General features: G+C 73.8%; 60 protein-coding genes and 1 pseudogene (1 of these 61 only partly in view). 28 read left to right on the forward strand and 33 right to left on the reverse strand.

Annotated elements, in window-relative coordinates; genetic code table 11:
• The 4 genes and pseudogenes from AB0B76_RS51920 to AB0B76_RS51935 form a co-directional block, all read right to left on the reverse strand.
• A pseudogene (locus tag AB0B76_RS51920) lies at positions 1-491 on the reverse strand (hypothetical protein); the annotation flags it as partial.
• A 165-nt stretch (positions 492-656) separates the two neighbouring features.
• Positions 657-1,058, reverse strand: a complete 402-nt coding sequence (locus AB0B76_RS51925; RefSeq protein ID WP_360391559.1) for a hypothetical protein — start codon at positions 1,056-1,058, stop codon at positions 657-659.
• 78 nt (positions 1,059-1,136) lie between these two features.
• A complete protein-coding gene (locus AB0B76_RS51930) occupies positions 1,137-2,822 on the reverse strand; it encodes an MFS transporter (protein WP_360391562.1) in 1,686 nt (561 codons plus the stop codon).
• Positions 2,819-3,274 (reverse strand): MarR family transcriptional regulator, encoded by a 456-nt coding sequence (locus AB0B76_RS51935; protein WP_360391565.1) that lies wholly within the window; start codon positions 3,272-3,274, stop codon positions 2,819-2,821. The genes AB0B76_RS51930 and AB0B76_RS51935 overlap by 4 nt, the downstream gene beginning before the upstream one ends.
• Positions 3,275-3,321: 47 nt before the next feature.
• On the opposite strand from AB0B76_RS51935, the gene AB0B76_RS51940 reads away from it, so the two are divergent.
• On the forward strand, positions 3,322-3,780 hold the full coding sequence (locus AB0B76_RS51940) for a universal stress protein (RefSeq protein ID WP_360391567.1): 459 nt from the start codon (positions 3,322-3,324) through the stop codon (positions 3,778-3,780).
• Here the strand turns inward: AB0B76_RS51940 and AB0B76_RS51945 are convergent, their stop codons facing one another.
• Both AB0B76_RS51945 and AB0B76_RS51950 read right to left on the reverse strand, forming a co-directional pair.
• Positions 3,781-4,842: an MBL fold metallo-hydrolase gene (locus tag AB0B76_RS51945; protein WP_360391570.1), complete on the reverse strand. Its 1,062-nt coding sequence runs from the start codon at positions 4,840-4,842 to the stop codon at positions 3,781-3,783.
• A 23-nt stretch (positions 4,843-4,865) separates the two neighbouring features.
• Complete coding sequence (locus AB0B76_RS51950; protein ID WP_360391573.1) at positions 4,866-5,927, reverse strand: hypothetical protein; 1,062 nt, start codon at positions 5,925-5,927, stop codon at positions 4,866-4,868.
• 45 nt (positions 5,928-5,972) lie between these two features.
• On the opposite strand from AB0B76_RS51950, the gene AB0B76_RS51955 reads away from it, so the two are divergent.
• Genes AB0B76_RS51955 through AB0B76_RS51965 form a run of 3 tightly spaced genes read left to right on the forward strand, consistent with a single transcriptional unit; the run spans position 5,973 to position 8,284 of the window.
• Entirely contained in the window at positions 5,973-6,323 is a 351-nt protein-coding gene (locus AB0B76_RS51955; protein ID WP_360391575.1) for a metalloregulator ArsR/SmtB family transcription factor, read from the forward strand.
• Complete coding sequence (locus tag AB0B76_RS51960; RefSeq protein ID WP_360391578.1) at positions 6,320-6,691, forward strand: VOC family protein; 372 nt, start codon at positions 6,320-6,322, stop codon at positions 6,689-6,691. The genes AB0B76_RS51955 and AB0B76_RS51960 overlap by 4 nt, the downstream gene beginning before the upstream one ends.
• Before the next feature lie 33 nt (positions 6,692-6,724).
• Positions 6,725-8,284 (forward strand): PP2C family protein-serine/threonine phosphatase, encoded by a 1,560-nt coding sequence (locus AB0B76_RS51965; RefSeq protein ID WP_360391580.1) that lies wholly within the window; start codon positions 6,725-6,727, stop codon positions 8,282-8,284.
• Positions 8,285-8,330: 46 nt separating this feature from the next.
• On the opposite strand, the gene def is transcribed toward AB0B76_RS51965, so the two are convergent.
• Together def and AB0B76_RS51975 are read right to left on the reverse strand one after the other, a co-directional pair.
• Positions 8,331-8,849 (reverse strand): peptide deformylase, encoded by a 519-nt coding sequence (gene def, locus AB0B76_RS51970; RefSeq protein ID WP_360391583.1) that lies wholly within the window; start codon positions 8,847-8,849, stop codon positions 8,331-8,333.
• A gap of 26 nt (positions 8,850-8,875) precedes the next feature.
• Complete coding sequence (locus AB0B76_RS51975; protein WP_360391586.1) at positions 8,876-9,382, reverse strand: NAD(P)H-dependent oxidoreductase; 507 nt, start codon at positions 9,380-9,382, stop codon at positions 8,876-8,878.
• Between AB0B76_RS51975 and AB0B76_RS51980 the strand changes: the two genes are divergently transcribed.
• Both AB0B76_RS51980 and AB0B76_RS51985 read left to right on the forward strand, forming a co-directional pair.
• Positions 9,355-9,723, forward strand: coding sequence for a helix-turn-helix domain-containing protein (locus AB0B76_RS51980; protein ID WP_360391589.1), 369 nt, complete (start codon positions 9,355-9,357; stop codon positions 9,721-9,723). The two genes, AB0B76_RS51975 and AB0B76_RS51980, sit on opposite strands and share 28 nt — an antisense overlap.
• Before the next feature lie 46 nt (positions 9,724-9,769).
• Entirely contained in the window at positions 9,770-11,053 is a 1,284-nt protein-coding gene (locus AB0B76_RS51985; protein WP_360391592.1) for an NtaA/DmoA family FMN-dependent monooxygenase, read from the forward strand.
• A gap of 16 nt (positions 11,054-11,069) precedes the next feature.
• Here AB0B76_RS51985 and AB0B76_RS51990 read toward each other — a convergent pair whose 3' ends face one another.
• Entirely contained in the window at positions 11,070-11,981 is a 912-nt protein-coding gene (locus tag AB0B76_RS51990; protein ID WP_360391735.1) for an oligopeptide/dipeptide ABC transporter ATP-binding protein, read from the reverse strand.
• A 50-nt stretch (positions 11,982-12,031) separates the two neighbouring features.
• Here AB0B76_RS51990 and AB0B76_RS51995 point away from each other — a divergent pair, with 50 nt between their 5' ends.
• Positions 12,032-12,667: an ABC transporter substrate-binding protein gene (locus AB0B76_RS51995; protein ID WP_360391595.1), complete on the forward strand. Its 636-nt coding sequence runs from the start codon at positions 12,032-12,034 to the stop codon at positions 12,665-12,667.
• A 2-nt stretch (positions 12,668-12,669) separates the two neighbouring features.
• On the opposite strand, the gene AB0B76_RS52000 is transcribed toward AB0B76_RS51995, so the two are convergent.
• The gene (locus AB0B76_RS52000; RefSeq protein WP_360391737.1) at positions 12,670-12,882 is read right to left on the reverse strand and encodes a CGNR zinc finger domain-containing protein; all 213 of its coding nucleotides are present in this window, start codon (positions 12,880-12,882) and stop codon (positions 12,670-12,672) included.
• Between the two features lie 98 nt (positions 12,883-12,980).
• Between AB0B76_RS52000 and AB0B76_RS52005 the strand changes: the two genes are divergently transcribed.
• On the forward strand, positions 12,981-13,220 hold the full coding sequence (locus tag AB0B76_RS52005) for a hypothetical protein (RefSeq protein ID WP_360391598.1): 240 nt from the start codon (positions 12,981-12,983) through the stop codon (positions 13,218-13,220).
• On the opposite strand, the gene AB0B76_RS52010 is transcribed toward AB0B76_RS52005, so the two are convergent.
• Positions 13,195-13,920 carry a class I SAM-dependent methyltransferase gene (locus tag AB0B76_RS52010; protein WP_360391600.1) on the reverse strand — a complete coding sequence of 242 codons (726 nt, stop codon included), beginning with the start codon at positions 13,918-13,920 and terminating at the stop codon, positions 13,195-13,197. The genes AB0B76_RS52005 and AB0B76_RS52010 overlap by 26 nt on opposite strands.
• A 72-nt stretch (positions 13,921-13,992) precedes the next feature.
• Here AB0B76_RS52010 and AB0B76_RS52015 point away from each other — a divergent pair, with 72 nt between their 5' ends.
• Positions 13,993-14,982 carry a fibronectin type III domain-containing protein gene (locus tag AB0B76_RS52015; protein ID WP_360391603.1) on the forward strand — a complete coding sequence of 330 codons (990 nt, stop codon included), beginning with the start codon at positions 13,993-13,995 and terminating at the stop codon, positions 14,980-14,982.
• Positions 14,983-14,998: 16 nt separating this feature from the next.
• Here the strand turns inward: AB0B76_RS52015 and AB0B76_RS52020 are convergent, their stop codons facing one another.
• Complete coding sequence (locus AB0B76_RS52020) at positions 14,999-16,960, reverse strand: family 43 glycosylhydrolase (RefSeq protein WP_360391606.1); 1,962 nt, start codon at positions 16,958-16,960, stop codon at positions 14,999-15,001.
• Positions 16,961-17,157: 197 nt separating this feature from the next.
• Between AB0B76_RS52020 and AB0B76_RS52025 the strand changes: the two genes are divergently transcribed.
• Entirely contained in the window at positions 17,158-18,849 is a 1,692-nt protein-coding gene (locus tag AB0B76_RS52025; protein ID WP_360391609.1) for a putative Ig domain-containing protein, read from the forward strand.
• A 72-nt stretch (positions 18,850-18,921) separates the two neighbouring features.
• On the opposite strand, the gene AB0B76_RS52030 is transcribed toward AB0B76_RS52025, so the two are convergent.
• From AB0B76_RS52030 to AB0B76_RS52040, 3 genes are all read right to left on the reverse strand, one after another.
• Positions 18,922-19,197, reverse strand: coding sequence for a GlsB/YeaQ/YmgE family stress response membrane protein (locus AB0B76_RS52030; protein ID WP_360391612.1), 276 nt, complete (start codon positions 19,195-19,197; stop codon positions 18,922-18,924).
• Positions 19,198-19,281: 84 nt separating this feature from the next.
• Positions 19,282-19,974 carry a DUF427 domain-containing protein gene (locus AB0B76_RS52035; protein ID WP_360391614.1) on the reverse strand — a complete coding sequence of 231 codons (693 nt, stop codon included), beginning with the start codon at positions 19,972-19,974 and terminating at the stop codon, positions 19,282-19,284.
• A complete protein-coding gene (locus AB0B76_RS52040) occupies positions 19,943-20,401 on the reverse strand; it encodes a MarR family transcriptional regulator (RefSeq protein ID WP_360391617.1) in 459 nt (152 codons plus the stop codon). The genes AB0B76_RS52035 and AB0B76_RS52040 overlap by 32 nt, the downstream gene beginning before the upstream one ends.
• Positions 20,402-20,448: 47 nt before the next feature.
• Between AB0B76_RS52040 and AB0B76_RS52045 the strand changes: the two genes are divergently transcribed.
• Entirely contained in the window at positions 20,449-21,285 is an 837-nt protein-coding gene (locus AB0B76_RS52045; protein ID WP_360391620.1) for an alpha/beta hydrolase, read from the forward strand.
• An 11-nt stretch (positions 21,286-21,296) separates the two neighbouring features.
• Positions 21,297-21,725 carry a GNAT family N-acetyltransferase gene (locus tag AB0B76_RS52050; protein ID WP_360391623.1) on the forward strand — a complete coding sequence of 143 codons (429 nt, stop codon included), beginning with the start codon at positions 21,297-21,299 and terminating at the stop codon, positions 21,723-21,725.
• Here the strand turns inward: AB0B76_RS52050 and AB0B76_RS52055 are convergent.
• Genes AB0B76_RS52055 through AB0B76_RS52075 form a run of 5 tightly spaced genes read right to left on the reverse strand, consistent with a single transcriptional unit; the run spans position 21,722 to position 27,632 of the window.
• On the reverse strand, positions 21,722-23,914 hold the full coding sequence (locus AB0B76_RS52055) for a glycoside hydrolase family 3 N-terminal domain-containing protein (RefSeq protein WP_360391626.1): 2,193 nt from the start codon (positions 23,912-23,914) through the stop codon (positions 21,722-21,724). The genes AB0B76_RS52050 and AB0B76_RS52055 overlap by 4 nt on opposite strands.
• Positions 23,915-23,919: 5 nt before the next feature.
• Positions 23,920-25,176 carry an MFS transporter gene (locus AB0B76_RS52060; protein WP_360391629.1) on the reverse strand — a complete coding sequence of 419 codons (1,257 nt, stop codon included), beginning with the start codon at positions 25,174-25,176 and terminating at the stop codon, positions 23,920-23,922.
• Positions 25,177-25,209: 33 nt separating this feature from the next.
• A complete protein-coding gene (locus AB0B76_RS52065; RefSeq protein ID WP_360391632.1) occupies positions 25,210-25,941 on the reverse strand; it encodes a sulfite exporter TauE/SafE family protein in 732 nt (243 codons plus the stop codon).
• A 22-nt stretch (positions 25,942-25,963) separates the two neighbouring features.
• Positions 25,964-27,157 (reverse strand): Dyp-type peroxidase, encoded by a 1,194-nt coding sequence (locus AB0B76_RS52070; protein WP_360391634.1) that lies wholly within the window; start codon positions 27,155-27,157, stop codon positions 25,964-25,966.
• A gap of 1 nt (position 27,158) precedes the next feature.
• Positions 27,159-27,632 carry a copper chaperone PCu(A)C gene (locus AB0B76_RS52075; RefSeq protein WP_360391637.1) on the reverse strand — a complete coding sequence of 158 codons (474 nt, stop codon included), beginning with the start codon at positions 27,630-27,632 and terminating at the stop codon, positions 27,159-27,161.
• Positions 27,633-27,701: 69 nt separating this feature from the next.
• On the opposite strand from AB0B76_RS52075, the gene AB0B76_RS52080 reads away from it, so the two are divergent.
• Positions 27,702-28,226, forward strand: coding sequence for a copper resistance CopC family protein (locus tag AB0B76_RS52080; protein WP_360391639.1), 525 nt, complete (start codon positions 27,702-27,704; stop codon positions 28,224-28,226).
• Here the strand turns inward: AB0B76_RS52080 and AB0B76_RS52085 are convergent.
• The 5 genes from AB0B76_RS52085 to cbiM form a co-directional block, all read right to left on the reverse strand.
• Complete coding sequence (locus tag AB0B76_RS52085) at positions 28,201-30,141, reverse strand: bifunctional copper resistance protein CopD/cytochrome c oxidase assembly protein (RefSeq protein ID WP_360391641.1); 1,941 nt, start codon at positions 30,139-30,141, stop codon at positions 28,201-28,203. The genes AB0B76_RS52080 and AB0B76_RS52085 overlap by 26 nt on opposite strands.
• Before the next feature lie 114 nt (positions 30,142-30,255).
• Positions 30,256-31,017 (reverse strand): class I SAM-dependent methyltransferase, encoded by a 762-nt coding sequence (locus tag AB0B76_RS52090; protein ID WP_360391644.1) that lies wholly within the window; start codon positions 31,015-31,017, stop codon positions 30,256-30,258.
• Positions 31,018-31,304: 287 nt separating this feature from the next.
• Positions 31,305-32,075 carry an ABC transporter ATP-binding protein gene (locus AB0B76_RS52095; protein WP_360391646.1) on the reverse strand — a complete coding sequence of 257 codons (771 nt, stop codon included), beginning with the start codon at positions 32,073-32,075 and terminating at the stop codon, positions 31,305-31,307.
• Entirely contained in the window at positions 32,072-33,007 is a 936-nt protein-coding gene (cbiQ, locus tag AB0B76_RS52100; RefSeq protein WP_360391649.1) for a cobalt ECF transporter T component CbiQ, read from the reverse strand. Before cbiQ ends, AB0B76_RS52095 begins: the two co-directional genes overlap by 4 nt.
• Positions 33,004-34,071 carry a cobalt transporter CbiM gene (cbiM, locus tag AB0B76_RS52105; protein ID WP_360391651.1) on the reverse strand — a complete coding sequence of 356 codons (1,068 nt, stop codon included), beginning with the start codon at positions 34,069-34,071 and terminating at the stop codon, positions 33,004-33,006. The genes cbiQ and cbiM overlap by 4 nt, the downstream gene beginning before the upstream one ends.
• A 266-nt stretch (positions 34,072-34,337) precedes the next feature.
• On the opposite strand from cbiM, the gene AB0B76_RS52110 reads away from it, so the two are divergent.
• Positions 34,338-35,411: a cellulose binding domain-containing protein gene (locus AB0B76_RS52110; RefSeq protein WP_360391740.1), complete on the forward strand. Its 1,074-nt coding sequence runs from the start codon at positions 34,338-34,340 to the stop codon at positions 35,409-35,411.
• 15 nt (positions 35,412-35,426) lie between these two features.
• Here the strand turns inward: AB0B76_RS52110 and AB0B76_RS52115 are convergent, their stop codons facing one another.
• The gene (locus AB0B76_RS52115) at positions 35,427-36,146 is read right to left on the reverse strand and encodes a cobalt transporter (protein WP_360391654.1); all 720 of its coding nucleotides are present in this window, start codon (positions 36,144-36,146) and stop codon (positions 35,427-35,429) included.
• Positions 36,147-36,262: 116 nt separating this feature from the next.
• Between AB0B76_RS52115 and AB0B76_RS52120 the strand changes: the two genes are divergently transcribed.
• The 4 genes from AB0B76_RS52120 to AB0B76_RS52135 are packed head-to-tail and all read left to right on the forward strand — an operon-like array spanning position 36,263 to position 38,945.
• Positions 36,263-36,580, forward strand: coding sequence for a hypothetical protein (locus AB0B76_RS52120; RefSeq protein ID WP_360391656.1), 318 nt, complete (start codon positions 36,263-36,265; stop codon positions 36,578-36,580).
• Positions 36,577-37,521, forward strand: a complete 945-nt coding sequence (locus tag AB0B76_RS52125; RefSeq protein WP_360391659.1) for a PEP/pyruvate-binding domain-containing protein — start codon at positions 36,577-36,579, stop codon at positions 37,519-37,521. The genes AB0B76_RS52120 and AB0B76_RS52125 overlap by 4 nt, the downstream gene beginning before the upstream one ends.
• Positions 37,521-38,060 carry a transcriptional regulator gene (locus AB0B76_RS52130; protein WP_360391661.1) on the forward strand — a complete coding sequence of 180 codons (540 nt, stop codon included), beginning with the start codon at positions 37,521-37,523 and terminating at the stop codon, positions 38,058-38,060. The genes AB0B76_RS52125 and AB0B76_RS52130 overlap by 1 nt, the downstream gene beginning before the upstream one ends.
• A gap of 9 nt (positions 38,061-38,069) precedes the next feature.
• On the forward strand, positions 38,070-38,945 hold the full coding sequence (locus tag AB0B76_RS52135; RefSeq protein WP_360391664.1) for an LLM class flavin-dependent oxidoreductase: 876 nt from the start codon (positions 38,070-38,072) through the stop codon (positions 38,943-38,945).
• Here AB0B76_RS52135 and AB0B76_RS52140 read toward each other — a convergent pair.
• Both AB0B76_RS52140 and AB0B76_RS52145 read right to left on the reverse strand, forming a co-directional pair.
• Positions 38,936-39,178, reverse strand: a complete 243-nt coding sequence (locus AB0B76_RS52140; RefSeq protein ID WP_360391667.1) for a hypothetical protein — start codon at positions 39,176-39,178, stop codon at positions 38,936-38,938. The two genes, AB0B76_RS52135 and AB0B76_RS52140, sit on opposite strands and share 10 nt — an antisense overlap.
• Complete coding sequence (locus tag AB0B76_RS52145; protein WP_360391670.1) at positions 39,175-39,582, reverse strand: cupin domain-containing protein; 408 nt, start codon at positions 39,580-39,582, stop codon at positions 39,175-39,177. The genes AB0B76_RS52140 and AB0B76_RS52145 overlap by 4 nt, the downstream gene beginning before the upstream one ends.
• Positions 39,583-39,684: 102 nt before the next feature.
• On the opposite strand from AB0B76_RS52145, the gene AB0B76_RS52150 reads away from it, so the two are divergent.
• The 5 genes from AB0B76_RS52150 (at position 39,685) to AB0B76_RS52170 (ending at position 42,647) form a co-directional block, all read left to right on the forward strand.
• Positions 39,685-39,909 carry a hypothetical protein gene (locus AB0B76_RS52150; protein ID WP_360391672.1) on the forward strand — a complete coding sequence of 75 codons (225 nt, stop codon included), beginning with the start codon at positions 39,685-39,687 and terminating at the stop codon, positions 39,907-39,909.
• Positions 39,910-39,978: 69 nt separating this feature from the next.
• Positions 39,979-40,902 carry a GNAT family N-acetyltransferase gene (locus AB0B76_RS52155; RefSeq protein WP_360391675.1) on the forward strand — a complete coding sequence of 308 codons (924 nt, stop codon included), beginning with the start codon at positions 39,979-39,981 and terminating at the stop codon, positions 40,900-40,902.
• Between the two features lie 103 nt (positions 40,903-41,005).
• Positions 41,006-41,257: an FAD-dependent oxidoreductase gene (locus AB0B76_RS52160; RefSeq protein WP_360391678.1), complete on the forward strand. Its 252-nt coding sequence runs from the start codon at positions 41,006-41,008 to the stop codon at positions 41,255-41,257.
• Positions 41,258-41,296: 39 nt separating this feature from the next.
• Positions 41,297-41,446 (forward strand): FAD-dependent oxidoreductase, encoded by a 150-nt coding sequence (locus tag AB0B76_RS52165; protein WP_360391681.1) that lies wholly within the window; start codon positions 41,297-41,299, stop codon positions 41,444-41,446.
• Between the two features lie 10 nt (positions 41,447-41,456).
• Entirely contained in the window at positions 41,457-42,647 is a 1,191-nt protein-coding gene (locus AB0B76_RS52170; protein WP_360391683.1) for an LLM class flavin-dependent oxidoreductase, read from the forward strand.
• A 43-nt stretch (positions 42,648-42,690) separates the two neighbouring features.
• Here the strand turns inward: AB0B76_RS52170 and AB0B76_RS52175 are convergent, their stop codons facing one another.
• Positions 42,691-45,246 carry an FAD/NAD(P)-binding protein gene (locus AB0B76_RS52175; protein ID WP_360391686.1) on the reverse strand — a complete coding sequence of 852 codons (2,556 nt, stop codon included), beginning with the start codon at positions 45,244-45,246 and terminating at the stop codon, positions 42,691-42,693.
• A 124-nt stretch (positions 45,247-45,370) separates the two neighbouring features.
• Between AB0B76_RS52175 and AB0B76_RS52180 the strand changes: the two genes are divergently transcribed.
• From AB0B76_RS52180 to AB0B76_RS52195, 4 genes are read left to right on the forward strand one after another with little or no spacing between them, the layout of a single operon-like run.
• Positions 45,371-45,862 (forward strand): carbonic anhydrase, encoded by a 492-nt coding sequence (locus AB0B76_RS52180; RefSeq protein WP_360391688.1) that lies wholly within the window; start codon positions 45,371-45,373, stop codon positions 45,860-45,862.
• 42 nt (positions 45,863-45,904) lie between these two features.
• Positions 45,905-46,876 carry a MetQ/NlpA family ABC transporter substrate-binding protein gene (locus AB0B76_RS52185; protein WP_360391691.1) on the forward strand — a complete coding sequence of 324 codons (972 nt, stop codon included), beginning with the start codon at positions 45,905-45,907 and terminating at the stop codon, positions 46,874-46,876.
• Positions 46,877-46,879: 3 nt separating this feature from the next.
• Entirely contained in the window at positions 46,880-47,902 is a 1,023-nt protein-coding gene (locus tag AB0B76_RS52190; RefSeq protein ID WP_360391694.1) for a methionine ABC transporter ATP-binding protein, read from the forward strand.
• A gap of 1 nt (position 47,903) precedes the next feature.
• The gene (locus AB0B76_RS52195) at positions 47,904-48,563 is read left to right on the forward strand and encodes an ABC transporter permease subunit (protein WP_360391697.1); all 660 of its coding nucleotides are present in this window, start codon (positions 47,904-47,906) and stop codon (positions 48,561-48,563) included.
• A 7-nt stretch (positions 48,564-48,570) separates the two neighbouring features.
• Here the strand turns inward: AB0B76_RS52195 and AB0B76_RS52200 are convergent, their stop codons facing one another.
• Positions 48,571-49,170: an isochorismatase family cysteine hydrolase gene (locus AB0B76_RS52200; protein ID WP_360391699.1), complete on the reverse strand. Its 600-nt coding sequence runs from the start codon at positions 49,168-49,170 to the stop codon at positions 48,571-48,573.
• 70 nt (positions 49,171-49,240) lie between these two features.
• On the opposite strand from AB0B76_RS52200, the gene AB0B76_RS52205 reads away from it, so the two are divergent.
• Positions 49,241-50,188, forward strand: coding sequence for a helix-turn-helix domain-containing protein (locus AB0B76_RS52205; RefSeq protein ID WP_360391702.1), 948 nt, complete (start codon positions 49,241-49,243; stop codon positions 50,186-50,188).
• Between the two features lie 4 nt (positions 50,189-50,192).
• Here the strand turns inward: AB0B76_RS52205 and AB0B76_RS52210 are convergent, their stop codons facing one another.
• The 3 genes in view from AB0B76_RS52210 to AB0B76_RS52220 are tightly spaced (at most 29 nt apart) and all read right to left on the reverse strand, a layout consistent with a single transcriptional unit that may run on beyond the window.
• Positions 50,193-51,551, reverse strand: coding sequence for a serine/threonine-protein kinase (locus AB0B76_RS52210; RefSeq protein ID WP_360391705.1), 1,359 nt, complete (start codon positions 51,549-51,551; stop codon positions 50,193-50,195).
• Positions 51,552-51,580: 29 nt separating this feature from the next.
• Entirely contained in the window at positions 51,581-53,758 is a 2,178-nt protein-coding gene (locus AB0B76_RS52215; RefSeq protein WP_360391708.1) for a bifunctional polysaccharide deacetylase/glycosyltransferase family 2 protein, read from the reverse strand.
• On the reverse strand, positions 53,755-53,961 hold the 3' portion of the coding sequence (locus AB0B76_RS52220; RefSeq protein ID WP_360391710.1) for a hypothetical protein. 102 nt of this gene lie beyond the right edge of the window; only the last 207 of its 309 coding nucleotides appear in the window; the start codon falls outside the window, past its right edge — the gene reads right to left on this strand; its stop codon occupies positions 53,755-53,757. Before AB0B76_RS52220 ends, AB0B76_RS52215 begins: the two co-directional genes overlap by 4 nt.

The raw sequence follows: 53,961 nt of genomic DNA on the forward strand, positions 1-53,961 counted from the left end.
TTCGGCGCCGGCAGCGCCGTCGGCCACGACAGGGACAACTCACCCGAGCCGCGCCGCAGCGACACCAGCGGACCGCTGCCACCACCCGAGAACGTGGTACCCAGCCAACTCGCCGCCGGCGCGTACCCACCCGACGACGTCTTACGCAACGTCGGATCGGGGGCGGTCCAGCCACCGTTCGCGGTCCGGACCCGCTGCACCACGATCGCCTCCGAGGAGGTGAACGTTCCGTTCGGGTTGGCGAAGACCTGGGCCCGCTCGGTACGACCGGACAGGACCTCGACCCGCCCCTTGCACGCGGCCGCCTGCCGCTTCGCGCTCGCGGCGTCGTTCGCCGTTTCGGGACAGGCGACGGGCTTGGGCGCGGCTTGAACAGGGCCCCCGAAAGGCGGTGCCACAAGCAATGCGACTACGAAACCAAGCAGCGCGATGAGCACGCCGGGCCGAAAATGCGCACGCCGAACAGGCAGACGAATATCCACGCCGGCCACTCCCCCATGATCCAGTTGACTGGTGCGAGGGAAGGCTAGGAGTTACCTGGGAACGCGGTCAACCGGCCGGGGTGCTGCCACGCCCGGCGGGCGCTACCCACGGTCGCTACCCAATGTGAGCGTGCGGGCACGGCGCCCTGTTTGAACCGGACGGAGTCTTAACCGTCAGTCGTATTCCGGCGCGTCAATATGAAGAAAATCACGCCCATCTACCTGGCTGAATGCCAGTTCATGGGCGAGTCCGGCGTCCGCCGGCGACGCCTCGGTGCGCTCGACCATCTGGGCGAGCCGCTCCACCTCCGGCAGCAGCCGCACGTAGATGATCAGCTCGCCGACGCCGACGATCGCGGCGGCGATGATCAGGCCGGCCACCGGGGCCACGGCCACCGCGATCGCGGCGATCAGGCCGCTCGCCGCGCGCACGCGCAGGCACAGGCGGCCCAGGCTCGGGAAGGGCGGCGCCGCCGCGGCGACGCCGAAGGCCAGGGCGGTCAGCCGGGCCCGGCTCGGCGCGAAGCCGTCCGGCTCCAGCGTGACGGTGAACCGGTCCGGCGAACGAACCACCATCCGTGGTGCAGACAGCCGGAAACCGCCGGTCCGGCGACCCCTGAGGGGTTACCGGACCGGCGGCACGGGCGGGGCCGGTCAGCGCAGGGACGGCTCCGGCGGCACGACGAGCACCTCGCACCCGGCCTCGGCGACGATGCGCTGACCGGCGCTGCCGTCGAGCAGATGGGCGACGCCGCCGTGGGTCGGGCCGCCGATCGCGACCAGCTGGGCGCCGACCGCCTTGGCGTGCCGGGCGATGAGGCTGCCGGCGTGGCCGTGGTCGGCGACGCTGCGCAGGACGTGGCCGGACGCGGCGACGCCGCGGGCGGCGAGCCCGTCGAGGGCGGCCTGGACGCGGGCGCGGGCCTGTTCGTAGGTCTCCCGGTCGACGGCCTGCTCGCCGACGACCGCGATCTCGTGGACGTGCAGCAGCTCCAGCGGCGCGTGCAGCTCGGCGGCCCGATCGGCCGCGGCCGCGGTGACGGCGGCCGCGTTCGGGCCGGAGTCGACGGCGACGACCACCGGCCGGTTGCCGTTGGCCGGTCCGGTGCGCCCGACGGCGACGATCTCGCCGATCGGCTCGGCCTCCTCCGTGGCGGCGGCGGCGTTCTCGGCGTCGGTGAGGATGCGGTGGCCGGTGGCCAGCACCGCGATCGCCAGGAGGAAGGTCGCGGCGCCGAGGTAGAACGGCACGTGGATGTTGTAGTGGTCGGCGAGCTTGCCGGCCACGAACGGGGCGAGGCCGCCGCCGATGAAGCGCACGAAGCCGTACGAGGCCGAGGCGACCGGCCGCGGCACCGGGGCGACGGTCATGACGGCCTGGGTGGTCAGGGTGTTGTTGATGCCGATGAAGGCGCCGCACACGATGACCGCGACGATGACCGTGGCCGGCGAGTCGGTGAACGCGGCGATGACGGTCATCACGACGCCGAGCAGGAACAGGTTGACGTACAGCGTCCGGGCCGTGCCGAAGCGCCGCTGCAGCCGCGGGGCGACCGCGACGCTGAAGAGGGCGACGAGCAGGCCCCAGCCGGTGAAGACCAGGCCGAGCTTGTGCTCGTTCAGGTGCATCGGGTACGGCGCGTACCCGAGCATGGTGAAGAAGCCCCAGTTGTACAGCACCGCGGTCAGGCTCATGATCAGCAGCCCGCGGTGGCGCAGCGCGGTGAGCGGGGCGGCGATGGAGGTCCGCACGGCGGGCGTGGGCGTCTTCGGCACCAGGAAGATCGTCGCCAGCAGCGCGATGAACATCAGCACGCTGACGCCGTAGAACGGGCCGCGCCAGCTGATGCCGCCCAGGGTGCCGCCGAGCAGCGGGCCGACCGCGATGCCGATGCCGAGCGCCGTCTCGTACAGGATGATCGCCCCGCTGAAGCCGCCGGTCGCGGACGCCACGATGACGGCGAGCGAGGTGGCGATGAACAGCGCATTGCCCAGGCCCCAGCCGGCCCGGAAGCCGACGATGCCGCCGATCGTGTCGGACGTGCCGGCGAGGGCCGCGAAGACGACGATGATCGCCAGGCCGGCGATGAGGGTGTACTTCGGCCCGATCCGGCTCGACACCATGTTCGTGATGAGCATGGCGACCGCGGTCACGAGCAGGTAGCTGGTGAACAGCAGCGACACCTGGCTGGGCGAGGCGTGCAGCTGGGCCGAGAGCGCCGGCAGGATCGGGTCGACCAGGCCGATGCCCATGAACGACACGACGCAGGCGAACGCGACGGCCCACACCGCCTTCGGCTGGCGGAACGGGCTGGCCGCCGCCGGACTGTGCTGGCTCACATGCATGAGGAGGTACTCCCGGGAAGGGTCTGGTAGGTGGTGACGAGCCGGTCCAGGGCGGGCAGGGCGGCGGCGAGCGCGGCGCGGTCCGCCGGGTCGAGGCGGTCGGCGAGGCCGGCCAGCAGCCGGGCCCGGGTGTCGCGGCGCCGGCGCAGGACCTCGGCGCCGTCCTCGGTGAGGTGCACCATCACCACCCGGGCGTCGTCGGCCCAGGAGCGCCGCTCGGCGTAGCCGTCCTGCTCGAGGCGGGACACGAGCTGCGTCATGGCCGGCTGCGTGATGCCTTCGCGCGCGGCGAGCTCCGAGATTCGGCACGGGCCGTGCACGTCGAGCGTCCGCAGCGCCGCCGCCTTCGACAGCGAGACCTGGTCCGCGGGGGCCAGCCGCCGCAGGAGCGAGACGACCCGCTCCAGGCTGTTGGCGAGGGCCACCCCGTCGAGGATCTTGGACACACAACTTTTATATCACGTGCTTATATTCAGGCGTTATGCTTTTGGATGTGATCGAACCCTCAAGCACACCGGGGGACGGGCCCGGCACGATCCTCGTCGGCGTCGACGGCTCGACGTCCTCGCTGCGGGCCGCCGCATACGCCGTCGGGCTGGCCCGCCGCCAGCGCTGCCGCCTCGTCGCGGTGTACGTGCGCACGCTGCCCGCGACCGTGCTCTCCCTGGCCGACACCGGCGGCAGCGCGGCGACGAACGTGGTCGACGCGCACGACGCCGTGGAGCGGCAGCTGCGCGACGCCGTCGAGCACTACATCCCGCTGCTGAGCGTCGACGCGCACCTGGTCGTGCGCACCGGCGAGCCGTACACCGAGCTGGTCGACGCCGCCCGGCAGCTCAACGCGGACGCGGTGATCGTCGGGCGCTCGGCGAACGCGCTGCACCGCATCGCCGGCTCGGTCGCCGTGAAACTCGTGCGCTGCGGCCGCTGGCCGGTGACCGTGGTGCCGTGATCAGGCGCGTGACCACCGGACGAGCGTGCTGTCCGATGAGCGAACCGCCCCGATCGCGGCCAGGTGCTCCAGGTGCGCGAGCGTCTCGCCCAGGGCCATCCTCCGCAGCATCCCCACCAGCGCGTCCCACCCGCGCGACCACGTGATCGCCGCCGCGACCGCCCACGCGGACGGCGCGCCGAGGGCGTCGATCGCGCGCAGGATCTCCCCGCCCCGCTCGTCGTGGTGGCGCACGAGGTCGGCGGCGCGCGTGTCGAGGCCCCGGAAACGGTACTCGTGCGCCGGCAGCGCCTCCTCCGCCCCGAACTTGCCGGTCAGCCCGAGCGAGGCCAGGTAGTCGCCGAGCGGGTTGCCCGCGCTCGCGGCGTGGACCGTGATGTTGGGGCTGATCCGCGGCAGCAGATGGTCGCCGGTGAGCAGCACGCCCGCGCCGGACTCGTGCAGGCAGAGGTGCCCGGGAGTGTGCCCCGGCGTCCAGACCGCCCGCAGCTCGTGCCGCGCGAGGGGCAGCCGGTCGCCGTCCTCGATCGCGCGGTCGGGCTCGGCCATGTGCAGGAGCTCGCCGAGCCGCTCAGGGGTGATGGCCAGCGCCTCCGCCTCGGCCTCGGGCGCGCCGTGGCGCAGCAGCCAGGCGCGGTCGGTCCCGGGGGCGCGGCCCCGCCACGACCGGGCGGGCAGCGTGCGGGCCTCGGCCGGGTGCATGCCGATCCAGGCGCCGGTGCGCTCGCGCAGCCAGCCGCTGAGCCCGTGGTGGTCGGGGTGGATGTGCGTGACGACGATCCCGGTGATGTCGGCGAGGTCGGCGCCGGCGGCCCGCGCCCCGGACGTGAGCGCGGCGCGCCCCTCGGCCGTGTCCCAGCCCGGGTCGACCAGCAGCGCGCCGGCGTCGTCGAGGAAGAGGTAGCTCAGCGTGTACCGCAGCGGGTTGTTCGGAATCGGCACGGGAATCGACCACACGTCGGGCCGGACCCGCTCGACCGGCGGCAGGACCTGACGCTGCCAGGCCTCGTGCTGGTCGGTCCCGGTGACGATCACGCCGCGCTCGTCGGCCGCAGCGCTCATGAGCGTCATGCTAGCCACAACGGTCACGGTTCGGCCGGGCCGGCGACTGTCCAACCGGTCACATGCGCGCACAACAGGCCGGTCGCGACCACCAGGCGCGCGACCGCCGTGTCGGCCGCCGCGGCGCCGATGCCGACGGCGGCGAGACCCGCCGCGGCGTACCGGCGATGCGCGGACGGCACCGGCCCGGGCGCGAGCGCCAGCCCGGTGTGCCGCCCGGCCTGGTCGAGCGCGGCGAGCAGCGCGTGCGCCGGACCGCGGGCCTCGACCGCAACGGCATCGGCGCGGGGCCAGGCGCCGGCGACGTGGATGACGAGCGGGGTCGCGCCGGCCTGGTGCAGCTGCCGCGCGTGGCGGGCCGAGCCCTGCGCGCCGAGCAGCGCCACCGACAGCCCCGCGGCCCTGGGCAGCGCCGCGGCGAGGACCCGGGCCGCCTCCAGGACGACCGCCACCCCGCCGGCGTCGTCGGCCTGGGCGGTGAGCAGCAGCTCGGGGGCGGTCCCCGAGCGCCAGCGGCCGTGCCGGTTGACGCCGGGCCGGTCGAGCCGGCGGATGGGCGTGTTGCCGGCCAGCCAGGCCTCCCCCGCCGCGGCCGCGCGGGCGACCTCGGCGTGGATGCCGGTGTCGAGGGTGAGGATCGGCAGCGGTCCCGGGTTGGGTCCGGTCCGGATGGTGTACCGCCAGCCGTCCGCATCCACCCCGCGCGGGACGAGCAGCCCGAGCGCGCCGTGGGCGTGGCCGTACGCGGCGAACAGGGTCATCCCGGCCGGCACGACGAGCCAGCGCCCGGCCGGATCGCCGCCGCCCGCGACGACGAGCTCGCCCCGCCGGACGAGCGGGCGGTCGGCCGACGCCAGGTGTACCGCGACCTCGCGCCCGGACGCGAGGGGGCCGCCGGACCAGCGGACGCTCGGCTCGGCGTACACCTCGGGGACGAACGGCACCGTGAACAACTCGGCCGTCACCGCCGCACCGGCATCCTCGAGGACGTGGCGCGGGTCGTGTGCGGCGACGGTGGCGGCGAGGCGTTCGCCGGAAACCCCGGCGAGCGCACGCGGCAGCGCGTCGTCGGCGCAGGTGGCCATCGTCCAACCGTTGCACGGTATTTCGAGACCTGTCAAGCTAGACACATGTCAAATCAGCTGGTCGTGCTCGCCGGAGACGCGTGCTGCACCCCGATCGCGCGGGAGCGCATGCCCGCCGAGACCGCGGCGGTCCTCGCGCCCGCGTTCAAGGCCCTCGGCGACCCGGTGCGGCTCCAGCTCATGTCGATGATCGCCAGCGCGCCCGAGGGCGAGATCTGCGTCTGCGACCTGACCCCGGCGTTCGAGCTGTCGGGCCCGACCATCTCGCACCACCTGCGCACCCTGCGCGAGGCCGGGCTGGTCGACGCCGACCGGCGCGGCACCTGGGTCTACTACCGCGCCCGGGCCGGCGTGCTGCAGCAGCTGGCGACGCTGCTCACGGCGGAGTCCGCGTGACCGTGGGGCGCCGGCACCACCTGATCGTCGACTGCCCCGACCCGGCGGCGAGCGCGCGCTTCTGGAGCGCGGTGCTCGGCGAGCCGGTCACCTACGACGACGGCGACTTCGTGGTCGTGTCCGCCGACACCACCACGTCGGGGCTGGCCTTCCAGCGCGCTCCGGGGCAGCCGCGGCCGACCTGGCCCGATCCCGCGGTACCGCAGCAGATGCACCTCGACGTGATGGTCGACGACCTCGCCGCGGCCGCCGGCGCGGTCGTGGCGCTCGGGGCGGTACAACTGCCGGGCGATTTTGTGTTCGCCGATCCCGCCGGGCACCCGTTCTGCCTGGTCCAGCGCCCGGGCTGGGCGCCGCCGATCGGCTGACCGGCGGGCGCCGCCGGGCGGTACCGTCGAGCTGTGCATCAGCTGTTCGAGGCGGCCGGGTCGCTGCGCGAGGCGTACGCGAAGGTCGACTGGGCCGGCACCCCGCTGGGGCCGGTGGCGTCCTGGAGCCCGGCCCTGCGCGGGGCCGTCGAGCTGGCGCTGCGCACGCGGTTCCCGGTGACGCTCTTCTGGGGGCCGCAGTTCGTGATGGTGTACAACGAGGCCTATGCGCCGATGATCGCCGACAAGCACCCGGACGCGCTCGGCACGCCGGCCGAGGTCGTGTTCGCCGAGATCTGGGGCGACATCGGGCCGATGCTGGAGCAGGTCCGCGCCGGCGGCGACGCCACCTGGGTCGAGGACTTCCGCCTGGACATGCTCCGGCACGGCTTCCTCGAGGAGTGCTACTTCACGTTCTCGTACTCCCCGGTGGTCGGCGACGACGGCTTGGTCGAGGGCGTCGTCGACATCGCATTCGAGACCACGACGCAGGTCCTGCTCCGCCGCCGCCTGCAGCTGCTCAACACGCTGCAGGACCGGCTCGCCGCCGTCCACCACCGCGGCGAGGTGCTGCAGCGGGCCATGCCGGTGCTGCACGCCGACCCGCACGACCTGCCCGACGTCGAGATCGCCGCGGCCGACGACCCGGGCGACGTGGTGGTCCGCGAGACGGCGGCGGGAAAGGTGGCGACGGTACGGCTGAGCGCCCGCAGGTACGCCTCGGGCGACCTGATGCTGCGCACGACGCTGAGCCCGCGCCTGGTCGCCGACGACGCGTACCTGATCTTCGTCCGGCTCGTCGGGGCCACGATCACCCAGGCGCTGGACCGGGCGCGGCTGCGCGAGACCGAGCGCCGGGTCGCCGCGATCGAGCGGGAGATGTCCGCGACGCTGCAGCGCAGCCTGCTGACCCCGCCGGCCGGCACGGAGCACTACCAGATCGCCGCGCGCTACCTGCCCGCGCTCGAGCACGCCCGCGTCGGCGGCGACTGGTACGACTCGTTCCTGCTGCCCGACGGCACCCTGACCGTCGTCGTGGGCGACATCACCGGCCACGACCGGTACGCGGCGGCGACCATGGCCCAGGTCCGCAGCATCCTGCGGGGCATCGCATACACCCTGCTCGGCCCGCCGTCACGCATTCTGACCGCGACCGACGAGGCCATGTCCGGCCTCGGCCTGGACACCTTCGCGACCGTGATCCTCGCCCAGGTCAGCGCGGAGCCGGGCACCCCAGCCCCCTACACACTGCGCTGGTCCAACGCCGGCCACCCGCCTCCGATCCTGCTCGCCCCCGACGGCCACGCCCGCCTGCTGCGCCACCCGCCGGAACTCCTGCTCGGCACCGGCCTGCCGGCAACGCGCAGCGATCACACCGTCACCCTGGCGCCCGGCAGTCACGTGGCCCTCTACACCGACGGCCTGATCGAGCTGCCCGGCGAGCCCCTCGACGACGGCCTGGACGGCCTCGCCGAACTGCTCACCGACCGGCAGGACCTAACCGCCGACCAGCTGTGCGACCACCTGCTGGCGACGTCCAGGACCGGCAACGCCGACGACATCGTCGTCACCGTGCTGCGGACGGGCCGCTGATGCGCCCCCGCGGCACCAACGACCCCGTGAGCCTGCCAGAGGCGCGTTAAGAATTTGTTGTACCGCCGCTGAGCAGGCCCGCCTCGCGCAGCAGTTCCTCCCGCCGCTCGGCCGGCAGCCGATCCACGTACAGCACCCCGTTGAGGTGGTCGGTCTCGTGCTGCAGGCACCGCGCGAAGTACCCGGTGCCGGTGACCGTGATCGGGTTGCCGTGCCTGTCCTGCCCGGTGACGGTCGCGACCGCCGCACGGGGCAGCGACCCGCGCGGCCCGGGCACGGACAGGCAGCCCTCGTCGCCGTCGGCCGGCTCGGCCAGCGGCTCCAGCACCGGGTTGACCACGTGCCCGACCTGCCGGGCGTCGTCGGCGTCGGGGCAGTCGTAGACGAACACCTGCCGGTCGACGCCGATCTGGTTGGCCGCGAGCCCGACGCCGCGCGCCTCGTACATCGAGGCGAACATGTCGTCGATGAGCTCGCCGAGCGCGTCGTCGAACTCGGTGACATCGGCGCAGCGGCGGTGCAGGACGGGGTCGCCGTAGTTGACGATCGGGCGCGCGGTGGGCATTGATCAACAGTACCCGCCCGCCGCCGTCACTTCCGCAGTACCGCCAGGGCGTCGGACCAGGCGACCACCTGGTCGAGGGTGGCGCTCAGCGCGTCGAACTGGTGCGCGCCCGGGGTGAGCGTGGTGAAGTTCTCGAAGTCGGTGTAGAACGACAGCGCGACCTGTGAGCGGACCGTGGCCAGCTGCAGCTCGGCCGCGATCAGCCGCAGGTGCTCGACCGCCCGGGCGGCGCCGACCACGCCGTAGCCGACGAACCCGGCCGCCTTGTTGTTCCACTCCGCGTACAGGTAGTCGATCGCGTTCTTGAGCACCCCGGTGGTGGAGTGGTTGTACTCCGGCGTCACGAAGACGAAACCGTCGAAGCCGTCGATCAGCTGCGGTACTCCTCGCAAGTGGGTTGCTCTCGACAGGCCGAGCGCCAGGATGGCAGCCTGGTTTTCCGATCGGGAGTACGCACTTTGAGCCGCGCCGGGCACCTCCGGGTGCGTATTGGAAGGGGTCAGCGATGATGGCCGAATCCGTGTCGTCCACATGCCGGGACGACGACCTGCGGCAGCTGCTGCGCGGGCTGCTGACCACGATCGGCGACAAGTGGACGCTCGCCGTGGTCGCCGTACTCGTCGCGGGCGAGCTGCGCTTCACCGAGATCCAGCGCCGGGTCGAGGGCATCTCGCACCGCATGCTCACCAAGACGCTGCGCGACCTGGAGCGCGACGGGCTGGTCGCGCGCCGCGTGCACGCGGAGGTGCCGCCGCGGGTGGAGTACGCGCTGACCCCGCTCGGCCGCACCCTGCTCGGGCCGGTCGACGGCCTCGCCCGGTGGGTCGAGGAGCACGGGCCCACCGTGCTGCGCCACCGCGGTGAGCGGTTGTGACGGATGACCCATTTCCATACTTTGCCGATAGGATTATCGTGGCGGCATGACGGCGCTACCACCCCGTACCCTCGGCATCGTCACGGGCGCCGGCGGCCATCCGGGCCCGTACGAGCTGGCCCTGGACCCCGGCCGCTCCACCGTGGACACCGCGCGGCGGGTGGCGGCGCTGGCCGAGGCGGCCCGCATCGACGCCCTGTTCGTACCCGACCTGCTCACCTTCGGCGCGCAGGGGTCCATCGGGGCGCAGGAGCCGCTGGTGTACGTCTCCGCGCTGAGCCAGGTGACCGAGCGCATCGGGCTCATCGCGACGGTGTCGACGACCTTCCACCACCCGTACAACCTCGCCCGCCTCTTCGGCACGCTCGACCACGTGAGCAACGGGCGGGCGGCCTGGAACCTCGTCACGTCGGCCGTCGGCGAGGAGAACTTCGGCCCCGGCGGCCTGCCGAGCCCGGAGGAGCGCTACGCCCGCGCGGCCGAGACCCTCGACGTCGTCGGCGCGCTCTGGGACAGCTGGCAGCCGGACGCCCTGACGCTCGGGCCGGACGGGCGCGCGGTCCTCGACCCGTCGAAGGTCCGGCCGATCGACCACGCCGGACGGTACTTCACCGTCGCCGGCCCGCTCAACATCCCGCCGCTGCCGCAGGGCCGGCCGGTGCTGATCCAGGCCGGGCAGTCGGCGGCCGGCATCGAGCTCGGCGCCCGCTACGCCGAGGTCGTCTTCACCGCACTGTCCACGCTGGACGCCGCCCACGACTACACGAGCCGCGTTCGCGGCCGCGCGGCACAGCTGGGCCGGCGGCCGGGGCTGCCGCTCGTCTTCAGCTCCTTCCACGCCACGTTCGGCGCGACGGAGGCGCAGGCGCGCCGGCTGGTGCGCGAGCGCCACGACGCGATCGACTTCGAGGCGGGCCGGGCCCTGGTCGCCGACATGCTGGGCGGTGGCGTGGACCTGTCGGAGGTACCGCTGGATGCGACCCTGCCGGAGAGCGTGCTGCCGGACGTGTCCGGCGTGCACCGCCGGCGCGGGCGCGTGGAGATCTTCAGCGGGTACATCCGGCGGGGCTACACCCTGCGCGAGCTCGTCATCGCGGCCCAGGACACCGGTCACTGGAGCGTCGCCGGCACGCCGGAGCAGCTCGCCGACGCCGTGGAGGAGCGGTTCCGGGCGGGCGTGCTCGACGTGCTCTCGGTCGGCGGCCTGCACGACCCCGTCCAGCACGACTACGTCGTGAACGGCCTGCTGCACCACCTGCGCAAGCGCGGCATCGTCAAGGGCGACTACCTGGGCCCGACGCTGCGCGACAACCTCGGGCTGCCGCGGTGACCAGGAAGCGGGTGCGTCACCCGGGGCCGGTGTGATGGCAGGCGGCCCGGTGCTCGCCGCCGGTCATCGCGGGCTCGACGGTCGCGCAGAGCGTTCGCCGCGGCGCCTCCAGGGTGTTGTACAGCGGGCAGCGCCCCCGGAACCGGCAGCCGGTGGGGCGCTCGTCGGCCGCGGGCGGGTCGCCCGGCAGCAGGATGCGCTCGCGGCGCCGCTCGGCGTCCGGGTCGGGCACCGGCACGGCCGACAGCAGCGCCCGCGTGTACGGGTGCCGGGGCCGGGCCAGCACGTCGGCGGCCGGGCCGGTCTCGACCGTCCGGCCGAGGTACATCACGCTGAGCTCGTCGGCGATGCGGGCCACGACGGCCAGGTCATGGGTGACGACGAGGTACGCCAGGCCGAGCCGGTCCTGCAGCTCGGCCAGCAGCCCGAGGACGGCGGCCTGCACGGTGACGTCGAGCGAGGAGACCGGCTCGTCCAGCACGAGCAGGTCCGGCTCGACGGCGATGGCGCGGGCGATCGCGATGCGCTGCCGCTGCCCGCCGGAGAACTCGTGCGGGAAGCGCCGGGCCAGGCCCGGCTCGAGCCCGACCAGGCGCAGCACCTCGGCGACCCGCGCCCGGGCCCGGGCCGGCGGGCCGCCCTGGGCCAGCATCGGCTCGGCGATGACGTCGCCGACCGGCAGCCGGGGGTCGAGGCTCGCGAACGGGTCCTGGAACACCAGCTGCATCCGCCGGCGCAGCGCGGTCCGCTCGGCGCCGGTCAGGCTCGCGTCCACCGGCCGGCCGAACAGCTCGATCGCCCCGCCCTCCGGCGGCCGCAGACCCAGGATCTCCAGCAGCGTCGTCGACTTGCCGCTGCCGGACTCGCCGACCAGCGCGTGCGTGCGTCCGGGGCGCACGGTGAGGTCGACGCCGTCGACGGCGTGGATCGTGCCGCCGCGCGATCGCCGCGGCCCAGTCCGCCGGGCTGCCGTTCAAGGTGAACACGCTGGGCAGCCACTTCTTCATGCCCAGCCAGGACGGGTACCGCGACAACAGCGGCGACGAGGGGCGCTTCGATCTCGCGCGAGCGCAGCGGCTACTGGACGAGGCCGGCTGGAAGGCGAGCGCGGACGGCAGGACCCGCGCCAAGGACGGCGCGCCGCTGAAGCTGGTCTACGTCGTCAACGGCAACGGCAGCACCGACCTGCCGCAGCTCGTCCAGAACCTGCTCGGCCGGGCCGGAATCACCGTGGAGCTGCGCAAGGTGCCCGGCAACGACTACTTCGCCAAGTACGTCAACGTCGGCGCGTTCGACCTGGCCTCGTTCCGGCAGGTCGACAACGTGTTCCCGTCCCTGCTCTACCCGGTGTACCGCACCGGCGGCGACCAGAACTACGGCGGGGTCGCCACACCCGACATCGACCGGCTGATCGACCGCGCGAGCGCCGAGACCGACCGGGCCAAGGCCGTCGAGCTGCTCAACCAGGCCGACGTGCTGCTGTGGCAGGCCGGGCACTCCGTGCCGCTGTTCCAGACCCCGCAGATCTCGGCCGTCCGCCCGGGGCTGGCCAACTTCGGGGCCTTCGGGCTGCGCAGCGAGCGGCAGTACGTGGACGTCGGCTGGACCGGATAGCGTCAGGTCGCCCGCCGGCGGCGGCTGTAGGCGCGCACCCGCGCCCGGTTGCCGCAGTGGTCCGGGTCGCACCAGCGCCGGCTGTGGTTGCGGGTGGTGTCCAGGAAGCCGCCGGGCTGCGCCTGCTGCTCGACGCCCTCACCTGAGCCGAGCCCGTCCAGGGCCCCACCGTCCGTGGGTGACCGCCTATCATGAGGGCATGAACCGCCCGGCAGCTGCGTGGATCATGCTTCTCGCCTACGACAACGCGTCCGGCTCCCCGCGGCCCCAGGCGGCCCTGCGCGGCTGACTGCGCGAGCGCGGCATCGACTGGATGCCGTTCGCGGACGACGAGGTGCGCATCGACGTCTACTGCGGCCGCGACGAGTCCGGCCGCCCGAGCGGCTCGATCGTGCTGCGGGTCGCCGCGGGCGCATTGGAGCGGCACGGGCTCCATCCGGACCAGCCGCTGTCCCGCGTCGTCGGGCCGTCGCCGCCGAAGTGGTGGCACGCCGAGTGCGAGCGCCGCTGGGCCGGGCGCCGCTCGCTCACCTGGCGGGCCGGTCCGCGATGAACACGAACTCCAGGCCCGGCCGGTCCGGCGCCTCCCGCACATCCCGGACCCGGTAGCCGGCGGCGGCCAGGCTCGCCTCGACCTCGTCGCGGGCGCGGAAGCGCAGCGTCGAGTCCGAGGCGATCTCCGTGCCGTCGTCGAGAAAGCGATAGGTGTACCGGAACGACACGAACGGCAGCCGCACCTCCGTCACCTCGCGGCGCCGCTCCACCCGCCCGGCGCCGGGCACGTCGCGGGTCACCGGTCCGGCGTCCGCGGCCCACTCCTCCCACGCGCGCGCCTCGGGTCGCCGGGTCTCGAAGGCGAGCACGCCGCCCGGGCGCAGCGCGCTGCGAACGGCCCGCAGCGCCGCGGTCCAGGCCTCGTCGGTCAGGAAGACCTGGGCCACGTTGCCGGTCATCAGGGCCAGGTCGGCCCCGATCGCCGGCGCCGCCGCGGCGTCGCCGTGCACCCACGTGACCGCGCCGGACTTCGCGCGCGCGACCGCGAGCGAGGCCTCGGCCGGGTCGACGCCCACGACGCCGCGGCCGCCGCTCGCCAGCCGCGCCGCCAGCGCCCCGGTGCCGCAGCCGACGTCGAGCACGCGGCGGGCGCCGAGCTCGTCGGCCAGGGCCAGGTAGGCCGGCAGATCGGTCCGGGCGCCGTCGAACGCGTCGTAGACGCGGGCGAGTCGCGGATCGGCGAAGATGGCGTCGGGCACGGAGCGAGGGTATAGGGTTTGGGACGACATCGAGGTCTATGGAAGTCCGCCCCACGTTTCGGAGGCGCCGCCATGTCTCAGATTCTCCGTCTTCTCCGCCGCGTCGCCGGCGCCGCCACGGCCCTGACCGTGGCCTTCGTGATCGCGGGGGCGCCGAGCGCGCACGCCGCCGACACGGGCGCGCCGACGGTCCCGGCCGACTTCACCGGGTCCATCAACTGTGCCCTGGTGCTGACCCTGCACTGGACCGCCTCGACCGATGACGTCGGCGTCGTCGGCTACGACGTCTTCCGGTCGGTCGGCAACGAGCCGTTCGCCTTCGTCCGGACGACCCCGGCGACCTCGTTCTCGGAGTCGCTGCTCGGCGTCGTGAAGTACCAGGTCCGGGCCCGCGACGCGGCCGGCAACGTCTCCGGCTTCACCGCCGCGGCAAGCATCATCCCGCCGCCCTGCCCGTTCCCGACGGACCGGGAGGCGCCCACGACGCCGGGCGCGATCGGCGTCTCGGTCAACTGCGCCCTGATGGTGACGCTGAACTGGGGCGCCTCCACCGACAACGTGGCGGTCATCGGCTACGACGTGTACCGGTCCGTCAACAACGGGCCGTTCACGTCGGTCGCGACGACCCCGGCGACGACGTTCACGGAGGCGCTGCTCGGGATCGTGAGGTACGAGGTGCGGGCCCGGGACACCTCCGCCAACGTCTCCGCCTTCACCGCGGCCGTCTCCGCCGTGCCGCCGCCGTGCCCGGCGCCCGACACGCAGCCGCCCACGACGCCGGGGACGCCGAGCGCGTCGGGGACCACCCGCTCGTCCACCACGCTGGCGTGGGCCGCCTCGTCCGACAACGTTCACGTCAGCGGGTACGACATCTATCGCGCCTCAGGGGCTACGGGCGGCACCTTCGCGCCCGTCGGCACCGCCACGACCAACTCGTTCACGGACACCGGCCTGGCCGCGGGGACCACATACCGGTACCAGGTCCGGGCCCGCGACGCCGCCGGGAACGTCTCGGCGTTCTCGGCGGCGGTCACGGTCACCACGCGACGGGTCCGGTCGTGAGGGCCCGCGGGCGTTCCTACGGTCCGAGGTAGCAGGCCTTGACGACGTTGTAGAACGCGTCGCCGAACACGGCGTTGGTGCAGGCGGTCGAGCCGGCGACCGAGCGGTAGGCGAACGCGCCGTTGGCGCCGTAGGCGACGGTGCGGGTCCCGCTGAAGCCGCACGTGCCGTTTTCGGCGGCGCACTGCGTGTATCCGGCCGGGCCGCCGGTCGGGGCGGTGTAGCAGGACTTCAGCGAGCCGTAGGCGGGGTCGGTGCCGAAGGCCGCGCTCGTGCACGGCACCGGGCCGGCGGGCGCGGTCTGGTACACCAGCGTCCCCGCCCCGTAGGCCACGACCGCCGGCGCGGTAAGCGTGCAGACGCCGTGCTCGCCGGCACAGCGGGTGAACCCGGCCGGGACCGCTCCGGCCGGGAGGGCGGCGCGGGAGCTGACCGTCGTCGCGAACCGCGTGGTCCGGTTCGCCTCGGCGCGGAAGGTGGCGCCGCCGTCGGAGCTGTAGCCCTGGCCGCCGCCGGGGTACGGCGCCGAGTCGTTGTGCAGCATGCCGTAGCAGCCGGTGGTGTTGGCCGACTTCACGACGATGCCGTAGCGGGTGCCCGCCGTCACCGCGATGTTGGGGTAGACGGTGGCGTCCCGCGGCGCCCACCCGATCGAGTACGCGGGCAGCGTGGTGCTGTACAGCGCGTTGCCCGTCGGCTGGAACGAGGCGTTCGCCTGGTAGATCGAGATCTGCAGCCCGGCGTCGGGGTAGCCCTGCTGGTAGGTGGTGTAGGAGGCGGAGGTGAGCGTGCCGCCGCGCGACGGGACGAACGTCTGGATGCGGGCGATGTTCCGGCCGATGTCGCACCAGGACTGGTACCCGCCGACCCCGCCCGACTGGTCCTGGTCGGGTGACGGCTGCTGGGCGCCGGCCGACCCGGTGGCCAGGGCGAGGGAGAAGGTGGCCTGGCAGGTGATTGGCGCGATCGCGCCGTTCGCGCCGAACTCCAGCGGCGCCCAGTACGAGTTGGCGAGGGCCTCGTTGGGGTCCGCGTTGTTCCACAGGTCGCTCGCGTACAGGTAGGCCGTGCCCGTCGTGGTCGGCAGCGCCGAGACGAACGCGGGCTGGCCGCCGCAGGAGTTGGTCGTGACCTTCGTGGCGGCCGACCAGGGGCCGAGCGGGTTCGTGGCCGTGCGGTACGACGTGCCCGTGCCGGCGCAGTAGCCGCAGTTGGGGTCCGAGTAGGTGATGTAGTAGATCCCGTTGCGCTTGAACAGCGCGGGCGCCTCGGTGGCGGACTGGTGCAGGCGCGTGTAGCTGCCGGTGCCGGAGAGGTACGCCGCGTTGAGGCGCTCGACGACGATGTCGCCGGAGCTGCGCCAGTCGGTGTACGCCAGGTACGCCGCCCCGTCGTCGTCGACGAGCAGCGCGTGGTCGCCGTTGTTGACGCCGGCGACCGGCGCGTTGTTGTTCACGGCGAGCGTCGGCACGGCGACCTCGGTGAACGGGCCGATCGGCGAGGAGGCGGTGAAGACGCGATAGCCGACGCTGTTGTCGTAGACGTTCACCCACAGCACGTACTGGCCGGTGGCGGCGTTGCGGACCACGTGCGGCCGGAAGCAGCCGTAGGTGTCGCCATTGCAACGGGTCTGCCAGGTCGCGGTCGTCGGGTCGAAGAGGTAGCCGCGGTCCGTCCAGTGCACGAGATCGGTGGAGGTGTACACCTTGAAGCCGCAGAACGGGGTGCCGGCCTGCCGCCAGCGGTACCCGCAGTCGTAGCTGGTGCCGTAGAGGTGGTACAGGCCGTCGAAGAGCGCGATGTGCCCGTCGTGGGCGTCGACCGCGTTGCCGCGCGTGTCCAGCCGGGCGACCTGATGGCCGCCGGCGTCGAAGTTGGTCACCGTCGTCTGGTAGGCCGCGCTGGCCCGGCCGGGCGCGGCGACGGTGGCGAGGACGGCGGCCGCGAGGACGACGAGGGCGGCCAGGAATCGGTTCATGGGTTCTCCACTCTGGCGGGAGTGAAACGTTTAAATCGGCTTTCCTATGACGCAGGTTAAGAACCCAACGAATCAATGGCAATAGATGAGTTTTGTAAAATTTGCGCGCCCGGAGCCGTGGAACGGGATGGAACGCGTTGCCTGCAGGACGCAGCGGCCGGCGCCGATGTCAGCCGGTCCGAGGCTTGGAGGCGCACTTGCAGGTTCAGGTAAGGCGATACGCGGTCGCGGTGGTGGCCCTGACGGCGGGGGCCGTTCTGGTGGCGCCGCCGGCCCGGGCGGCGGGCGGCGGGCATGCCGTCCGCCCCGCGTCGGCGTGCGCGCAGTCGGCCGATCCCCACGCGGTCACGTGCGACATCGTCGACGGGCCGGCCGCCACCGGCACCGCGGCGACGGCGCTGAGCAATGCCCCGAGCGGGTACACGGCGGCCGATCTGCAGGCGGCATACCACCTCACCGATCGCAGCGCGAACGTGAACGGCGGGCTGATCGCGATCGTCGATCCCTACGACGATCCCTACGCCGAGAGCGACCTGGCGCAGTACCGCGGCCAGTTCAACCTGCCCCCGTGCACCACCGCGAACGGCTGCTTCCTCAAGGTGAACCAGAACGGCTCCCCGGCCAAGGCCGACCTGCCGGCCGCGAACCCGGTCTGGTGGAAGGAGATCTCCACCGACCTCGACATGGTGTCGGCGATCTGCCCGCTGTGTCACATCCTGCTGGTCGAGGCGAACGACAACCTCGACGCCAACATGTACGCCGCCGAGGACTACGCCACCGCGCACGCCAAGTTCGTCTCCAACAGCTGGAGCAACCCCGAGGACCCGAGCGACGCCGCCTGGGACGCGCACTTCGACCGGCCCGGCGTGGTGATCACCGTCAGCACCGGCGACACGGGCGCCGGGCCGCGGTACCCGGCCACCAACCCGCACGTCGTCGCGGTCGGCGGGACGTCGCTGACGAGGTCGGGCTCCGGCTTCACCGAGTCGGCCTGGGGCGGCGCCGGGTCCGGGTGCTCCGCGTTCGAGCCGAAGCCGGCCTGGCAGCCGGCGGTCGCCGGCTGCACCAAGCGGGCCGAGGCCGACGTGTCGGCGGTCGCGGAGCCGGAGCACGGTGTCGCCGTGTACGACGGCGGCTGGCTGGCCACCCCGATCGGTGGGACCAGCGTCGCCGCGCCGATCATCGCGGCCACCTTTGCGCTGGCCACGCCGCCGAGTGCGGCCGACTACCCGGCCTCCTACCTGTACGGCCACACCGCGTACCTCAACGACGTCAAGTCGGGCAGCAACGGCGGCTGCGGCGCGCCGATCTGCGCGGCCGGGCCCGGCTGGGACGGCCCGACCGGCCTCGGCACCCCCAACACGGTGGGCGCCTTCGCCTGGTACAACCCGGTGCAGTCCAGCGCGCCGGACCAGGCCGGGCTGGTGGGCAATCCCGTCAGTCTAAACCTGGCCGCGTACGCGTCCGGCGGCGTCCCGCCGTACCACTGGTTCCCCAGCCTCTTCTACACGCTGCCGCCGGGGCTGACCCTGAACAACAACACCGGCGTGGTCTCGGGGACGCCGAGCGGCGCCGGGTCGTACACCTTCTGCTTCGAGGTTCTCGACGCCTCGGCCCACGGCAACTGGCTCGACGACTGTCTGCAGTGGACGATCACCGACCCGACCGTGATCGTGCCCAGCATCGTCGGGGCCGGGCTGCAGGGCGCGCAGAACGCGCTGGGGGCGGTCGGGCTGCTGCTGGGCAACGAGACCGACAAGGACACGACCAACTGCGACCTGGCCGAGACCATCGGCTCGCAGAGCCCGGGCGCGGGCAGCGCGGTGCCGAAGGGCTCGTCGGTGAGCTTCACGATGTGGAAGCTCAAGTCCGGCTCGCACTGCCAATAGGTGTCACGAGACCGATGGCGCGGACCGTGGTGGTCCGCGCCATCGGCGATGTCGGGGGTCAGGGGTTGGTGGTCAGTGCACGCTGTGCCGGCGGCCCCAGAAGCCGGCGACGGCCCAGACACCGACCGCGGCCAGCACGACCTGGATGGCGAGCTCCATCCAGTCAATGCCGGACGTGTTGGCCACGCCCACGGCGCGGGCGATCGCCGTGCCGATGAGCGCGGCGACGATACCGATGACGATGGTGAGCCAGATCGGAATGTTCTGCCTACCGGGCACGACCAGGCGCCCCAACACGCCGATGATCGCGCCGACGATCAGCGCGGAGATGATGCCGCCGACGGCCATGTCACGCCTCCAGAGTTCCGGGGTTGCCCTTGTCGAGGCGTATGCCCCCTCCGGGGCGGAGTCAAACCGGGGTGGCCCGGTCGATCAGTGACCGAGCGACCGGCTGAAGTGGGTTACCGGTCGCTGCAGCCGTTCGCCGTCGACGGTCAGGTCCACCGCCTCGTTGTAGAACGCCAGGAGGCCCCGGATCGGGCCGACGGCGGGCAGCGGCTCCGCGTACGACCAGACGATGTTCGGCGGGGCGTCGCCCGGCTCCCGCAGCGACATGTACCCGGCCGTGCCCTTGTACGGGCAGCCGGTGCGCAGGTCCGCCGGCTCGAACAGCTCGAGGCGCACGTCGGCGCGCGGGATGTAGTACCGCGTCGGCAGCCCGGTCTCGAAGACCAGCACGGGCGCGCGGGTGTCCGCGACCGTCACGCCGCCGATCTCGACGGTCACATGGCGGCTGCTCGGGATCGCGTCGACGCGTTTGTGCGGGTCGCGGGGGTGGACGAAGATCTCCTCGTCCTCCTCGTACCAGTGTTCGGCCGCGGACCACGGGAGCGCGATGTACCGGGCGGCGTCCGGGCCGGTGCCGTCGCCGATGACGAGGTCGAAGCGCTCCCCGGCCGCGCGCAGCAGGTCGGTGCGCACGTCGGCCTCCGGGAAGGCGTAACGCGGCACCGGCGTCGGCGAGTCCCAGACCAGGATCGCCCGGCGCGAGTCGACGATCGTGAGGTCGCCGCGGCGGCCGCGGACCCAGCGCTCACTCGGCTCCCAGCGCGGTGCGACGGTCATGATGCCAGCCTAGACCGAGGAGGCGCTCGACGTCGGCGGCGAAGCGATCCAGGCCGCGGGCGCCGAGCACCGGACCCAGGCGCGCCTCCATCTCCTCGCGGATGACGGCCGAGCCGGCGGCCACCACGCGCTCGCCCTCCGGGGTCAGTTCGAGCAGCGACGAGCGCCGGTCGGCCGGGTTGTCGATCCGGCGCACCCACCCGCCGCGCTCGAGGCGATCGGCCGACTTGCTCGCCCCGCCCACGCTGATGCCCACCCCGTCGGCGATGTCCTGCACCCGGCAGCCCGGGGTCGCGGCGACGACCCGCAGCGGCAGCAGCGCGATGAGCAGCAGGTCCAGCTCCTCGCGCAGCCGGGCGTCGACCACGGCGAACAGCTCGACCTGCAGCCGCACGATCCGTTCGAACAGCTCGGCGAGATCAGTCATGTTGCTTCCTGGGAATATACATCCTGGGAATCATGTTTCGACAGTACATGACTGTTGTGCATGAGCTCATCCAGGACCAGCGCCGCTTCTTCGCCGAGGTCATGGGGGCCCGGCCCATCGCCCCCGACGTACGGCTCCGCGAGACGGACCTGGGCCTCGAGGTGACGATCACCGGCACCCGGCCGCGCGGCACCGTCCTGTGGGTGCACGGCGGCGCCTTCGTCGCCGGCTCCGCGCGCACCGCCGTCGCGCCCGCGGTGCACGTCGCCCGGGCCGCGGGCGCGCGCCTGCTGTCCATCGACTACCGCCTGGCCCCGGAGCACCCGCACCCGGCCGCGCTCGACGACGCCCTGGCCGCGTACCGGGCCGTGCTCGCGGCGGTGCCCGCGCACGAGCTGGCCGTCGCCGGCGAGTCGGCGGGCGGCACCCTCACCCTCGCGCTGCTGCTCGCCGCCCGGGACGCGGGCCTGCCGCTCCCGCGCGCCGCCGTGGTCCTCTCCCCCGCCAGCGACCTGACGATGGCGGGCGCGAGCCACCGCACCAAGTCGGGCGTGGACCCGGTGGTGCGGGCCGACCTGCTGCGGGCGAGCTTCGAGGCGTACCGGGCCGGCGCCGACGCCGCCGACCCGCGCATCAGCCCGCTCCATGCCGACCTGGCCGGGCTGCCGCCGACGCTGATCCAGTGCGGCTCGCACGAGGTGCTGCTCGACGACTCGACGCGCCTGGCCGCCCGCCTCGCCGCGGCCGACGTCGCCGTCACCCTGGAGGTCGCGCCGGGCATGGCGCACGTCTTCCAGGCCCGCGGACCGGAGCTCCCGGCGGCGGGCGCCGCCCTGCGCAGCATCGGCCGCTTCCTCCGCGAACACCTCGATGCGGCACCGTAAGGTCAACGGGCATGAGCGTTGAGATCGAGGTTGTACGCGAGGTCACCGACGAGGTCGTCGCGGCGTTCGGGCGGCTGCTCCCGCAGCTCTCGCGGTCCGCGGCGGCCCTCGACGCCGCGGCGTTGCGGGCCGTGGCCGGGGCGGCCGGCAACCACGTGCTGCTCGCGCGGGTCGGGGGCGGGATCGTCGGGACCCTCACGCTCGTGGTGTTCGCCATCCCGACCGGCACCCGCGCGTGGATCGAGGACGTCGTCGTCGACGAGGCGGCGCGCGGGCACGGCGTCGGGGCGGCCCTCACGCAGGCCGCCGTGCGCGTCGCGCGGGAGCACGGGGCGCGCACGGTCGACCTGACCTCGCGGCCGTCGCGGGAGGCCGCGAACCGCCTCTACGAGCGGCTCGGGTTCGAGCAGCGGGAATCGAAGCTGTACCGGCTCGGCTAACGCACCTCGAATGTCGTCGTGAGCTCGGCGGTCGAGCTGCCGCCGGCCCAGACGTCGAACGTCGTGGCGTCGAGGACCCAGTCCCGGACGGCGGCATGCCAGTACCGCCGCTGCTCCGGCCCGACCGTGAACGTCACGCGGCGCGTCTCGCCCGCGGCCAGGACGACGCGCGTGAAGCCCTTCAGCTCCCGGACCGGGCGCGAGGCGCGGCCGTGGCGCTGGTGGAGGTACAGCTGGACGACCTCCGGGGCCTCGCGCCCGCCGGTGTTGGTGACGTCGACCGACACGGTGACCTCGTCGTCCACCCCGGCCGAGCCCGCCGACACCGACAGGTTCGCGTACTCGAAGGTGCTGTAGGTCAGGCCGTGGCCGAACGGGAACAGCGGCGTGCTCTCCTCGTCCCAGTAGCGGCGGTACTGGTTCTGCGGCTCGTGCGAGCGCGTGTGCCCGTAGAACATCGGGATCTGCCCGGCCGTCCGGGGCCAGGTGAACGGCAGCTTCCCGCCCGGCGCGGCCGCGCCGAAGAGCAGGTCGGCGACCGCGTTGCCGCCCTGGCTGCCGGGGTACCAGACGTCCAGGATCGCCGGCACGTGCCCGGCCGCCCAGCGCAGGTCGAGCGGGCGGCCGTTCATCACCAGCAGGACGGTCGGCGTGCCGGTGGCCGCGACCGCCTGCAGCAGCTCCAGCTGTGCCCCGGGCAGCTCCAGCGAGGAGCGCGACGCCGACTCGCCGATCATGTTCTGGTACTCCCCCAGCACCACGATCGCGACGTCGGACGCGGCCGCGAGGTCCACCGCCGAGGCGAGCTCCAGGGCGGGGTCGAAGCCGTCGGGGTCGGCCGGGCGGTTGCCGCCGAACATGTCGAACATCGACGGGAAGACGCGCTGCGTCACCGGGATGCCCTGGGCGTACTCGACGCGGACCCCGTCGCCGGCCGCGCGCCGGATGCCGTCGAGGACCGTCACGGTCTCGTCGAGGTCGAAGTCGAAGACCCACGGGCCGATCGTGTCGCGCCGGGAGTCCGCGAGCGGCCCGAGCACGGCGATGGAGCCGAGCGCCGCGGCGTCCAGCGGCAGGACGTCGCCCTCGTTCCGCAGCAGTACCGCACTGCGCCGGGCGGCCTCCCGCGCAACCGCGCGGTGCTGCGGGTCGGCGAGGATCTCCCGGGCCCGGTCCTCGTCCACGTACGGCTCGTCGAGCACCCCGAGCCGCAGCTTCGCGGCCAGGATGCGCCGCACGCTCGCGTCGATCGCGTCCGCCGCCTCCGGCACCCCCGGCAGATGGTCGTAGGCGGGCTCCGACACGGCCATCTCCAGGTCGACGCCGGCCAGGACGCCCCGGGCCCCCGCGTCCGCCGGGTCGGCCGCGAAGCCGTGCGTCTCCAGGCTCTTGACGGCGTTGGCGTCGCTGACCACGAACCCGGTGAAGCCCCACGTGTCGCGCAGCACCTTGGTCAGCAGCCAGTGGCTGCCGGAGGCCGGGACGCCGTTGAGGTCCATGTAGGCCGTCATGATGTTGCCGGCCCCGGCCTCGACGGCGGCGCGGAACGGCGGGAGGTAGGTGTTCCAGAGCTCGTACTCGGAGATGTTGGCCTCGTCGTAGTCGCGGCCGCCCAGGGACGCGCCGTACCCGGCGAAGTGCTTCGGGCCCGCGATGATGCCGCCGCCCTGGAAGCCGCGCACCTGCGCCGCGGCGACGGCGGCGCCGAGGAAGGGGTCCTCGCCGGCGCCCTCGATGATGCGGCCCCAGCGCGGGTCGCGGGCGATGTCCACCATCGGGGCAAACGTCCAGTGGATGCCGACGGCGCGCGCCTCGCGGGCCGCGACCGCCTGGCCGCGCTCGATCGTCTCCGGGTCCCAGGAGGCGGCCATCGCGATCGGCACCGGGAAGATGGTCCGCAGCCCGTGGATGACGTCGAAGCCGAACAGCACCGGGATGCCGTGCGGGTTGCCCTCGATGGCGAGCCGCTGCAGCCGGTTGGTCTCGGCCGGGTCGGCCACGAAGAGCAGCGAGCCCACCCCGCCGCGGCCGAGCGCCGCCTCGACCGCCCGCGGCTGCTCGCCGGCGTCGACGCCGAGCGCGGGATCCACCTCGCCGGGGAGCTTGAAGTAGAAGTACTGGGTCAGCTGTCCGGCCTTCTCCGCCGGCGACAGCTCCGCAAGCATTGCCTCGATCCGCTCTTCGGTCATCCGGCCTACCTCACCTTCTTGATCGGCAGTACGACCAATGCGCCGACCAGCGACGCGACCCCGGCGCTGTACAGCAGCAGGGTGTAATTCTGGTTGTTCACGCTGCCCACCGCCAGCAGCGCCGCGCCGATGACGGGCGCCACGGTCTGCGGCAGCGCGTTGGCGATGTTGAACACGCCGAGGTCCTTGCCCGAGTCGTCCGGGTTGGGCAGCACGTCGACCACGAGCGCCAGGTCGACGCCGACGTAGATGCCGGACGCGACGCCCATCACCGCCTCCACGCAGTAGAACTGCCCGACCGTCGAGACGTGCGCGAGCGCCACGGTGCCGGCGCCGAACAGCAGCGTCGAGCCGGCGACGAGCATCTTGCGCCGCCCGGTGCGGTCGGAGATCCGGCCGGCGACCCAGCCGCAGGCGATCAGGGCGACGGTGTACACCAGCACGCCGACGGTCACCGCGGCCGGCGCCGCGTCCGGGTCCAGCCCGATCCGGTCCTGCAGGAAGAACAGCCGGAACGTGGTGAACATGTACGTGGCCAGGGTGATGAGGAACCGCGACGCCCACGCCAGCGCAAAGTCCCGGTGGACGACCGGGTTCACCCAGAACGTCGCGAGCCACTCCTGGACCAGCATCGGCGGCGGGCGTTCCGGCAGGCGCTGGTCGGGCAGGATGACGGCGAAGAGCACCATGGCGCCGATCGCCAGCAGCGCCGGCGCCACGAACATGACCACGACCTGGTGCTGGAACCGCTGCGTGACGTACGTGCCGCCGAGGATGCCGACGTTCTGCGCGATGCCGAGCAGGGCCGAGACCGAACCGCGCTGGAACCGCGGCACCTGGTCGGCGATGGTGGCGATGAACGGGGCCAGGGTCGCGTTGGCACCGAGCTGGGCCAGGCACCACCCGGCCGTGACGACCGCGACCGACTGGCCGAGCGCCATGACGAGCAGCGCGAGGGTCATGACGACGGTACCGGCGACGATCCAGGGCCTTCGGCGGCCGAGCCGCGACGTGGTGCGGTCGGAGAGCCGGCCGAAGAGGACGTTGCCGACGACGGCGAACAGCGCCCCGAACCCGGCGACCGTCCCCAGCGCGGACGTCTTCTCCTCGTCCGGCACGATCTGCTGCACCTTGACGCCGATGCCGACGATCGCCGGTCCCAGCAGCGCCACGTAGAAGACGAACTGGGCCACGATCAGCCAGATGACGTACCGTCGGCTGACCGGGGTCGTCGGCTCCGCGAACCAATGGTGCTCGCGCACGACCACACGCGCTCCTACCCGTCCGCCCGCGCGCTATGCCCCGAGGATGAACAGCGCTCCGGCTACGACCAGACCCCCCTCGACCAGCACGACGAATACGCGGTCGCTGATCCGCCCGACGATCTTCCGGCCGACCCACGCCCCGGCCAGCGTCGCCGGGGTCAGCGCGGCCCCGAAGAACAGGACCCGGCTCGTGAGGAGGTCCCCGGCCCCGTAGGCCGCGACCTTCGACAGGTGCAGCGTGACCGCCCCGGCCGCCTCGGTGCCGACGTACGCCGCGCGGGTCAGCCCGTAGGCGAGGAAGAACGGCGCGGTCAGCGGCCCGACCGAGCCCAGCAGCGCCGACCCGAGCCCGGACGCGGCCCCGACGGCGGCGAACGCCCGGTCCGGCGGCTTGCGCGGCGTCCGGCTCCACCGCCGCCAGGCCACGACGCCGATCAGGAACACGCCGAGCCCGCGCTTGAGCACGCCCAGCGGCGCGTGGGCGAGCAGCAGCCCGCCGGCCACCGCGAACGGGACCGCGCCGGCGGCGAACCAGCCGATCAGCGGCCAGCGCAGTTCGCGCCGGTTGAGCCACATCCGCGCGACGTTGCTCGAGATCTGGGTCAGCGTGAGGATCGGCACCGCGACCCGGAAGCCGAACAGCGCGGTGAACACCGGCAGGAGCAGCACTCCCCCGCCGAAGCCGGCCACCGCCGACAACACGGCCAGCAGGAACGCGGCCACCGACGCGATCGCCACGGTACCGATGTCTGCGCCAAGCATTCCGCCAGCCTGCCATAGCCAGTCACCCCAGCAGGGTCTGGCCGATCCACCCGCCTTCGGCGCAGCCGGGCGGGACGGCGAAGACCGCGGAGCCGATCGGCGTGATCCACTCGTTGAGCAGGTCGGCCTCGGCGAGGTTGCGCTGGATCGGCAGGAACTGCCGCGCAATGTCACGCTGGAACGAGGCGAAGATCAAACCGGCCTCGGCGGTACCGTCGGCAGCCGGCGGCTCGTCGTAGTTGTACGGGCGGCGGAAGATGCGCTGCCGGTCGTCGAGCACGTGCGCGCGGGCGGCGTGCGCGAACTCCGGGATGACCGGGAACCCGATCGCGTTCCTCGCCCGCAGGTCGAGCGGGTCGTGCTCGCGCCGCCCGGTGAGCGGGGCGCCGTCGGCGAGGCGGCGGCCGACGGCGAACTCCTTGCCGGCGGTATCGGCCGCGTCCCACGTCTCGAGCTCGGCCCGGATGCGGCGCAGCACGAGCGTCGTGCCGCCGGCGCGCAGCCAGTCCGGCCCCTCGTCCGTCCACACCGCGCCGGCGAACACGCCGGTGCCGGGGGGCGGGTTGGCCGTACCGTCGACCTGGCCGAGCACGTTGCGCTGGGTCACCCCGTCGTCCTGCATGCCGCGACCGCGCCGGAAGCCGCGCTGCACCCAGCGCACGGTCGCGAACGCCCGGGCGTCCTTGACGAGCATCCGCTGCGCGTGGGACACGGTGACCGGGTCGTCGGCGCAGATCTGCAGCAGCAGGTCCCCGCCGCACCACCGCGGCTCGAGCCGGTCGATGCCGAACGCGGGCAGCGGCCGCAGCGACTCGGGGCGCCGCGCCGCGAGCCCCGCGGCGTCGAACAGGCCCGGCCCGAAGCCGAAGGTGACGGTGAGCCGGGCGGGCACGGCGGCGAGCTCGGGCTGGCCGTCGGCGAGCGGCGGGGTGCCCCGGGCGAGCCGGGCGGCGTCGTCGGTGAGCAGCCGCAGGAGCCGCCCGAGCGCGGCCCGGTCGGTGCCGGGCCTGAGATCGAGGGCGACGAACGCGGCGTGCGCCTGGGCGGGCGTCTCGATGCCGGCCTGGTGCACGCCGTGGAACGGGACGACCTGCGCACCGAAGTCCACAGTGGACTCGCCGGGCCGGCCCGCGGCCACGGCGGCCGTGGCGCCGGCTCCGGCCAGCGCCAGGGCGCCGCCGGTCAGCAGGGCGCGCCGCCCGACTCGACCCGGCACGTCAGCCCAGGCCCGGCTGGTAGGACTCGTTGCCGCCGGCGAAGTCCTTGCCCAGGGCGGTGAACCGCACGGTCCCGCCGTCCTTCAGGGTGAGCGTGAAGGTGACCTGGTCGCCGGGCTTCACCGGGGTCTTCACGTCCATGAGCATCAGGTGGTCGCCGCCGGGCTCGAACTCGTGGCGGCCGTGGGCCGGGATGGCGAACCCGCCCTCCTTGGGCCTCATCGCCATCTTCCCGTCGACGGTCGTCGTCTCGTGCAGCTCCATCGCCGGCGACACGCTCGACGTGGCCGACACCACCACGACCTCCTTGCCGGTGGTGTTCACCAGCGTGCCGTACGCGGCCGACATCCCCGAGTCGGCCGTCTTCACCCACGGGTCCTGCATCACCAGCGAGGGTCCGGCCTGGACGGCCTCGCCGCAGCCGGCGAGCGTCAGAAGCAGAGCGGCACCGAAAATCCGCAGCGGCAACGACATCGGGACATCCTTTGTACCAAGTGGACAGTCACTGGGATAGTCGCCGCGGCATGGCCTAAAGTTCCCGGCATGCGTCGTATCACTCGCGTTCTCCTCGCCGCGGCCCTGCTCCTGCTGCTCGCCCCGGCCGCCCCGGCGTTCGCGCACTCCCGGCTCGTGGCCAGCGATCCCGCCGACGGCGCCGCCGTGCGCGCACCACTGAGCGCCGTCGCCCTGACCTTCAGCGACGGCGTCAAGCAGCAGTTCAGCACCGTCGTGGTCACGGGCCCCGACGGCGCGTCCTATGTGGACGGAGCCGCGCACGTGGCGGACCGGACCCTCACCCAGCCGCTCCGGCCGTTGCCGAACGGTGCGGTGAGAGTGGCCTGGCGCACGGTCTCCGCCGACGGTCATCCGATCGAGGGGCAGTTCTCCTTCAACGTCTCCGGATCGGCGGTGACGGCGACGAGCTCCGCCCCCGCCGCGGTCACCACGGACCCCGGGGCGGTGCCCTGGACCGTCGTCGTCGTCGCCGCCATCGTCATCGTGCTGGCGCTCGGCGCCGCGATCCTGGGCCGGCGGCGGCACATCAGCGGCGCTCGGCGGCGCGCCTGAGGAAGGCGTTGTACCGCGCGAGGTCGTCCTCCTCGCCCGTCGCCTCGGCGCGGTCGGCGGCGCGGTCGAGGCGGCGCTGCTCCCGTTCGTCGGCCCGGATCCAGCGCACGACGAGCAGCAGCAGGATCGCGACCGCCGGGATCTCGCCGAAGCCCCACGCCAGCCCGGCGCCGACGCGCTGGTCGTCGAGCAGGCCGCTCGCCCAGGCCGGGTGCACGGAGGCGTACCAGTCCGGCGCGATCACGGTCCGGGACTGCATGAGCGCGATGCCCAGGAAGGCGTGGAACGCCATGCCGGCGAAGTGCACGAGCACCAGGACCGGCGGCGCGACGGTCCGCCGGCCGGGGTCGACGCCGATGAGGACCGAGAAGAACAGGTACCCGCTCAGCACGAAGTGCACAAGCATCGCCAGATGCCCGACGTGGTACCGCATGAGGACGCCGAGCAGGTCGCTGAAGTACAGCGCGTACAGGCTGGTCACGTAGATCGCGAGCGCGACCACGGGGTGCGACAGCAGCCGCAGCGCCCGGCTGTGCACGACGAGCAGCAGCCAGTCGCGGGCGCCGCGGACCCGCGGGTCGGCGGGCGGGCGGAGGGTGCGCAGGGCGAGGGTCACCGGGGCGCCGCCGACGAGCAGGATCGGCACGAGCATCGCGAGCACCAGGTGCTGGGCCATGTGCGCGGAGAACAGCACGTACGCGTACCGCACGAACCCCGACAGGGTGAACGCGGCCAGCAGGGCCACCCCGCCGAGCCAGCTCGCGGTGCGGGCGACGGGCCAGCGGTGCCCGCCGCGGTGCAGCCGCCACACGCCGGTGCCGTAGGCGGCGGCCGCGAGTACCACCGCCGCCAGAAAGAAGCCGTCCGGCAGGGGCGGCCAGAACACCCGCACGGCCGACAGCGGCGCGGGCGCCGGGAAGCCGAGCAGCTCGGTGACCGGGTCGGGGTCGACCGGGTTCGACGGCACCGGGGTCGGGGTGCGGGACAGCGCGACGGCGAGCCCGAGCGTTGCCGCGAAGAGGACCAGTTCACCCGCGAGGAGGCGGCGCAGCGCGACGGGTGGCGTTTTCCGCCGGTGTACCGCACCGAAGGCCCCGGCCGCGACGAGCGCGGCGACCTTCCCGAGGACCAGCAGCCCGTAGCGGGAGTGCCAGAGCTCGCCGAACGCGCCCAGCCGCACCGCCGCGTTCGCGACCCCGCTGGCCGCGACGGCGACGAAGCAGCCCAGCGCCAGCCGGCCGTAGCCCCGCACGGCGACGGCGAGGACCGCGTCGGACCGCAGCGTGACGAGCGCGGCGAGGCCCCCGACCCAGAGCGCGGCCGCGACGATGTGCACGGCGAGGCTCGTGACCGCGAGCTGGTGGTCGCCGGCCCCGGCGGAGTGGCCGGTCAGCGCCGGCGGTACGAGCGCGGCGCAGGCCAGCAGGGCGACCGCCGCGGCGCCGGTCCGGGTCAGCACGAGCCGCGCGGCGACCGCCACGGCGCCGGCGAGCACCGCCTGGGCGAGCGCGGACCGGCCCTGCGCCACCGACCAGGCGAGGCTGCGCACCCCGGCGAACGTCACCTCCGGCACCGGCCGCCCGAGCAGGTCCGACAGCGTCAGCGGCAGCAGCGCGAGGCAGGCCAGCGCCCATCCGCCGGCCCACCACGCCGCCCGGCGCAGCATCCGGTAGGCGGCCGCGCCGAGCAGCGTCCCGTCGCCGGGGAGCAGCAACGCCGCCGTCACCGCGAACCCGGCGCAGGCCACGGCGCACACGTCGGCCGCCGCGCGGGCGAGCGGCAGGCCCCAGGCGGTGAACGCGCCGGGATCGGGCAGCCCGGCGATGGCGCGGCCGGTGACGCCGCCGCCCCAGCGCAGCGCCACGACGAGGGTCACGACGCCGGCGAGCGCGGCTGGTCCTCTGGCCCGGTTCATCACTGTGTTTGGTCGGTGGAACCGGCGCCGAAGTTCCCGGGAGAATCCTGTTCGGCGCCGTGCCGGGTCAGCGCCCGCCGACCACGGCCGCGTCGGGGCCGCCGCGCGTGGCGGTCAGCGCACGCCCACGACGGCCGCGTCGGGGCCGCCGCGCCACAGGACGCCGGCCTCGGCGTAGCCGGCGGACCGCAGCGCCTCCAGGTGCCAAGCGACCGGCGGCGTGTACTCCGCGGCGTGCCCGCTCGGGTAGATCTCGTGCCGCCGCGCGACCAGCGGTCCCAGTTCCGGCACCGTGGCCACGTGCGCCCACCACTGCGACCACGACAGCGCGGCCCCGGCGGCGTACCGGGCGTTGCGCGTCGCCTCCTCGGTCGCGAGCAGGTTCTTGGTCAGCGTCGGCAGCCCCTCGTCGGGCATGTGGTCGGCGTTGACGAACACGCCACCGGGGCGGAGCAGTTCGCGGATCTCGGCGTACAACCCCTCGATGCGCTCGCCGGGCAGCCAGTGCAGGGCCGTCGCGGTGAGCACCGCGTCGAACTCGCCCGCCGGCAGCGCGGCCGCCCATTCGGGTCGGGACAGGTCGGCGGCGACGATCGCGGCCCGCCCGGCCAGGCTGCCCCCGGCGATGGCCAGCAGCGCCGGGTCGAGGTCGAGCACGGTCGCGTCGACGGCCGCGAACCGGCGCAGGGCCCGCAGCGTGATCGACCCGGTTCCCCCGGCGAGGTCGAGCAGGCGCACCGGCCGGTCGTCGGCGGCGGTGGCGGCGACGGCATCGAGCATCGCGGCGAAGCGATGTTCGCGGTCGGGCATATACCCTTCCTGTTGGCGGTCCCAGCTCTCCTGCAGCGCGGTGGCGTCCACAAACGACAGTGTCATGACGAGCTCCCCTCGACGGCCACATTGCAACACTCTCGTACTTGCAAATATTTTGCAATAGTGTCCACGGCAATCGGTCATGGAGAGGCGGTGGCCTCGGCCGTGAACCAGGCGCTGAGTCGCGTCGCGCCCGGCTCGACGCTCGGTGAAGGCCAGGACCCGGCCGGCCGGCCGGTCTCCGATCCGGCCCACCCCCGCCGCTGACCCTGGCGCAGCTGACCGCGCTCGCCACCGACCCGGGCCTGGACGTGTGCGCGTCCGGCTGCGGCTGACACCGCGGCCGGGGGTCAGCGCGGGTCGGACTGGCGAACGCTCCGGGCGTGGATCAGGTTCGCCGACAGCAGCAGCTCGCGGTCGGCGAGCACCGTGGCGGTCGCGGCGTCGGCGAGGATCCGGTGGTTCTCGCCGAAGACCACGCAGCGGTCGGCCAGCGACGGCAGGGACTCCAGGTCGTGGGTGGCCAGGACGATCGTCTTGCCCGCCGCGCGCAGCTGCTCCAGCAGCTCGATCAGCCAGAACTGGGTGCGCGGGTCCAGGGCCGCGGTCGGCTCGTCGAACAGCAGCACCTCCGGGTTCATCACCAGCACCGAGGCGATCGCGACGCGCTTCTTCTGGCCGCCCGACAGCTGGAACGGCGCCCGGTCGGCCAGCTCGGCGATGTCGAGCATCTCCAGGACGTCGTCGACGCGCTGCGCGGTGACCGCCCGGTCCAGGCCCAGCTGCAGGCAGCCGAAGGCGATCTCCTCGCGTACCGACGGGGAGAACACCTGCGCGTCGGAGTTCTGGAAGACGAACCCGACCCGGGCGCGGAAGCCGTGGTTGAACTGCTCGTCCTCGAGCTTGTCCTCGGTGACCTCCTCGCCGAACGCGGTGAACGTCCCCCGCTCGGCGAACAGCAGGCCGTCGAGGAGCTTGAGGAGCGTGGACTTGCCGCAGCCGTTCGCGCCGAGCAGCGCGACCGTCTCGCCCCCGTTGACCTGCAGGCTGACCCCGTCGAGGGCCGGGAAGCGCTCCAGGTAACGGTAGTGCAGGCCGGTGCACTCGAAGACGACGCTCATCGGCCCACCCGGTGGTCGGCGACCAGCAGCGCGACGGCCAGGGCGACCACCGCGACGCTCCACACGGCGTCGGCCGGGCGCAGCCGGAAGCCGGTGAGGGTCCGGGCGTTGCCGGTGTAACCGCGGGCGGTCATCGCCTGGTGTACCTCCTCGGAGAGCTGGTGCGCCTTGCCGAACAGGGTGCCGGCGCCGGCCGCGACGAACCGGCGGCCCTCGGCGACCTGGCGCTTCCCAGTGTCGCCGACGAGGGTGCGGGCCTTGCGCGCGGTGTACATGTCGTCGACCGCGTCGAGCAGGAGGAACAGGTACCGGTACGCCATCCCGATGATGAGCACGAAGATCTTCGGCACGCCGAGCGCCCGCAGCGCGGCGAGCAGGCGCACCCAGGGCGTGGTCAGGGTGAGCAGCACGACGAGGGAGATCGAGGTCGCCACGCGCGCGACGATGATCCCGGCGCCGTGCAGTCCCTGCTCCGTGACACCGTGCGTGTGACCGTGCCAGTGCCACAGCGGCAGCAGTACGTCTCCGGGCGTGACGATCGACAGCGTCGCCGGGAGCACCACGATGCCGGTGAAGATCGGGATGAACAGCCAGACGCGCTTGATGAAGAAGCCGAGCGACAGCCCGGAGGCCACCGCCAGCGCGACGGTGGCCGCGTACGCGCCGGCCAGCAGCGGCAGCGAGTGCACCAGCGCCACCGCGACGAGCAGCCCGACCATCGTGACGAGCTTGACCCGCGGGTCGAACCGCTGCAGCAGGCCCTTGGCCGCGGCGATGTCGTCGGAGAACATCGCCTGCCGCAGCACGCCCGAGGCGCCCTCGAGGGTCTTGGCCACGAAGCTGCCCTTGCGCCGCTTGCCGATGCAGCCGCAGGGGCACAGCCCGACCTCGGGCTGCAGCAGCCAGGCCGGGGCCGATGCCGGGGCGGTCACGACCGCACCGGCGGCGCGTCGAGGTCGGCCGCCTCCCGCTCGCCGCCGCGCCGCCGCCCGATCAGCCAGGTGATGCCGAAGACGAGGCCGGCGACGACCACGACGCCGATCAGGGCGCTGAGGATGTACTGCCACCAGATCCCGCCCCCGTAGTCCGGCAGCAGCGTGCTGCCCCAGAAGCCGGTGTACTTCGCGAGGCCCTCGGGCACGGCGCTCAGCCCGTACTTGCCCAGGTCGAGGTCCCCGGGCGCGCCCTCGCCGAACGCCCCGCCCGGGGCGAGCAGGCCGAGCGGGCTGATGACGGCCATGATCCCGAGCGTGACCAGGGCCGCGCGCAGCGGGCTCACGGGCTTGCGCTGCACCTCGGCCTCGGTGAGCGGCACCTCGGGCGCGTTGATCCGCAGCAGCGGCACGTTGGCCCGCTGCAGGTACGCCACCACGCCGCCGGTCAGCACGCCCTCCACGACGCCGGCGATGACCAGGTGGGCGAGCATCATCGCGGGGATCGTCTGCGACAGGTGGAACGGGGCGTAGAGCGGGGTCCCGTCGGCCTTGTGGAACAGGTCCGGCTGGATGCCGAACTCGATCGCGGCCGCCAGCGCGGACATGTTCAGCCCGGCGTACGCCCCGGCCGCGCCCGCCCAGATCCGCCGGCGCGAGGTCAGCGCGGCGTTGCGGGTCAGCAGGCGGTACACCCCATAGGCCACGAACGGCAGGACCACCGCCATGTTGAAGGCGTTCGCGGGAAAGGCGAGGATGCCGCCGTCGCCGAAGAACAGGGCCTGGATGAGCAGGGCGATGGACACGGCTATGCAGGCCGCCCACGGCCCCAGCAGGATCGCGATCAGGCCGCCGCCGACCGCGTGGGCGGTGGTGCCGTCGGGGATCGGGATGTTGAACATCATGACCACGAACGAGAACGCCGCCCCGAGCGCCACGAGCGGCACGTACCGGCTCTTGACGACCTTCTTCACCTGGCGGGCCGACTGCCACCACAGCGGCAGCATCGCCACGCCGAAGACGGCGCTCGTCTGCGGACTGAGGTACCCGTCCGGAATGTGCATGATGTCCCTCCCCACCCCCGCGCCGCCCGCACGGCGCTTGTTGGCAGTCTCCTGCTATCGCAAGTTGTTGGCAAGAACGCCAGGCGTGCATGTGTTGTGATGGAGGCGACCGCCGGGCTAACAGTGGAGGTACCGATGGCCGGGGTTCGACGTCGTCTTCCCGGTGAGCTGAGCGCAACTTTCACGGCCTGACCTGGCCGTTCGACGACTCGTCGAAGCGCTTCCTGGCCATCGCCGGGCGGGCTTGGCAGGGTCGGGCCATGCGGATGCTCGCGATCGGTACGGCCCTCGCCGCCCTCGTCGGCGCCACGATCCTCGCGGTCGCCCCCGCCAGCGCCGAGTCCAACGGCGGCGTGCGGGTCATGCCGCTCGGCGACTCGCTCACCGAGGGGCTGAGCGTCGCCGGCGGGTACCGCATCGACCTCTGGAGCAAGCTCGTGGCCGGCGGGTACAAGGTCGACTTCGTCGGTTCGATGTCCAACGGGCCGTCCACCCTCGGCGACCACGACCACGAGGGCCACTCCGGCTGGACCATCGCGCAGATCGACGCGAACGTCGGCACCTGGCTGCCGGCGTACACGCCGCACACGATCCTGCTCCACATCGGCACGAACGACATCTACGGCAGCGACCCGGCCGGCGCCCCCGCCCGGCTGGCCACGCTGCTGGACCACATCACCGCCCTCGCGCCGGCGGCCGAGGTGTTCGTGGCCCAGATCATCCCGGTGTCGTGCTGCGACGCGACGGTACGCACGTACAACGCCGCCATCCCCGGCATCGTCCAGACCCGGGTCAACGCCGGCAAGCACCTGCACCTGGTCAACATGTACAGCGCGCTGACCACCGCCGACCTGCTCGACGGCATCCACCCCGGCACCGTGGGCTACGGCAAGATGGCGACGGTCTGGTACAACGCGCTGCTGTCCGTGCCCGGCAGCCTGGGCTCGCCCAACCCGGGAACGTCGTCGGCGAGCCCGTCAGGGAGCCCGTCGAGGTCGGCCTCGTCCAGCCCGCAGCCGGCCGGGGCGTGCCGGGTGACGTACACCGTCAACGCCTGGAACACCGGCCTGACCACGAACGTCACCGTCGCGAACACGTCCGCCGCCCCGATCAACGGCTGGGCGCTGGCCTTCACGCTGCCGTCGGGCCAGACGATCACCGCCGCCTGGAACGCCACCTACGCCCCGGCGAGCGGCGCGGTCACCGCGCGCAACGTCGGATACAACGCCGGCATCCCCGCGGGCGGGTCGACGAGCTTCGGCTTCCAGGCCACCCACACCGGCAACAGCGCCGCCCCGGGCGCGTTCTCCCTCAACGGCACCGCCTGCGCCGTCGGCTGACAACCCGCCGAGGCGCTACGCGACCGCCGCCAGGTGTACCGCCGCGACCGTGACCAGGCCGGCGCCGAACAGCGTGATGCCGCCCGCGGCCAGGACCGGGGTCAGCCGGCCCACCCGGCGCAGGGCGGCCAGCGAGCGGGCGTTGCGCGTGACGAGCGAGGTGCCGGCGACGGCCAGGGCGCCGACGGCGAACAGCACGACCGCCATCCCGAGGCCGAACGTGAGCACCAGCAGCAGCGCGAAGCCCGCGCGGCCCAGGAACAGGCCGGTGGCGAGCACCAGGAACGCCGACGGCGACGGGGTCAGGCCGCCGGAGATGCCCAGCAGCACCAGGCCGGGCCGTTTCCCGTGCTCGTGGTGGTGGTGCTCGTGCCCGTGGGCACGGAGGTGGCGGCGAAGCATCCAGATGCCGGTGGCTACGACGAGTACACCCGCGGCGATCTGCAGCCAGGTGGTGAGCGCCTCCATGCGGATCAGGCCGGACAGCGACAGGAAGGTCCAGGCCACGCCGATCACCAGGACCGACACGGTGTGCATGGCGGCGACCGACCCGCCGAGCCAGGCGGCGTCGCGGATGCGGCCGCGGGACCCGGCCAGGTACGCGGCGGCGAGCGTCTTGCCGTGCCCGGGCGTGACCGCGTGCCCGGCGCCGGCCAGGAACGCGAGCAGGAACGCGAGCGGGGCGATGCCGGGCGCGTGGACCAGGTCCTGCAGCCGGTCGGACAGGGATGGCACGGCCGCTCAGTGTGCCGAGCGCCGGTGATCGGCGGACGTCGCCCACGTGAACACTGACCCCGGGCCCGCATCAACATGTTGTTGACAAACAGATTGTTGAAGACGAGGCTGGGGCGATGGTACGAGGCCACGACCTGCCGCGGCTGCCGTGGCTCGCCGACGGGCAGCCGCACGACGCCTTCACGCTCATCCGGCAGGCGCTCTGGCTCGCCAACACCGACCGCGACGCGGTGGAGATCCCCGACGACCTGCTCGCCGCGATCGGGCTGCTCGCCGCGGCCCGGGCCGAGGTCGACCAGCTCGAGGCAGCGCTGCTGTTCGTGGCCCGCGCCGAGGGGCTGACCTGGAGCCAGATCGCGCCCGCGCTCGGGCTGCGGACGGCCCAGGCGGCGCAGCAGCGGCACGAGCGCGTGCTCGGGCGGCTCGAGCCGTGAGCGTCGTACCGCTCGCCGCGGCCGGCCCCGAGTGCGGCGGCAAGGCCCACGCGCTCGGCATCCTGCTCCGGGCCGGCCTCCCGGTGCCCGACGGGTTCGTCGTGACCGGCCCGGTCGACCGCGCGACCCTCGGCCGGCACCTCGGCGACCACCCCGTCGCCGTGCGCTCCTCGGGGCTGGCCGAGGACTCCGTCACCGCGTCGTTCGCCGGGCAGTACGAGACCGTGCTCGGGGCCCGCGGCGTCGACGCGGTTCTCGCCGCGATCGGGCGGTGCGCCGCCGGTACCGAACGGGCCCGCCACTACCGCGAACACCTCGGGCTCCCCGAGCGGCCGATCCCGGTCCTGGTGCAGGCGCTCGTCGCGGCCGACTCGGCGGGCGTGCTGTTCACCCGCGACCCGCGCGACGGCGCCGACGCGATCGTCATCAACGCCGCCGCCGGACCCGGCGCGCCGGTCGTCTCCGGCGCGGTGACCCCCGACGAGATCATCGTGACCGGCGCCGGCCCCGCCGAGTTCCGCGAGCTTGTCGCGCTGGGCCGCCGGTGCGAGGAGATCCTCGGTCGCCCGCAGGACGTCGAGTGGGCGATCCGGGGCGACCGGGTCTGGGTGCTGCAGTCGCGGCCGATCACCCGGCTCGGGGCCAGCCCCGGGCGCGCCCGCGGGCCGGCCCGGATCGTGCGCTCGGCCGACGACTTCGCCCGCGTCCGGCCCGGCGACGTGCTGGTGTGCCGCACCACCGACCCGGCCTGGACGCCGCTGTTCCGCGTCGCCGCCGGCGTCGTCACCGAGACCGGCGGGGTGCTGTGCCACGCGGCGATCGTCGCGCGCGAGTTCGGCATCCCCGCCGTCGTCGGCCTGGGCGGAGCCACAAGCAGATTCGCCGACGGTACCGTCGTGATCGTCGACGGCGCCGCCGGTACCGTCACGGAGGTCTCCTGATGCTCGTGCTGCACGCCGTGCGCCTCAAGGGGTTCGCCGACACCGCGACGATAGCGGCCAGGTTCCGCCTCGACCCCGGGCAGACCGAGGAGGAACTCCTCGACGCCGAGGCGTTCGGCCAGGTGGCCCGGTCCGCGTTCGCCGGCCTCAGCGGCTGGTCGCTCACCGAGCGCGGCCGCCGGCACAACGAGGCCCAGCTGCACGACGAGCTCGACCGCGCCGGCGCCCGCGCCGCCGTCACCGCGATCCACGACCGGTTCGTCCCGCTCAACGCCCGCGCCGCGGCCGCGTTCACGGCGTGGCAGCTCGACACCGACCGCAGCGTCGACGCCTTCCATACGCTCGCCGGCGCCCTGCGCGACCTCGAACGGGACCTGACCGCGCACCTGGACCGTTTCGCGGGCTACCACGAGCGGTTCACCGCCGCGCTGTCCCGCGGCGGGGAGTGGATCACCGGTGTCGAGGTCGACTCCTGCCACCGGGTGTGGTTCGAGCTGCACGAGGACCTCGTCGCCACGCTGGGCATCGCCCGCGCATAGGATCACCGGGTGCGCATCGGTGTCCTGCTCCTGCCCGCCGACCCGTGGCCGCAGACCGTCGCCCGGGCGCGACACCTGGAGTCGCTGGGCTACACGCACCTGTGGACTTATGATCATCTTTCCTGGCGGCGGTACCGTGACCAGGCCTGGCACGCCGCGATCCCGTGGCTGACCGGGCTCGCCGCGGCGACCTCCCGCATCCGCCTCGGCACGATGGTGACCTCGCCGAACTTCCGCCACCCGGTGACGCTGGCCAAGGAAGCGATGACGCTCGACCACATCAGCGACGGCCGCCTCACGCTCGGCATCGGCGCGGGCGGCACCGGCTTCGACGCCACCGTCCTCGGCGGCACGGCGCCGACGCCCCGGGAGCGCTCGGCCCGGTTCGCCGAGTTCGCGGAGGTCCTCGACGGCGCGCTGCGCGAGCCCGCCTACAGCCACCGCGGCCCGCACTACGCCGCCGACGAGGCCCGCACCTACCCCGGCTGCGTCCAGCGGCCCCGGGTCCCGCTGGCCATCGCGGCCGGCGGCCCGAAGGCGCTCGACCTGACCGCCCGCATCGGCGACGGCTGGATCACGTACGGCGACCCGAACGGCGAGGACAAGTCCGGCGCCGCCATCGAGGCCGCCGTACGCGCCCAGTCCGCGCAGCTCGACGAGCGCTGCGCGGTGCACGGCCGCGACCCGTCGACGCTCGCCCGGTACATCCTCACCGGCGAGACCCCGGACCGCCCGCTGGCGAGCGTGGACGCGTTCGAGGACTTCGCCGGCCGCTACGAGCGGCTCGGCTTCACCGACGTCGTCTTCCACGACCCGCGCCCGGGCGACCCGGTCCTGACCGACGACCCGAAGATCGTCGAGGCCATCGCGGAGCGCTATTTCTGACGTGCCAGGCCCTCTCCGATGCGCTCCGCCGGGGTCGGGCCGACCCGCTCCCCGAGGACCGCGGCCAGGTCGCGCAGCTCCGTCTCGGTGAGCCCGGTGTTGAGGGCGATGCCGAGGTGGGACCGCAGCTGCGGGTCCACGCCGTCGAGGGCCTCGCGCAGCCGGAGCAGCTCCCCGGATGCGGTGAACGCGGCGATGGGCCCGATGGCCCGCCGGCTCGGGCTGAGGGTCACCGCTGGTTCGCCTGCTCGTAGTCCTCGCCGGTGACCGGCTCCAGCCAGGTGGTGGGGTCGCCGCCGTCGGGCCTGGCCTCGAGCATGGCCAGGTGGCTCATGAACGTGCCGGTCGCGGCGCCGTGCCAGTGGTCCTCGCCGGGCGGGCAGACGACTGTCTCGCCGGCGTGGATGCGCAGCACCGACCCGTCGCGGGTGCCGACCAGGCCGACGCCCTCGGTCACGTGCAGGGTCTGCCCGACGGCGTGCGAGTGCCAGTTGGTCCGGGCCCCCGGGGTGAACCGCACGAGCGCGACCGTCAGGCGCGACGGTCCGGTGCCGTTGTAGATCGGCGTCATGTAGACGTCGCCGGTGAACGCCTGCGCGGGCGTCTTCACAGTGGGACGTACAGGTAGCAGCTCCATGTTGTCCATGGAACCGGCTCGTGCGCACCGGCGGGAGGGTTTGCCGTAGCAGGTAATGACAGAACCCCCATGCCGTTCACCCGGCGCCGTACCGTGACGGGCATGGACAACCAGGGCGACGTGCGCGAGTTCCTGGCCGGCCGGCGCGCCCGGATCACCCTCCGGCAGGCCGGCCTGCCGGACTTCGGCGGCACCCGCCGCGTCGCCGGGGTCAGCCCTGACTACTACACCCACCTGGAACGCGGCAACCTCTCCGGCCTCCTCGACGCCATGACCGACGCCCCCGCGTTCGTGCGCAACGGCCGGCCCTGTACTCGCCACCGGTGAGCGGCCCGCGCCCGCGATGGTGGCCGCCAGCCGGATGTACACGGCGACGAATGTCCATACGATCGCGGTATGGGTCTGTTGAGCAGGTGGCGCGGGCCGCAGCCGGTGAGCGGCGTGCGGTGGCGGAGCCTTCGTCCTCAGGACCGTGAGGCCATCATCGAGCTGGCCGGGCTGAGCGTCGCCGCCGACGGAGCGACCCAGGCAACGTACGCGCCCGAGTTCTACCTCGGCATGTTCGGCGCCCAGAGCGTGGGCGGCTTCGCCGGGGAGCAGCTCGTCGCGGCGGCGGCGCTGCCCACGCGGCTCGAGCCGACCATCGAAGGTCATGTGCATCCGTCGTACCGGGGACGCGGGCTCGGCGGCGCCGTGCTCGACTGGGCGCTGGCCCGGGTCCCGGCGGACGCCGTCGTGAAGGCCCCGGCGTTGACGGCGGAGAAGCAGCGGCTGTTCGAGAGTCGCGGGCTGCACCTCACCGCGGCCCTGGACCGCATGTGGCGGCCGCTCGGCGAGCCGGTCGAGATCGCCCCGCCGCCGCCCGGGGTGAGCATCGCCGCATGGGACGACGCGGACGGCTTCGGCGTGTACGCCGAGTCGTTCGCGGACCGGCCGGACAGTCCCTTCGCCCCGTCGGAGCGGCCCGGCCGGTCGTTCGAGGACTGGATGAGGTGGACCGGTGACATGGAGCTCGACGAGTCGCTCTCGTTGCTGGCCCGGGATGAGGAAGGCGCCGCGGTCGGCTTCGTGACGTGCTGGACGGGCGGGCCGGTGCAGGCCGGCACGGTCCCGGCCTGGCGGCGCCGCGGGCTCGGGATCGCACTGCTGAGCGCCGCGATGGCCGCGGTGGCGGCCCGGCCGGACTACGAGGAGGCCGCGGAGATCAGCGTGAACGCCGACAACGTCGCGGCCGTCCGGCTCTTCCGGCGCTGCGGGTTCCACCCCGACTCCCGCGAGGCGTACTTCACCGCCCGGCCGGAGACACAGCGGCGGAGGTGATTCGCGGCCCGGGACGCATCCGGCCGCGCGTCAGTCTCGCGCTTTCGCAGATTCCGTGTAATCCTATGGGTTAAGTAGACCTTCGGTCGAAGGGCCTGTACGGTTGCGGAACCACAGCTACGACGTCGAGATCGTCGGCGCCGGCGTGCACGGCCTGACCGCCGCGTACCACGTGGCCCGCCGGGGCGCGTCCACGGTCGTCTTCGAGCGCGGGCGCCGCGCCGCCGGGCCGACCGGGCTCAACCTCGACGGCACCGCCATCGGGGTGTGGGGCGAGCACGCCGGGCCCTACCGGACCGCGCTCGCGTACGCGGCCCACGCCGCCGGCTTCGGCGCCGCACGAATCCTGGGCTGAGGCGATGGACGCCGACGTCGTGGTGGTGGGGGCGGGGCGATGGGCGGCGCCCACACCACGACGCCGGATGCGAACTTCGTGCCCGACCGCCACGGCCCGCTCGTGGTGGCGACGGGCTTCTCCGGCCACGGCTTCAAGTTCACCCCCGCGATCGGCCGCATCCTGGCCGACCTGGCCCTGGACCGCTGAGAGGAACCACATGAGCACCACCCCCCTGGCCGTACTGGATCTGATCCCGCGCAGCAGCGGCGACGACACCGCGACCGCCGTGGCCAACGCCATCGATCTGGCCCGGCAGTCCGAGCGCCTGGGCTACCGGCGCTACTGGTTCGCCGAGCACCACCTCAACCCGGGCGTGCTCGGCGCCTCCCCGGCCGTCTCGATCGCGCTGGTCGCCGGGGCCACGAGCACCATCCGGATCGGCTCGGCCGGGGTGCAGCTCGGCCACCGCCAGCCGCTGGCCACCGTCGAGGAGTTCGGGCTGCTCGACGCGGTGTACCCGGGCCGGCTCGACCTGGGCCTGGGCCGTTCGATCGGGCGCCAGCAGCCGGCCGCGGACGGCAACGGCGCGGGGCAGCCGACGGCCGCGGCGGTGTCGGCGTACACGGCGAACCGGGGCGGCGCCGATCACGCAACCGAGCAGCGCACCGGCAACGGGCTGCTGCTGCCCAAGCAGTTCGACTTCAGCCGCCTGCTGGCCACCTCGGCGACGAAGGTGGCCACCCAGCTGCACCTGCTGCAGCAGCCGGGCGCGTACACCCCCGGCTACGACTCCCAGATCAGCGACATCCTTGCGCTCCTGGCCGGCGCCTACGTCTCCCCCGACGGGGTGGCGGTGCGTGCGTACCCGGGCGAGGGCGCCGCGCTCGAGGTGTGGATCCTGGGCGCGTCGGGCGGCTCCAGCGCGACGGTCGCCGGCGAGCGGGGCCTGCGGTTCGCGGCGTCCTACCACCACAGCCCGAGCACCGTCATCGACGCGGTCGACGCCTACCGGGCCGCGTTCCGCCCCTCGGCGGAGCTGGACCGGCCGTACATCTCGGTCTCGGCGGACGTGGTCGTCGGCGAGACCGACGAGCACGCGGCCGTCCTCGCGTCCGGCTACGGCCTGTGGGTGCGCAGCATCCGGGCCGGCTCGGGCGCGATCCCGTTCCCGACGCCGCAGGAGGCGGCCGCGCACGAGTGGAGCGCCGAGGACCGCGAGCTCGTCCGGGACCGGGTCGAGACCCAGTTGGTCGGCGCGCCGGCGACGGTGGCCGACAAGCTCGAGCAGCTGCGCGACGCGACCGGCGCCGACGAGCTGGCGATCACCACGATCACCCACGACCACGCCGACCGGGTGCGCTCCTACGAACTGCTCGCCGCGGAGTGGGCCCGCCGGGGGCACGCGTGACCACCGTCGACGTCCACACCCTCGAAGCCGGGCCCGCTGCCCCTCACGGTGCAGCGGAGCCCCGCGGCGTGACCGGCTCCCGGGCCGGCCCGTAGCGGCCGGCCCGGACCAGGGCGCTGAGCAGCGTGTCGTCGATGACCTCGCGCTGGGCGTCGCTGCCTCCGAGCCGGACCCACTCCCCGGTGCGGCGGGAGATCAGCTCGACGGTCAGCGCGTAGTCCCCGTTCACGTACGCGCTCAGCGCCCGCACGAGCGCGGCGACGAGGTCGAAGGCGGGGCCGGTGCGGCCGGTGGCGTACCGGCGCAGGGCCTCCAGCCCGGTCAGGTCACCCGCGGCGGCCAGCGCCAGGGCGGCGTGCAGGGCGATGAACGCGGTCCGCGGCTCGCGCAGCAGGCCTTCCGGCACGGCGCCGAGCACCGCCTCGATCGGCACCGGCTGCGGCGGCGCGCCGAGCACGTGGCAGCGCCACAGCAGCGACGCCGAGTCGACGAGCGCCCGGACCCCGCTGACCGACCGCGGCGACAGCCGGCCCTGGAGCCGGGCCGACACGCCCTCCCAGCGCTCCAAGGCGATCTCGTGCAGCGCCGCGTGCCAGGAGTAGTGCGCGCCCTGCAGCGCGGCGCGGCCCGGGCCCGCGATCCAGGCGTCGAGCCATTCGAGGCCGGCGCGGTGGTCGCCCGTCTCGTAGTACACGTGGCTGCGGGCGTGGGCCGCGTGCCCGCCGGCCGGGTCGGCGGCGAGAGCACGGTCGGCGAGGTCGGCGCTCTGGGCCCAGCGGTGCTGCTCCTGCCGTACGAACGCCAGGAGGCCGAGGTACCACCAGTCCTCGCCGTACACCGGGGCGAGCCGCTCGACGATCGCCCAGGCGTGCTGCGGCACCTGCGTGGCGCCCCCGAACGCGATCGTCGGGACGCAGGCGTTGACCACGAGCGCGTCGCGCGGGAACTCCTCGATGTGCGCGAGCAGCCCGGCCGGGTCGTTGGCCCGCACGCGCCCGGCGACGGCCCGCAGCAGGCTGCCGGTCCGGGCGTCGCTGCGCACCCGCGCGGCCGCCTCGGCCTCCTCCAGCGCGGAGCGCGCGTCGGCGCCGATGAGCCCCTCGACGGCCAGCAGCGCGCGCACGGTGTGGGCGAGCGCGAACGACGGGTCCTCGGCGATCGCCGCGGCCAGCGCCTCCTCCGCGCCCCGCTGGACGCGCAGGACCCGCCGCACCGCGTCGTCGAAGTGCTCGGCGGCGGGCGCGGTGGCGAGGACCGGCAGCCCGTACTGGTCGCGGCGGACCAGCCGGGCCGGGCCGCGGCGCGGTGAGGGCGTGTCGCCCAGCCGCTCGGCGAGGGCGAGGGCCTGGGCCCGGATCTCGGGGACCGCGGTGCTCTCCAGCAGCTGGCCGCGGCGCGTGCTCCCGAGCGTCCACAGGCCCGGGACCCGGTTGCCGTAGGCGTCACGCAGCTGCCCGTCGTCGGTGGTGGCCCAGCCCATGCCCAGGCTGCCGGCGGTCACGTACCCCTCGGCGAACAGCTGCTGGATGAGCGGGTTCGTGGAGCCGGCCAGGTCGGGGTCGGGCCCGGTGGTGTTGACGATCCAGCTGCCGGGCTCGGCGACGGCGATGGCGACCGAGGGGTGCTCGGTCGCGATCACGAGCCGGCCCGCGGACCGCAGCCCGGCGATGGCGTCGGCGACCGCGGGCGCCATGCGGTGCCGGGCGTTGTCCCAGCGGCGCAGGTCCCGGCGCAGGAACTCGCGCCGCTCGGCCTCGGGCAGCGCGGCCCAGATCGCCTGCGTGTGGGGGCGCATGCCGTCGATCGCCGGGCGCCAGTCGCCGGTCGCCGCGATCGACTCGCGGACGCGACGGTGCATCAGCCGCCGCAGCTGCTTGACGGTCGCGGGCAGGTCGGTGCCGTCCAGCGGCATCGGCGCCCGGACCTCGCGCGTGTGCGCGAACGGCAGCAGGCCGTTGCGCGACGTCGCGGTGATCGTGCCCCGGGTCCGGGCGCCGAGCGACACGGCCACGTCGACCGCGGTCAGCCCGGTGCCGACGATGAGGACCGGGTCGTCGGGCCCGACGTCGTCCAGCGCGCCCGGCCGCCACGGGTCGGCGACGAACCGTGGCTGATGGCGCAGGCGGCGCGGTACCCACGCCTGGGCCGGCGGCTCGATGCCGATGGCGAGCACGACCTCGGTCGCGACCACCGGCGCGGCCCCGTCGATGGTGATGCTCCAGCCGTCCGGCGTGCGGTGGACGCCGTTGGCCCGGCCCCGGATCAGGCGCACGTCGGCCAGGTCACCCCCGGCCGCCTCGGCGGCCAGGGCGGCAAGGTAGGCGCCGTAGGTGGCGCGGGGCGCGAACTCGTCGGCCGGCACGCCGCTCCAGCGCGTGAAGTGATCGGGCCGGTCGGGCCAGGCGCTCATCGCGCTCGCCCGGACGTTGAGCAGGTGCGCCGGGTCAGGCGTGCGGTACGCGGTGCCGCTGCCGATCTCGCCGGGGCCGCGGTCGATCAGCGCGACCCGGAGCCGGGCGGGCGCGAGCCGCGCCAGGTGCGCCAGGACCAGCGCCCCGGCCGCCCCGCCGCCGACGACCGCCACATCGACGTCACTCACGTTCCACCCACTGTCTCGACTGACTGGATAGGAAATGCTAAGCCCTGACCCGCCGGGACCCGTCGGCGGTTTGAGTAAGTAACCTACTTCTCCTATGTAAGTAGCCGGGTTTAGGGTCGGGGTCATGACCGTCACCGACGAACTGCTGCGCAACGCCGAGCGCTACGCCGCCGCCTTCGACAAGGGCGACCTGCCGCTGCCGCCGGCCCGCCACGTCGCGATCGTGGCCTGCATGGACGCCCGGCTCAACCCCTACGGGCTGCTCGGCCTCGATGAGGGCGATGCCCACGTCATCCGCAACGCCGGCGGCGTCGTGACCGCGGACCAGCTGCGCAGCCTGGCGATCAGCCAGCGGCTGCTCGGCACCACCGAGATCATCCTCATCCACCATACCGGGTGCGGCATGCTGACGTTCACCGACGACGAGTTCAAGGCGGCCATCCAGGCCGAGGTCGGCATCAAGCCGTCCTGGCCGGCCGAGGCGTTCGCCGACCTGGACGAGGACGTCCGCCAGTCGATCCGCCGCATCGCCGCCGACCCGTTCATCCCCCACAAGGACTCCGTGCGCGGGTTCGTCTACGAGGTCGAGACGGGCCGCCTCCGCGAGGTCGCCTAGAACACATTTTTCCTATCGATTTAGTCGACTATGGTTGCCGGCATGACCGAACCGAGCAACTCCCCCGAGCCCGATCCGTCCCAAGAGCCCCGGCTGCCCGCGCGAAGGCGCAGCCGCTGGCCGTGGATCGCCGCCGCGGCCGCCGTCGTGGTCGTGGCCGCCGTCGTGGCGGTGGCCGTGACCCGGGGCGGCGACGACGACAGCGGCGGCAAGGCCGCGAAGACCGTGCGCATCGGCGTCACCGACGCGTCCCAGCCGTACTGGAAGACCTACGCGGACCTGGCCCACCAGCGGCTGAACGTAACCGTGCAGTTCGTGAACTTCAACGACTACAGCCAGCCCAACCCGGCCCTGAAGGAGAAGCAGCTGGAGCTCAACGAGTTCCAGCACATCCAGTACCTGGCCAACTACAACGCCATCGCCCACGACGACCTGCAGCCGATCGGTGCGACAGCCGTTTACCCGCTGCCGTTGTACTCCCTGAACTACTCGTCGCCGGCGGCGATCCCGGCCGGCGCGAAGGTCGCCATCCCCAACGACGCCATCAACCAGGCCCGCGGGCTGCTGGTGCTGCAGGCGGCCGGCCTGGTGACGCTGAAGAACGGCGGCACCGCGTTCTCCAGCGCGGCCGACATCGACACGAAGAAGGTCGACGTCGTCACGCTCGACGCCTCGCAGACCGCCGGGGCGCTCAAGAGCGGCTCGGTCGCCGCGGCGATCGTCAACAACAACTACGCCACCAGCGCCGGCCTGCCCCGCACGGCGGCGGTGTTCCAGGACGACCCGGCGAGCTCGAGCGCGGCCCCGTACGTCAACATCTTCGTCGCCCGCGCGGCCGACAAGGACAACCCGACCTACCTCGAGCTCGCCGAGCTCTACCACGAGGCGACGGTGGAGCAGGGCGTGCAGCAGTCCAACGGCGGCACCGCCGTCTTCCGCAAGGTGGCCCCGGGCGAGCTGCAGTCGCTGCTCAAGACCGTGCAGGACCAGGCCGTCGCGGCGGGCAAGAAGTAGACCGTGCCGCACGTACGGCTCGACCAGGTCACGAAGGCCTTCACCCGGGGCCGCAACGGCGCCCGGGTGCTCGCCCTGGACGACGTCAGCCTCGAGGTGGCCGAGGGCGAGGTGTTCGGCGTCATCGGCCACTCCGGCGCCGGCAAGAGCACGCTGATCCGGCTCGTCAACGGCCTCGAGGCGCCGACGAGCGGGCGCGTGTTCGTCGGCGGCCGCGAGATCTCGGCACTGTCCGAACGGGACGTTCGCGGGGTCCGCCGCGACATCGGCATGATCTTCCAGCAGTTCAACCTGTTCCGCTCCCGGACGGTGGCGGGCAACGTGGCGTACCCGCTGAAGGTCGCCGGCGTGCGGAAGGACGAACGGGACCGGCGGGTGGCGCGGCTGCTCGACTTCGTGGGGCTGCTCGACCGCGCGCACGACCATCCGGAGCAGCTCTCGGGCGGGCAGAAGCAGCGCGTCGGCATCGCCCGGGCGCTCGCCACCGAGCCGTCCCTGCTGCTGGCCGACGAGGCCACCAGCGCCCTCGACCCGCGCACCACGGCCGAGGTGCTGGACCTGCTCGGCCGGGTCAACCGCGAGCTCGGGGTGACGATCGTGCTCATCACCCACGAGCTCGACGTGATCCGGGCCGTCGCCGACCGGGTCGCGGTGATGGACGGCGGCCGGATCGCCGAGACGGGCACGGTGTACGACGTGTTCGCCCGGCCCCGCAGTACCGCCGCCGCGGACTTCGTGCGGGGCGCCCTGCGGGACCGGCCCTCGAAGGAGACCCTGCAACGGCTGCGCCGCACGCACAGCGGGCGCCTGGTGAGCGTGGCGATCCGCGACCGGACCGGTCTGCACCTGGTCCGGACGTTCACGGCGCACGACGTGGCCGCGGACATCGTCTTCGGCGGCATCAGCGAGCTGCAGGAGCGGGCGGTCGGCAGCCTCACCTTCGAGCTGACCGGCCCGGCCGAGGGCATCGACGCGGCGCTGGCCGCCCTGCGCGCCGAGGGCATCGACGTGGCCGAGGAGGACTGACGTGGACGAGTTCGTCACCAACCTGCCCGTGTTCCGCGACGCGATCGGGCAGACGTTCTACATCGTCATCATCTCGGTCGTCGCCGGCGGCCTCCTGGGCCTGGTGCTCGGGCTGGCGTTGTACGCCACCCGCCCGGGCAGCCTGCTGTCCCACCGCGCGGTCTTCATCATCATCAACATCCTGGTCAACGTCGTGCGGCCGATCCCGTTCGTCATCTTCCTCACCGCGATCCAGCCGCTCATGCTCGTCGCGATCGGCACGACCATCGGCACGAACGCGGTCACCTTCGCACTGTCGCTCGCGGCCGCGTTCGCGGTGAGCCGCATCATCGAGCAGAACCTGCTCGCGGTCGAGCCCGGGGTCATCGAGGCGGCGCGCGCGGCCGGCGCCCGCCCGATCAGCATCCTGCTCACCGTGGTCGTACCGGAGGCGCTGGGCCCGGTCGTCCTCGGCTACACCTTCATCTTCGTGGGCGTCGTCGACATGTCCGCGCAGGCGGGCCTCTTCGGAGGCGGCGGCCTCGGCGACTTCGCGGTCACCTACGGGTCGCAGCGCTACAACTGGCCGGTCGTGTACATCACCGTCGCCACGATCATCGTGATCGTCCAGGCCGGCCAGTTCCTCGGCAACGCCCTGGCGCGGCGGGCCCTGCGCCGCTGAGACCGCGCTACGCGAGGGCCGCAAGCACCTCGGCGGTGCAGCGGACGGCGTCGGCGTACAGCGGCCCGGTGAGCTCGGTCGCGGCCCGCTGAAGGTCCATGGTGAACGCGGCCGTGGCGTCCTTGACGAGCGTCACGCCGTAGCCCAGCTCCATCGCGTGCCGGCCGGTGCCCTCGACGCAGCCGGGCGCGGTAAGTCCGGCGAGGATGACGTGCTCGATGCCGTGCCGGCGCAGGAGCAGGTCGAGGTCGGTGTGCACGAAGCCGTTCATGGCCCAGTGCTCGCCCGCGACGACGTCGCCGGCGCGCGGGCCGAGCTCGGGGTGGAACTCGCCGCCCGGGGTGCCGAGCTCGAACAGCCGCGCGTCGCGCAGCATGGCGTGCGGGCGCGGGGCGTGGGTCCAGCCGTCGACGTCGCCGGGGCGGTAGCGGCGGTGCGGGGCGACGAACACCGGCCGGCCCGCCGCGCGAACCCCGGCCAGCAGCGCGCGCAGGTGCTCGCGCAGCCCGACCGCCTCGGCGACGTCCCGGATGCGGGGCCAGATCCGGCCGTCGTCGGCGAGGAAGTCGTTGTAGGGGTCGACCAGGACCAGACCGGTTGCGCTCATGGACCCAGTCTGCGGCGGCAGCGTCTGGCCCGGGTGCCGTCCATCGCAGGATTCGTGCCACGATGGGCCGATGGCGTTCCAGAAGGTCGCGGCCTACGCACCGGCCGGGGCGGCGGCGCTCGGGCTAGGGATGGCCAGCGCCGCGTTCCGGGCGCGGCCCGGGCTGACGGGCTTCGACTTCGCCGTCTGCGCCGACCGGCGCGGGCCGGTGACCACCGACCTCGGCGTGCCGGTGCTCGCCGAGCACGGGCCGGGCCTGCTGGAGCGGGCCGACCTGGTGCTGGTGCTCCCGGGCGCGGAGCAGATCGGCGGGCCGGCCCCGCGGCTGCGGGCGGCCCTGCGCCGCGCCCACGCCCGGGGCGCGACCGTGGCCGCGCACTGCCTCGGCGTGTTCGCGCTGGCCGCGAGCGGGCTCCTCGACGGGCGCGAGGCCACCACGCACTGGCAGCACGCCGGGACGCTCGCGGCCCGGCACCCGGACGTCACGGTCCGGGCCGAGCGCCTCTACGTCGACCAGGGCCGGATCGCCACCGGCGCCGGGGCCGCGGCCGGCCTGGACCTGTACCTGCACCTGATCCGCCGCGACCACGGCGCCGGGCTCGCCAACGCGATCGCGCGGCTGCTCGTGGTACCGCCGCATCGGGAAGGCGGCCAGCGGCAGTATGTGGACGTGCCGGTCGCGGACGGCGGCGAGACCGAGCGCCTCGCCGAGGTCGTCGGATGGGCCCGCGCGCACCTGCACGAGCGGCTCACCATCGACGCTCTCGCCGCCCGGGCGCTCATGAGCCGCCGTTCGTTCATCCGGTACTTCAAGGCCGCCACCGGCACCACCCCGCACGCCTGGCTGCGCGCCCAGCGGCTCAACCTGGCCGAGGAGCTGCTGGAGACCACGGACGTGTCCACCGAGCGGATCGCCGAGCGCACCGGCTACCGCAGCGCCGCCGTCCTGCGCGAGCAGTTCGCCCGGCGCCGCGGCCTGTCGCCGCGCGACTACCGCCGCGCGTTCACCCGGCGCTGAGCGCTCAGCCGCTCGTCGCGACCAGCGGCTCCGCGGTCGCCTCGACGGCCGTCGTCGGGGTCGGCCCGGCGGCCGGCCCGGTCGTCTCCGCTCCGCCGCCGGTCGGGGTCGCGCCGCCACCGCCGCCGGCGGTCGTCGGGGTCGCGGCCCCGCCACCGCCGGGGCCGGTGGTGCCGTTGCCGTTGCCGGTGCCGGCCGACGGGCCGCCCGTGGTCTTGGTGCCGCCGGTGGTCTTGGCGTTGCCGGCGCCGCCGCCGCCCGCGGGGGCGGTGCCGACGCCGGAGTCGCCCGACGTCGTGCCGGAGGGGGCCGGGGTCCCGCCCGGGCCGTGGAAGAGCGAGTCCGAGGTGCCGAGCCAGACGGCGAGGCCGATCGCGAGCGCGGCCAGCAGCCCGAGCGCCCACGGGAGGGGCGACCGGCGGCGCGGGGGGCGGGGGCCGAACTCCTCGGTGAGCTCACCGACCGGCGCCGGGGGCACGGCCGCCGACCCGATCCCGGCGCCGGCCAAGGGAGCGGTCACGTCGTCCACAGCGGTCGCGTCGACCGCGGCGACGGTGGCGGCCTCGGCCGCCGCGGCCATCGCCGCCGCGGACGGGTAGCGCCGCGCCGGCTGCTTGTCCATCGCGGTCGTGATCAGCCGGCTGATCGGCGCCGGCACGTCGGCCGGCAGCGGCGGCGGCTCGTCCTGGAGGTGGTGCACGGCGATCGCGATCGGGCTGTCGCCCATGAACGGCGGGCGGCCGGCGACGCAGTGGTACGCGACCGCGCCGAGCGCGTACACATCGGTGGCCGGGCCGACATTCTGCTTCGAGACCTGCTCGGGCGCGATGTAGAGCGCGGTGCCCACGACGTCGTTGGTGGCGGTGAGCGCGGCCATCGCGGCCGAGCGGGCGACGCCGAAGTCGACGAGCACGACGGTGCCGTCGGGCTGCACGATCAGGTTGCCCGGCTTGACGTCGCGGTGGACGATCCCGGCCGCGTGCGCGGCCTCGAGCGCGTGGGCGGCCTGGGCCACGATCGACATCGTGGTCGCCGGGTCGAGGCGCCCGTCCTCGGCGATGCGCCGGTCGAGCGGCTGGCCGTCGATGAAGGCCATGACGATGTACGCCGAGCCCTCACTGTACTCGCCGTAGTCGTAGACGGCGGCGATGCCGGGGTGGTGCAGCGCGGCCATGGCCCGGGCCTCGTGGTGGAAGCGGCTCTGGAACTCGCGGTCGCCGGCCCGGCCGTCGTGCAGCAGCTTCACCGCCACGCACCGGCCGAGCAGCGTGTCGTCCGCACGCCAGACCTCGCCCATGCCCCCGGCGGCGATGCGGTCGTCGAGCCGGTACCGGTCGTTGAGGAGGTCACCTTCGCTGGCCACGTGGACCGGGTACCCAACTGGCCGCGTCGCTATGCACCGGGGGCGGGCACCACGTCCACCTCGCCGGTGCGGCGCAGCTTCTGCCAGCGCAGCCGGCGGCCGGTGAGCGCGGTGATCGCCGAGTGCAGCAGCACGAGGTACATCACCTGGCGGTACACCAGCTGCTGCAGCGGCAATGTCCACAAGGGACGGAGCGGTTCGCGGTCGAGGCGGAAGGCGAGCACGGCGGTCACCGCGTGCACGACAAGCATGGCGCCCCAGCCGATGGCGGTCTCGGTGCGGTTGAGCAGGAACGTGCCGTACACCGCCATGATGTCGAGCAGGGGGGCCAGCAGCGGCAGGAGCACGCTGAACAGGGTGATGAACGGCAGCGCGCGGCGGCCGAAGCGGCCGGACGGGCCGGAGTCGCGCACGGCCGAGCGGTGCTTCCAGATCGCCTGCATCGTGCCGTAGCTCCAGCGGTACCGCTGCTTCCACAGCTGCCCGAGCGTCGCCGGCGCCTCGGTGTGGGCCCGTGCGGTCTCCTGGTACACGACCCGCCACCCGGCCCGGTGGATCGCCATGGTGAGGTCGGTGTCCTCGGCGATCGTGTCGGTGGTGAGCCCGCCGGCGTCGGTGAGGGCCCGGCGCCGGAACGCGCCGAGCGCGCCCGGGATCGTGGGAATGCAACCGAAGGTGTCGTACAGCCTCCGGTCGAGGTTGAAGCCCATGACGTACTCGATGTGCTGCCACTTCCCCAACAGCCCCCGGCGGTTGCCGACCTTGACGTTGCCGGCCACCGCGCCGACGGTCTCGTCGCCGAAGGGCTGCACGAGCCGGTGCACGGAGTCGGGCTCGACCACGGTGTCGGCGTCGACCATCACGACGAGCTCGTTGCGCGACAGGGCCACGCCGGTGTTGAGCGCGGTCGCCTTCCCGCCCGGCGGTACCCGGACCACGCGCACGTTGTCCAGCCCGAGCGCCTCGACCGCCTCGGCGGTGCCGTCGGTGGAGGCGTCGTCGACCAGGATCACCTCCACGCCGGGGTGCGCCGACAGCGCGAGCGACCGCACCGCCGGCTCGATCGTGGTGCGCTCGTTGTAGGCGGGCACGACGATCGTCACCGGCTCGGTGACCGGCGGCCCCCAGGACCAGGTGACCGACCTCCGGCGGCGGGAGTGGCGCACGGCGAAGAGCAACAGCAGCAGCGCCCGGGCCAGGGTCAGCGCGCCGACCAGGATGAGCAGGCCCCACAGCACCCACCAGCTGACGTCGGCGAGGCGGATCGCCCAGGCCAGGCCGCGCCCGCGCCACACGTCGGCGGCGGCCGCGGGCGGGTTGGCCGGCCCCAGGTTCGAGCCGAGGGCCTCGGCGACGGTGCCGAAGCGGTACCCGCGCTGCTGCAGCTGCGGGATGAGCCGGTCGAGGGCGGCGACGGTCTGCGCGCGGTCGCCGCCGGCGTCGTGGAAGAGCACCACCGCGCCGGCCTGGCCCTGCGGGGTCGCCTGGCGCACGATCGCGTCGACGCCCGGGCGGGCCCAGTCGCGGCTGTCGAGGTCGTTGAGGACGGCGACGTACCCCTGCCCGGCCGCCTCCTGCACTGTGCCCCAGTCGCGGTCCTTCAGCGCGTCGGGCACCGAGGAGTAGGGCGGGCGCAGCAGCGAGGTCGAACGGCCGGTGGCGTACGCGATGAGCATCTGCGTCTGCGAGTACTCCAGCCGCTGCCGCCACACCGGCAGGTCGGCCAGCTGCGGGTGGCTGAACGTGTGCGACCCGATCTGGTGGCCCTCGGCCAGCACCCGGCGGGCCAGCTCCGGGTGCCGGGCCACCTCCGAGCCGATCTCGAAGAACGTGGCGTGCACGCCGTAGCGGCGCAGCACCTGCAGGATCCGCGGCGTCCAGGTGGGGTCGGGGCCGTCGTCGAAGGTCAGCGCGATCGTGCGGTCGGGCACCCGCAGCGAGCGCTCCTGCGGCCCGGTCGCGTCGAGCACCGGCCCGCCGTCGCGGACCCCGGCCGGCACGGCCCCGGTGGGCTCGCCGTCCTGCCCCGCGTGGTCCGGGGCGAAACCGCTGCTGGTGTACGCCTCCACGAACAGCACGTTGGCCATCAGCGCGACGGCGAGCAGGGCGAGGAGCAGGCGCAGCGCCGTGCGGCGGCGGCGCACGGCGGGCAGGTGGCTGGAGGAGGCGGGGTCGGCGCCGGGCTGGGCCGCGCGGTAGATGGTCATCGGCAGGCCGCAGGCGTCGCCGTGACGGCGGGCGGACAGTGCTCGGCGGGAGGCCGCGCGGTGCCGGCGAACTGGCTGGTCCACAGCGCGAGCAGCGCGGCGAGCAGCAGGAGGCCGATGAGGTACACGGTCCGGCGCAGTCGGCGGCGGCGGACGCCGCTGGGGTCGACGAACACCGGCGGCGCCGGCTGCCGTCCGTCGCG

The sequence above is a fragment of the Dactylosporangium sp. NPDC049140 genome (assembly GCF_040648435.1).

Excerpts from the sequence above, each read along its gene's own strand:
- AB0B76_RS51925 (WP_360391559.1), bottom strand. The coding sequence starts at position 1,058 with ATGGTGGTTCGTTCGCCGGACCGGTTCACCGTCACGCTGGAGCCGGAC.
- AB0B76_RS51945 (WP_360391570.1), bottom strand. The coding sequence starts at position 4,842 with ATGAGCGCTGCGGCCGACGAGCGCGGCGTGATCGTCACCGGGACCGAC.
- AB0B76_RS51950 (WP_360391573.1), bottom strand. The coding sequence starts at position 5,927 with ATGGCCACCTGCGCCGACGACGCGCTGCCGCGTGCGCTCGCCGGGGTT.
- AB0B76_RS51955 (WP_360391575.1), top strand. The coding sequence starts at position 5,973 with ATGTCAAATCAGCTGGTCGTGCTCGCCGGAGACGCGTGCTGCACCCCG.
- def (WP_360391583.1), bottom strand. The coding sequence starts at position 8,849 with ATGCCCACCGCGCGCCCGATCGTCAACTACGGCGACCCCGTCCTGCAC.
- AB0B76_RS51980 (WP_360391589.1), top strand. The coding sequence starts at position 9,355 with ATGATGGCCGAATCCGTGTCGTCCACATGCCGGGACGACGACCTGCGG.
- AB0B76_RS51975 (WP_360391586.1), bottom strand. The coding sequence starts at position 9,382 with ATGTGGACGACACGGATTCGGCCATCATCGCTGACCCCTTCCAATACG.
- AB0B76_RS51985 (WP_360391592.1), top strand. The coding sequence starts at position 9,770 with ATGACGGCGCTACCACCCCGTACCCTCGGCATCGTCACGGGCGCCGGC.
- AB0B76_RS52005 (WP_360391598.1), top strand. The coding sequence starts at position 12,981 with ATGCCGTTCGCGGACGACGAGGTGCGCATCGACGTCTACTGCGGCCGC.
- AB0B76_RS52015 (WP_360391603.1), top strand. The coding sequence starts at position 13,993 with ATGTCTCAGATTCTCCGTCTTCTCCGCCGCGTCGCCGGCGCCGCCACG.
- AB0B76_RS52020 (WP_360391606.1), bottom strand. The coding sequence starts at position 16,960 with ATGAACCGATTCCTGGCCGCCCTCGTCGTCCTCGCGGCCGCCGTCCTC.
- AB0B76_RS52030 (WP_360391612.1), bottom strand. The coding sequence starts at position 19,197 with ATGGCCGTCGGCGGCATCATCTCCGCGCTGATCGTCGGCGCGATCATC.
- AB0B76_RS52035 (WP_360391614.1), bottom strand. The coding sequence starts at position 19,974 with ATGACCGTCGCACCGCGCTGGGAGCCGAGTGAGCGCTGGGTCCGCGGC.
- AB0B76_RS52040 (WP_360391617.1), bottom strand. The coding sequence starts at position 20,401 with ATGACTGATCTCGCCGAGCTGTTCGAACGGATCGTGCGGCTGCAGGTC.
- AB0B76_RS52045 (WP_360391620.1), top strand. The coding sequence starts at position 20,449 with ATGACTGTTGTGCATGAGCTCATCCAGGACCAGCGCCGCTTCTTCGCC.
- AB0B76_RS52050 (WP_360391623.1), top strand. The coding sequence starts at position 21,297 with ATGAGCGTTGAGATCGAGGTTGTACGCGAGGTCACCGACGAGGTCGTC.
- AB0B76_RS52055 (WP_360391626.1), bottom strand. The coding sequence starts at position 23,914 with ATGACCGAAGAGCGGATCGAGGCAATGCTTGCGGAGCTGTCGCCGGCG.
- AB0B76_RS52065 (WP_360391632.1), bottom strand. The coding sequence starts at position 25,941 with ATGCTTGGCGCAGACATCGGTACCGTGGCGATCGCGTCGGTGGCCGCG.
- AB0B76_RS52075 (WP_360391637.1), bottom strand. The coding sequence starts at position 27,632 with ATGTCGTTGCCGCTGCGGATTTTCGGTGCCGCTCTGCTTCTGACGCTC.
- AB0B76_RS52080 (WP_360391639.1), top strand. The coding sequence starts at position 27,702 with ATGCGTCGTATCACTCGCGTTCTCCTCGCCGCGGCCCTGCTCCTGCTG.
- AB0B76_RS52085 (WP_360391641.1), bottom strand. The coding sequence starts at position 30,141 with ATGAACCGGGCCAGAGGACCAGCCGCGCTCGCCGGCGTCGTGACCCTC.
- AB0B76_RS52090 (WP_360391644.1), bottom strand. The coding sequence starts at position 31,017 with ATGACACTGTCGTTTGTGGACGCCACCGCGCTGCAGGAGAGCTGGGAC.
- AB0B76_RS52095 (WP_360391646.1), bottom strand. The coding sequence starts at position 32,075 with ATGAGCGTCGTCTTCGAGTGCACCGGCCTGCACTACCGTTACCTGGAG.
- cbiM (WP_360391651.1), bottom strand. The coding sequence starts at position 34,071 with ATGCACATTCCGGACGGGTACCTCAGTCCGCAGACGAGCGCCGTCTTC.
- AB0B76_RS52110 (WP_360391740.1), top strand. The coding sequence starts at position 34,338 with ATGCTCGCGATCGGTACGGCCCTCGCCGCCCTCGTCGGCGCCACGATC.
- AB0B76_RS52120 (WP_360391656.1), top strand. The coding sequence starts at position 36,263 with ATGGTACGAGGCCACGACCTGCCGCGGCTGCCGTGGCTCGCCGACGGG.
- AB0B76_RS52130 (WP_360391661.1), top strand. The coding sequence starts at position 37,521 with ATGCTCGTGCTGCACGCCGTGCGCCTCAAGGGGTTCGCCGACACCGCG.
- AB0B76_RS52145 (WP_360391670.1), bottom strand. The coding sequence starts at position 39,582 with ATGGAGCTGCTACCTGTACGTCCCACTGTGAAGACGCCCGCGCAGGCG.
- AB0B76_RS52150 (WP_360391672.1), top strand. The coding sequence starts at position 39,685 with ATGGACAACCAGGGCGACGTGCGCGAGTTCCTGGCCGGCCGGCGCGCC.
- AB0B76_RS52155 (WP_360391675.1), top strand. The coding sequence starts at position 39,979 with ATGGGTCTGTTGAGCAGGTGGCGCGGGCCGCAGCCGGTGAGCGGCGTG.
- AB0B76_RS52165 (WP_360391681.1), top strand. The coding sequence starts at position 41,297 with ATGGGCGGCGCCCACACCACGACGCCGGATGCGAACTTCGTGCCCGAC.
- AB0B76_RS52170 (WP_360391683.1), top strand. The coding sequence starts at position 41,457 with ATGAGCACCACCCCCCTGGCCGTACTGGATCTGATCCCGCGCAGCAGC.
- AB0B76_RS52180 (WP_360391688.1), top strand. The coding sequence starts at position 45,371 with ATGACCGTCACCGACGAACTGCTGCGCAACGCCGAGCGCTACGCCGCC.
- AB0B76_RS52185 (WP_360391691.1), top strand. The coding sequence starts at position 45,905 with ATGACCGAACCGAGCAACTCCCCCGAGCCCGATCCGTCCCAAGAGCCC.
- AB0B76_RS52200 (WP_360391699.1), bottom strand. The coding sequence starts at position 49,170 with ATGAGCGCAACCGGTCTGGTCCTGGTCGACCCCTACAACGACTTCCTC.
- AB0B76_RS52205 (WP_360391702.1), top strand. The coding sequence starts at position 49,241 with ATGGCGTTCCAGAAGGTCGCGGCCTACGCACCGGCCGGGGCGGCGGCG.
- AB0B76_RS52215 (WP_360391708.1), bottom strand. The coding sequence starts at position 53,758 with ATGACCATCTACCGCGCGGCCCAGCCCGGCGCCGACCCCGCCTCCTCC.